Genomic DNA, 55691 nt, shown 5'->3' with positions numbered 1-55691 from the left:
GGCTCGTGGGCCCGACCGGTCGCGTCGACTCGTTCGAGCCGCATCCGCGACAGCAGAGCACTCTGCGCCGCTGGAAGCGCCTGCTCTCGGCACCGCAGATCACGGTGAAGGCGAGCGCGGCCGGACGCGAGCAGGGAGAGCTCACGATGCGGCTGCCGATCGTGCTCGGACTGCCCATCTACGGGCGCGCTCACCTCACCGACGGCGCAGCCCCGGGCCGTGCCGGCGAGCGCGTGCGCCACTGGCCCACGCCGACGACGGCGATCGACGACTGGGTCGACGAGCAGCAGATCGAGAAGCTGACGTTCATCAAGGCCGACGTCGAGGGCTTCGAACCGCAAGTGCTCGAGGGTGCCGCCCGCACGATCACGCGTGACCTGCCGAGCCTGCTGCTCGAGATCGAAGACCGCCACCTCGCGCGCTACGGCAACGACGCGGCCGGTGTCGTCGCCGAGATCGCCCGCCGCTGGCCCGAGTACGGCATGTACACGTGGGTGCGCGAGACCTGGGTGCGCACCGAGGCGGTCACGCTCGGAACGCGCAACTACTTGTTCGCGACCGACGCGGCGCTCGCCCGGGCCTGACGCCGTCGTCGCCGCCCGTCAGCGCTCGCGCGCTGCGAGCAGCTCGCGCAGGGCGGTGCCTGACGGCGCCCGGGCCTGCAGCGCGTCGTCGACGAGCGAGAAGGCGGCGTTGGGCTCCGACTCTGCGGCGGGGATGCTCCACCACGCCCACGCCAGCGCGCCCGAGAGGTGCTCGTCGGCCCACGTGAAAGCCCGCCGCACGTACTGGTCGCCGCCGTCGCTCTGCCCGAATTCGGCCATGACCACCGGCACGCGCTCGGCGAGCGGCGCCACGTCGGCGGCCCAGCAGGCCTCATCGGCACAGCGGTTGCCGGGATACGCGTGCAGACTCGCGATGAGCTGATCGTCATCCGGTGCGGCGTCGAGCCAGCCGCGCAGATCGTTGGCGTAGTCGATGCCGCTCAGCAGCAGGGGCTGATTGGCCCCCGTCGCGCGCACGGCGGCGACGAGGTCGGCCATGCCGACGGCCGCATAGGTATCCCCCGAGAGCGGGACGGCGAGGTCGTTCTCGAGCGGCGGTGAGCATCCCCCCACCGCCCAGCACTGCCAGTCGAGGGTGAACGCCCATTGCTCACGATCGGGGTCGTAGCGGCTGTGCGGCTCGTTGAACAGGTCGAACAGCACTCCCTGATGCTTGCGGTACTCGGTGGCGACGGCGGCCCAGAAACGGGGGCTGTCGGCGTCGGGCATCGGCCGCAGCCCGTCGGCGAGCGCGGGTGCGGGGGCGCTCCAGTGCAGGTCGAGAATCACGATGAGCCCTGCATCGGTGAGGCGCTCGACCCACGCACGAACCGCGTTGCGGTACTGCTCGCCCGAGCCGAAGGCGACCGCGGGCCGGTCGTCGAACCAGCACTGCTGGTTGAGGGGCACGCGCACGGCCGTGAACCCCCAGTCGACCATCGCGGCGACGGCCTCGTCGGTCGCACCGCCCTCGTTGAGGCCCCAGCCCTGGATGCACGCGTACTCGAAGCCCGGCCAGTTCGCCCCGACCAGCTGCAGCCGCTCGCCCGAGCGTCGGTCGATGAGATCGGCCCCGTCGACGGCGACCACGGGGGCCTCCGGCGTGAGGGATGCGAGCCCCGCGTTCAGGCCGCGCGCCGGGCTCGGCCACAGGGCCGGTGCGAGCAGCAGCGCGACCCCGATGGCGACGGCGGCGAGTGCGGTGGCGACCGCCGCGATGACCGCCCCCGTTCGTCGACGGCGCGCGGTCATCCGCCGACGCGGCCGAACCAGGTCGCGACGGCGCCCGAGTGGCCGACGAGCACCGTGTAGTAGATCGTGTACGCGGCCATGCCCGCGGTCACGACCGAGGCGGCGATGCGCAACGGGAGCCAGATGCGCGCGGGCGGCGTCGCTGTGGTCGTGGCGAGGCGCGAGGCCCGGGCCGACAGCTCGGCGATGACCGCCCAGATGACGGCCAGTACGACGGTGATGCCGGCGATGGCGGGCAGGTTCTCCCCGAGCTCCTCGTGCACCTCGGGCTCGCCCACGCGATCGGCAAGAGCCTCACCCGATTCCGCGGCCACCCACGCCGCAAGGGCGCCCACGGCCAGCGCGGCCACGACTCCCCAGCGCACGAGCCTGTGCACGCGCGGCAGGGCCATGACGACGATGAGGGCAAGGGCGGCCGCGGGTAGCACCACGACCGCGACGTGCACCACGAGCGGGTGCACCGGCAGGCCGCCGACGAGGTCGAAGAGGCCGCCACCGTCGGCGGGCAGGACGACGGGCGTGCGGGATGCGGCACCGAGGCTCATGGTGCGACCCTAGCCCCGCATCCGGCGTCGGATGCCGCTATCGCACCTGCTTCTTCGCCGAGATGACGCCGGTATCGAATCCCATGAGGTGCAGGCCGCCGTGGAACCGGGCGTGCTCGACCTTGATGCAGCGGTCCATGACGACGGTGAGTCCCTTCGACTCGCCGTCGACCGCGGCCTCCTCGTTCCAGATGCCGAGCTGCACCCACACGACCGGCGCGCCCACCGCGAGCACGTCGTCGATCACCGAGGGGATATCGCTCGCCTTGCGGAACACGTCGACGATGTCGGGCACCTCGGGCAACGAGGCGAGATCGGGATAGGCCGGCTCGCCGAGGATCTCGGTGGCGTTCGGGTTGACGAAGTAGACGCGGTAGTCGCTCGACTGCTGCAGGTAGGTGCCGACGAAGTACGAGCTGCGGGCCGGGTTCGGCGAGGCGCCGACGATGGCGATGCTCGTCGCGCGACGCAGGATGCCCAGCCGTTCTTTCGCGGACGGCCCGACCCAGGTGCGCTGCGAGCGCAGCAGCTTCGCGAGCGGCGAGCTCGCGGGAATGTCGCAGGTCAGCCCGTTGGCGAGGGTGACGGTGGCGGTGTCATCGCTCATCGCTATGCCCCCTTCAGCGCGGCGTCGAGCGCTTGGTCGAGGTCGTAGATGATGTCGTCGGCGTCTTCGATGCCGACCGAGAGGCGCACAAGGCCCGGGTGCACGCCGCCGTCGACGAGCTGCTGCTCGGTGAGCTGCGCGTGCGTCGTCGAGGCGGGGTGGATGATGAGCGTCTTCGCGTCGCCGATGTTGGCGAGGTGACTCGCGAGGTTCACGTTCTCGATGAGCCCCTGGCCGACGGCACGGCCGCCCGTGACGACGAAGCCGAACACCGAGCTCGGGCCGAGCGGCAGATACTGCGCCGCACGCTCGTGGTGGCGGTGCGAGGGCAGGCCCGCCCAGTTGACCGTCTCGATGCGCGGGTCGGCCTCGAGCCATTCGGCGACGCGGCGCGCGTTGTCGACGTGCGCCTGCATGCGGTACGGCAGCGTCTCGACGCCCTGCGCGAGCAAGAAGGCCGAGTGCGGCGCGAGCGCCGGCCCGATGTCGCGCAGCTGCTCGGCACGCAGTCGGGTGAGGAAGGCGTATTCGCCGAAGTTGCCGTACCAGGTGAGGCCGCCGTAGTGGGCGACGGTCTCCTCGAACAGGGGGAAGTTGTGGTTCGACCAGTCGAAACGCCCCGACTCGACGACGACGCCGCCGAGGGTCGTGCCGTGCCCGCCCAAGAACTTCGTCGCCGAGTGCACGACGATGTCGGCGCCCCACTCGATCGGCCGGCACAGGTAGGGCGTCGCGATCGTCGAATCGATGACGAGGGGGATGCTCGCCGCATGCGCCACGTCGGCGAGACCTGCGATGTCCGCGATGTCGCCGCTCGGGTTGGCGATGGTCTCGGCGAAGACGAGCTTCGTGCGGCCCGGGATGATCGCCGCGGCGTAGTCGGCGGGGTCGTCGCTCGCGACGAAGGTTGTCTCGACCCCGAACCGGCGCAGGGTGACGTCGAGCTGGGTGACCGAGCCGCCGTAGAGGTTCGACGAGGCGACGATGTGGTCGCCCGCTCCCGCGAGCGAGGCGAAGGTGACGAACTGCGCGCTCAGGCCGCTCGAGGTGGCCACGGCTCCGAGTCCACCCTCGAGGCTCGCCACGCGCTCCTCGAAGCTCGCGACCGTGGGGTTGGCGAGGCGACTGTAGATGTTGCCGTATTTCTGCAGCGCGAACCGGGCCGCAGCATCCTCAGTCGAATCGAACACGAAGGCGCTCGACTGGTAGATCGGCAGGGCGCGAGCGCCCGTCGCCGAATCGGGAACATTGCCGGCGTGCACGGCGCGCGTGCGGAAGCCATAGTCGCGGTCGGCCATTGCCTCAGGCTAGCCGCGCGCGCGTGGCCGTGTCGGGCCGCGCGTTACGCGACGTAATCTTTCGCGCGCTCCTCGGCCGCGGCATCCTGGGCCTGCCGCTCGTTGCGGCTCAGCCACCCCCACAGGGCGAACACGATGACGGCGTAGATGACCACGGGGATCAGCCACGGGATGAGGTCGAGCACCGAGCCCACCTCGTCGCTCGTGGTCGGCAGCACGATGGCCGAGAACGCGGTGGCGACGATGAGGAAGCTCACGATCCACAGCGGCTTCGACTGCACCCACAGGTCGCGACCGCTGAAGAAGGCGAGCGGCAGCAGCACGATCAGCAGCCCCGTCAGCGACTCGGCGACGATCGCGACGAGCGTGTCGTCGAGGAACACGCCGGGCAGGGTGTCGATGAAGCCGGGGATGCCGCGCAGCGCCGAATAGGCGAGGTACGCGACGAGGCCCACCCCGAAGACCACGCCGAACTGCAGCAGGATCGCCTTCGCCCGCAGTGCCGCGGGCACCGAGCCGACGATCGACAACCCGATCGCGAGCCCGATGAGGAACCCGGGGGTGAAGTCGATGAGCCGCGCGATGACGACACCGAGCACGGCGAGCAGCAGGGCCGTGGGCAGCATCTCGAGGCGGGACGAGATGCCCCAGAGCCGTTTCATGATGGCCCCGCTCAGCAGGGCGGCGAGGCAGTAGACGATGAAGATCGACAGGGCCATCGACAGCGTGAGCCTGATCGAGACGGGGTCGAACCCGTACTCGGGGTCGTTGAACCCGAAGATCACGCTCATGGCGAGCACGAGTAGTGCGGCGCTCACCACGGGCGATCGGGTCAGGCCGTTGACGCGCTCGTTGAGGCGGGCGAGGGCCCCTTGCACGACGATGTAGCCGCGGCCCAGGCGGTGGCCGCCGGAGGCCAGCGTCGAGTTGAGCAGCTCGGAGGGGATCGCGACGAGCAGCATCAGCGCGAGCGCGAAGCCACCGCCGGCGGCGAGCGCCACGGGGTTGGAGAACAGCTCGCCGAGGGTCGGGATCGAGCCGGTGATCGAACTCGGCGCGGCGGGATCGCGGCGATCGGGCGTGCCCCCCTCGCCGCCGCCGGGTGCGGGCTGCGCGGCGGGTTCCTCGACGGGCGGGGCCGGGTCGGGTGTCGGCTCGAGCACCGGCTCGTCGACGATCTCGGCGAGGGGCTCGGGCTCAACGGGCTCGGGGGCGGGGGCGACCGGCTGCTCGGCCGGCTCGGGAACCACCGGCGGCGCGGGGGCGAGCACGGTCGTGGCGATCGGGCTCGCCGCGAAGGTGCCGGCGACGAGGTAGTCGCCGACGACCGGGAGCGACCCCACGACCGGCGAGTTCGATCGCGCGAGGAACTGCCGCTCGCCCGCGGCGAGCACGCCCGTCGTGCACGACCACGATCCATCGGGGGCGACGGTGGTGCTGCAGACCTGGTTGCCGGGCACCGCCGCGGGCGAGATCGCCGATGCCTGCGGAGTGGTCGAGGAGGTCGCGAGCGCGAACGATGCGCCGTCGGGGGTGACGGGCAGCGCTTCGACGACGCGCAGGTCGCCGCCGGGCTCACCCGTGCCGCTGAAGATCACGCGACCGTTCGCGAGCGGCGTCGCCCGATCGATCGCGGGGGCCGGCGGAACGTAGATCGTCACGAGGCGGGATCCGACCGATTGCGCGCGGTAGCGCACGTCGATCGTGATGACCCACCACCCCGGGCTCAGCGCCTGTTCGAACACGAGTTGCGCACCGTCGACGAACTGGCCCGCGATGACGGGAGCCGTGAGGGTGTAGTCGAGGGGGGCGGCGGGGTTGTAGACCGAGTAGGAGTAGTTGGTGCCGGGATCGACCGAGAGCCACTCGACACGCAGCACGTTCGGCGGCGTGATCGTGAGGGTCGGCTCGCTCACCGGGTCGGCAGTCTCGACGATCGCGGAGGGCGTCGCGCTCGGCTGCTTCGCCTCACCCGGCTGCCCTTCACCGGCGAAGAACTGGATCGTCTCGCCGATCTGCTGCACCGTCTCGGTCAACTGGAACGTGCAGGACCACGTCGTGCCGGGATCGCCCGTCGTGAAGATGAACTCGAAGTTGCCCGGGCTGTACACCGCGTCGCCATTGCCGGTGCAGCTGGTCGGGCGGCTCTCGCCGAGGTTCGGCGAGAACAGGTAGCTCGCCACAGCGGTGCCCGGGCTCTTGGTGCCGCTCACCACCACCGTGCTCCACGCGTAGACCGGGTTCGGGCTGATGCTCGTGATCGGCACGACATCGGCGATCTCGACGAACGCCGGCCCGGTCGTCGGCACGGGGCTCTCCTGCTCGAGCGGCTGCTCCGGCGAGCTGGGCCCGGTCTCGACCGACGTCGGGGTGTCCACCGGCGACTCGGTCTCGATCGGCGTCTCGGTGTCGATCGGCGACTCGGTGTCGATCGGCGTCTCAACGGCAGCGGGCGCCGCCGGTTCGGCGGGCACCTCAGCCGGGACGAGCGCCTCGGGTTCGAGCGCCGTCGCCGACGGCGTCGGCTCCGGAAGCGGCAGCTGGTCGGCGCTCGCCGCGACGGGTCCGATCGCGAGTGCGACTGCGCCGAGCAGCGCGGCGAGCAGGGTGGCGCCAGAACGAACGGGGGGTCGAGCCATGACTGCTCCTCGGAGGGTGTGCGCGGGGGCGCACGGGGCAGAACAGGAATTGCTGTCACCCTAAGCGTTCGACGTGAGTTTTCCTACCGACTGACGCTCAGGCATCCGGCGGATGCCCGGCCCGCCCTTCTCCCCCGTGCGACGGAGGCGCGGGCACGACACCTGCTCCTATCGTGAAACCATGACGACGGATGCCCAGCCCTCGCCCCTCCCGACCGCCCTCGCTCCGACACCGCGGGCCGATCGCGCGCTCGCGCCCGATGTCGCGCGCGGCCTCGTGCTGCTCGGCATCGCCGTGGCGAACGTTCCGTTCTTCCTCTACGGGCGCGAGCTCGGCATCCTGTTCAAGCCGGTGACGGATGCCGCGGCCGACCCGTGGGTCAACGCCCTCGTCGCGACGCTCGCCGACAACCGCAGCTATCCGCTGTTCGCGCTGCTCTACGGCTATGGCCTCACGCAGATCCTGCTGCGCGAGAGCGCGCGCGGCATGGAGTGGCCCGACGCGCGCCGGCTGCTGGTGCGCCGCAACCTGTGGCTCATCGTCTTCGGTGCGGCGCACGGCGTGCTGCTGTTCTTCGGCGACATCCTCGGCACCTATGGCCTGCTCGGCCTCGCGCTCGTCCTGCTGATCCGGGCGTCGGGACGCACGCTCGCGATCGTCGGTGGGGCCTCGTTCGCGTTTCTCGTGCTGGCGGGCATCGCCGAGGGGCTGAGCGGTCTGCTCTCGAGCATTCCGGGTGGGGGCTTCTCGACCGCGGCGCTCTTCGGCTCGGCGGCGGCCGAGACCTACCCGCTCGCTGTCCTCGCGCGGGCGGGGGAGTGGACGGTCGGCATGCTGTCGGTGCCTTTCGGCGGCCTCGGGCTGCTGGCCCCGATGATCCTCGGCCTGTGGGCGGCCCGTCGACGCGTTCTCGAGGGGCCGGGCCGGCATCGCCGTGCCCTGGGCCTCGTTGCGGGCATCGGCATGCCCGTCTCGGTGCTCGGAGCCCTGCCGATCGCGCTTGCGCTCGCGGGCGTGATCGAGCTGTCGCCGCTCGCCGAACCCTTCGCCGCGATGCTGCACGCCGCAACAGGGGCGATCGGAGGCGCGGCCGCTGTGGCCCTCATCGCCCTGATCGTCGGCGGACGCGGTTCAGCGGTCGGCGTCGATGGCGGCAGCACCCGGCCGGCGGGCCCGATCGCTCGGCTGCTCGCCGCCCTCGGGCAGCGTTCGCTCACCGGCTACCTCCTGCAGTCGCTCGTCTTCGTCGTCGTGTTCGCGCCCTACGGTTTCGGGCTCGGCGGCACGGCGAGCGTCGCCGTCGCCACCCAGGTTGCGGTCATCACGTGGCTCGGCACGCTCGTGCTGGCGGCCGCGCTCGCGGCGGCCGACCGCCCCGGGCCCGCCGAATGGCTGCTGCGCCGGGCGGTGTACGGGCGGCGGCGGTAGGCGCCGCCCCCGGCCGTGGACGCCGCGGTTCACGCGGCGTGCCGATCAGTGTTGGCGCCGCGGTTCACCGGCTCAAATCCATGTCGGCATCCAGTACCGCAGTCGAATCTGGTCGATGGGGGTCGGCACGCCCGTCCAGAGCGGTAGGAAGAAGACGCTCACGGCGACGATGACGACGAGCAGGCCGATGACGATGACGAGGCCGGCGGCGCGACGAGCGGGGTCTGCCGGCTCCGGTTCGGCGTCGGGCTGAGTGGTGCGTGGCAGCAGCGCCCCGAGCGCGATCGTGAGCGCGAGCACGAGGAACGGCGTGATGACGATCGTGTAGAAGAAGAACATGGTGCGCTCGGGGTAGAGCAGCCACGGCAGCCAGCCGGCGCCGACGCCCGTGAGCACGACGGCGATCGCCCAGCCGCTCGCGGGCAGCAGCGTGCGCGCCCGCCCCCGCCGTCGCAGCACCGCCTGCACGATGAGAACGACGACGATCGCGACAACGGCGAGTACCGCTCCCCACCAGATGAGCGGGTTCGGGATGCCCGTGATGGCTTCGGCCGTACCGTCGCCCAGGTCGCGGTAGTGCATGTAGGTGGGGCGCAGCAGCAGCGGCCAGCCGATCGCGGGGGCTTCGTAGTTGTGCCCGCCGGTCACGCCCACGTGGTAGCCGTAGATGGCGGTCTGGTACTCCCACCAGTTCTGCAGGGCATCGGGCAGGCTGCCCAGGATGCCCGGCAGCCGGTTCTCGTCGGTCACCTCGCGCGTGCGGCCGTATCCGCCGGTCGTGGCGAACCATCCCCACCAGGTGAGCACGTGCGCGGCCGCTGCCGAGGGGATCATGAGCACAAACGAGATCGGAGCCTGCCGCAGCAGGGTGCCGCTCGCCCACAGGGCGACCCCGGCGCGGCGGCGCTCGACGGCGTCGGCGACGACGGTGAGCACGGCGAAGGCCGCGAGCAGGTAGAGCGCGCTCCACTTGACGCCGACGGCGAGTCCGAAGGCGACGCCGGCGGCGACGAGCCAGGGTCGGCCCCAGAGCGCGGGGCCCCAGTCGGTCGAGCGCGGGGGGTCGGCCGAGCGGCGGGCGAGCATCCACGCATCAAGCTCGTCGCGCACCTGCCGCCGGTCGAGCACCATGAGGGTCACGGCGAGCACGACGAGCAGGGCGAGCACGCCGTCGAGCAGCGCGACGCGGCTCATGACGATGGCGTTGCCGTCGACGGCGATGAGCAGCCCGGCGATGCCGGTGAGCACGAGCCGGCCGAGCAGCAGGTGGGCGAGCAGCATGACGAGCCCGACGAGGGCGATGCCCGTGAGGGCCGTGCCGAGGCGCCAGCCTGCGGGATTCTCGGGGCCGAGCGCGGCGAGTCCGAGGGCGATCACCCACTTGCCGAGCGGCGGGTGCGCGACGAACGAGGCGAGGTCGCTCGGGCTACCGGGCGTGCCGGCTGCCCACAGCGCGTCGGCGCCGTCGGGCCAGCGGCCCTCGTAGCCGAGCTGACGCAGCGACTCGGCGTCTTTCACGTAGTAGGTCTCGTCGAAGACGAGCTCACCCGGTTGCTCGAGGCCGATGAGCCGGGTGGCGGCGGCGATGCCGAGCACGGCGGCTGGCACGGCGATCTGCAGCACGCGTCGCCGAGCTTCGTTCACCCGATCATCGTAGGCCGGGGGCGCTGCGGCGACCGCTCTTCGCGAGCCTCGACCCTCAAGTGCTTCGACCCTCGAGTGCTTCGACTCTCAAGTGCTTCGACCCTCGAGTGCTTCGACTCTCAAGTGCTTCGACTCTCGAGTGCTTCGACACGTGCGGCGTTGCCGTGCGCTCTGACCGGTTCCCTCGACCGCGTCGTGAGGTGGCGACCGTCTCGCGACACAGTGCCCGTCCGAAGGCTTCAACGGGCGCGGAACTCTGCGAATCGCATTCATGAAGTTCCGCATCCGTTGAAGTGCCCTGACGGCGATATCTCCCAGCGAGGGAGACGTCGAGGGGGACGTCAAGGGAGACCGCTAGGGAGACGTCGGGGGAAACGTCGGGGGAAACGGGTGGGGACACGACGGGGCCGACGACGGACATGACAACGGAAGAGACGGCACGAGGCCGCGGAGGACCGACGAACCTCGGTGGGAGGATGAGCGCATGATCGTTCTCGCCGCCACGCCCATCGGCAACCTCGGCGACGCGAGCCGGCGGCTCATTGAGTCGCTCGAGAACACCGAGGTCGTCGTGGCGGAGGACACCCGCACGGCCGCCCACCTCATGCGCGCGCTGGGCATCGAGAACCGCCCCCGACTGATCGCGCTGCACGAGCACAATGAGCGCGAGAAATCGGCCGAGCTCGTCGAGCTCGCGCGCGGCACCGACGTGCTCGTGCTGACCGACGCCGGCATGCCCGCCGTGAGCGATCCGGGCTACGTGCTCGTCGAGGCGGCCATCGCCGCGGGCGTCGACGTCACCGCCCTGCCCGGGCCGAGCGCCGTGCTGACGGCCCTCGTGCTGAGTGGATTGCCGACGGATCGCTTCGCGTTCGAGGGGTTCCTGCCCCGCAAGGGGCGGGCGGGCGCGTTGCGAGCGCTCGCCGCTGAGCCCCGCACGCTCGTCTTCTTCGAGTCGCCGCATCGGCTCGCCGCGGCGCTCGCCGACGCGCGCGACGCATTCGGACCCGCACGCCGCGCCGCGGTGTGCCGCGAGCTCACGAAGAAGTTCGAGGAGGTCGCGCGCGGCACGCTCGCCGAGCTCGCTGAGCGATTCGCCGAGGGTGCGCGTGGCGAGATCGTGCTCGTGGTCGAGGGCGCTCCCGCCGCGTCGGGCGATCTGCCGTCGGCGATCGACGAGGTCGCGGCGCGCGTCGCTGCGGGCGAGCGCCTCAAGGATGCCGCCGCGGCCGTCGCCGCGGCGACCGGGCTCGGCACGCGCGAGCTCTACGAGGCCGCGCTGGCCGCCCGCCGCGCGACCTAGCGAGCCGACTCGTCCATTCCGGCATCACACTCGCTGCCCAGCGGGCCGAACCCGTAGATGGTCTGGCTCTGTGTCGAACGGGGCCACAGAGCGCCGTCGTACTCGACGCGAAGGCCGCGAATACCCGTTCGCTGATCGAGACTGCCGCCGGTGCGTGCCACGATCAGTAGCCACACCTGCTCGCCGGCAGGGACGGTCGCGCCAATCGCATCGCGTCGCGATTCCCATGCCTCCACCTGCGTCGACGGAAGGTCATCGAGGATCGAGACACCCCATCCCACCCCGTCGGTACCAGGATCCGCGACCGCGAGCTCCGAGACGAGCACGGTGTTTTGCGCCAGCAGCGTGACGTCAGTGATGGTGAGGTCGGTGTCGCTTTCGTTCATCAGGCCTGCCCCGAAGATCACCTCTTGCCCGCGCGAACTGGGGCTGAAGCAGACCGCGCTGCCGCCACCGCCAGGGATGTCGCCGTCGAGCAGCAGCCCGCCGGCCGGCGCGCACCCGGGGATAGCGAGCGCGAGCGCGGCGACAATGATGGTGAGCATCCGTCGAGGCATGGCCACACAGTACGCCGCCGGCCGCGAACGAGCGAGGATCAGCCGCAGTTGTCGCGCAGGTCGAGCGTGACGGGCGCGGTCTGCGCGGTGCCGTCGACGGTGAGCACGAGTCCGCCGATACGTCCCTCGCCGCTGCCGGTGCGCGCGACCTCGACGCCGACGAAGGCCGCCGTATCCGGGTCGATCGCGGTCTGGTCGAGGGCGACGCCGCCGAACGCGTCGCGGCCGCCCTCGTCGAAGCGCACGGCGGTCGAGCGCGCATCCTCGTCGATCGCGATGAAGCGGTCGATGATCTCGACGCCGCTCGCATCGCTCAGCTCGATCCCCTCGATGACGATCGGCTCACCCGAGGTGTTGGCGACGCCGACCGCGATCGTGCCGGTGTCACTGTCGAGACAACCGGCGAGGCCGAGCGGATCGGTCGGTGAGCCGCTGCAGCCCGCCAGCGCGGCGATCATCACGGCGGTGGCGAGTGCGGCGGCGGCGCGGGGGCGCAAGAGGGTCACCCCGTCACGCTACGCGATGCGGCTCAGCGTGCGGCCGACCCGCAGTGCGCCCACGGCGGCACGAAGCCGACGACGGCATCGGCGTTGCTCGTGGCCGAGAACCAGCCGTCGTCGTACTTGATGCGCAGCCCGCGCATTCCGGCGTAATCGGTGTAGTCGTCGGCGCGCAGCTCGACCAGCAGTTCGGCCGAGCCGCCGGCCTCGATGACGGTGCCGTCGATCGCGACCCGGTCGTTCCAGAGCGGGCGCTGCTCGGGCGTCAGCTGGCCACCGGGCGCAACCCCGAACGCGGAGTAGCGCGAGGTCTCGTCGACGACGGTGAGGCTCGCGAGGGTCGCGTTCTCGAGCTGCAGCACGCGCACCTCGCGCAGGATGACCGCGCGGGGTGAGTCGTTGGCGAGCGTCACACCGATGACGGCGAAGAAGCCCTCATCGCTCGTGCTCGTCTCGAAGCAGCGATCGGCGAGCCCGCCGTAGATGGTGAGCGGCGGCGCGCCAACGCACCCGCTGAGCGTGACGGCGATCGCCGCGCTCGCAAGCCCCCCTGCTAAGAATCTAGAGATCCTCACGGTCACGTATGCTACCGCGAAACACAGAGAACCTCGCCGGTAGGCTTGAGCATCATGGCCGACCCTCGCTCGTTCTACATCGCCACGCCGATCTTCTACGTGAACGATGTGCCGCACATCGGCCACGCCTACACCGAGGTCGCCGCCGACGTGCTCGCGCGCTGGCACCGCCAGTCGGGTGTCGACACCTGGTCGCTCACGGGTACCGACGAGCACGGGCAGAAGATTCTGCGCACGGCCGTGGCCAACGGCGTCACCCCGCAGGAGTGGGCCGACAAGCTCGTCGACTCGGCGTGGAAGCCGCTGCTCGACACGATCGACATCGCCAACGACGACTTCATCCGCACCACCGAGCCGCGGCACGAGACGGTCGTGCAGAAGTTCCTGCAGAAGCTCTACGACGACGGCTTCATCACCGAGGGCGAGTACGAGGGCTACTACTGCGTCGGCTGCGAAGAGTACAAGCAGGCCGACGACCTCGTCGACGGCACCGGTGAGTTCGAGGGCCAGCTCGTGTGCGCCATCCACGGCCGCCCCATCGAGGTGCTCAAGGAGAAGAACTACTTCTTCGCGCTCAGCACTTTCCAGCAGCGGCTGCTCGACCTCTACGAGTCGCAGCCCGACTTCATCCAGCCGCCGAGCCTGCGCAACGAGATCATCTCGTTCGTGCGCCGCGGCCTCGACGACCTGTCGATCTCGCGGCAGAGCTTCGACTGGGGCGTGCGCATCCCGTGGGACGACAGCCACGTCACCTACGTGTGGTTCGACGCCCTGCTCAACTACATCTCGGCGATCGGCTGGGGCAGCGACGACGCAAACTTCGCGCGCCGCTGGCCGGCCGTGCAGCTCGTCGGCAAAGACATCGCGCGCTTCCACGCCGTCATCTGGCCCGCCATGCTCATGGCCGCGGACCTGCAGCCGCCCGCGCGCGTCTTCGGCCACGGCTGGCTGCTCGTCGGCGGCGAGAAGATGTCGAAGTCGAAGCTCACGGGCATCGCGCCGCACCAGATCACCGACGTGTTCGGCAGCGACGCGTTCCGCTACTACTTCATGAGCGCCATCAACTTCGGGCAAGACGGCTCGTTCAGCTGGGAAGACCTCTCGGCCCGCTACCAGGCCGAGCTCGCCAACGGCTTCGGCAACCTCGCCTCGCGCGTCATCGCCATGCTCGGCAAGTACTGCGACGGGGTCGTTCCCGCCGCTGGTGAGGCGACGGATGCTGAGATCGGCATTCAGAAGACCGTCGCGGATGCGGTGGTCTCCGCGCAGCGCGCCATCGACACCTTCGCTATCCACGATGCGATCGCCGCGGTGTGGACGATCGTCGACGAGCTCAACGGCTACATCACGCTGCAGGAGCCGTGGAAGGTCGCGAAGGTCGAGTCGCAGGCGGCACGCCTGCACACGATCCTGTACACCGCGGCCGAGGGGCTGCGCGCGCTCGCCGTGCTGCTCTCGCCCGTGACGCCGCAGGCCGCCCAGAAGCTGTGGGTCGCCCTCGGCGCCGAGGGTGCGCTCGGCGAGTTGCTCGCGCAGAGCATCCCGAACGCCGGTGAATGGGGGCAGCTGCCCGCGGGCACGCAGACGCAGCCGCTCGAGGCGCTCTTCCCGCGCATCGAGACCGAGTAGGGCGGGGAGCCCCGCGTCAACCCCCGGCGCCCCTCAGTCCCACGCGGTACGGTCGTAGGGGAGGGGGATACCGTGACCGAGCAACTCGATCCGCATGTGCGCGCCCGCGCCATCATGGAGGGCACGACGCGCGATCTCAGCTACCCGCCGAGCCCCGAGGCGCTCGTGGTGCCCGTCTACGACAACCACACGCATCTCGAGATCGCCGACGGCGAGAATCCGATGCACTACCGCGAGCACCTCGACCGCGCCTCCGCCGTCGGTGTGCGCGGCGTCGTGCAGGTCGGCACCGACGTGCTCACGAGCCGCTGGTCGGCCGCCGTCGCAGCGCGCGAGCCCCGGGTACTGGCCGCGGTCGCCATCCACCCCAACGAGGCTCCGGCGCTCGCCGAATCGGGCGAGCTGGATGCCGCGCTCGCCGTCATCGACGAGCTGGCCGCGCAGCCCCGCGTCGTCGCCATCGGCGAGACGGGCCTCGACTACTACCGCACCGAGCCGGGGCCCGGACGCGACGCGCAGCTCGCCGCCTTCGAAGCCCACGTCGCGATCGCGAAGAAGCACGGGCTGGCCCTGCAGATCCACGACCGCGAGGCGCACGACGACATCGTGGCGACGCTGCTGCGCGTCGGCCCTCCGGAGAAGGTCGTCTTCCACTGCTTCAGCGGCGATGTCGAGCTCGCGAGCATCTGCGCCGAGCGCGGCTGGTACGCGAGCTTCGCCGGCACCGTCACGTTCAAGAACGCCCGCAACCTGCGCGACGCCCTCGACGTTTTGCCGCGATCCTTGCTGCTCGTCGAAACCGACGCGCCCTTCCTGACGCCGCACCCCTACCGCGGTCGGCCGAACGGGCCATACCTGCTGCCGTTCACCGTGCGCGCCATCGCCGACCACCTCGGCACCGACGCCTCGATGCTCGCCGCCCAGCTGAGCTCGAACACCGAGCTCGTGTACGGCTCGTGGGACGCGAACCCGGTCGTCGCGCCGGGCGACCCCTGGGCCGCGCAGGAGGTGCCCGGCGACCCCGATGACCTCGGCGACCTCGGCGGGGCTCTGCCCGAGCACTACCCGGGCGAGCGCGGAGCATCCGCGTGACCGCGCCGGCGCCTCGCTCGTGAGCCGTCTGCTGGGCCCGGCGGAGGTGCGCGACCTCGCCGAGCTGCTGGGCGTGAGCCCCACCAAGAAGCTCGGCCAGAACTTCGTGCACGACGCCAACACCGTGCGCCGCATCGTCTCGACGGCGGCGCTGCTGCCCGGTGAGCCCGTGCTCGAGGTCGGCCCGGGCCTGGGTTCGTTGACGCTCGGGCTGCTCGAGGCGGGGCATCCGGTCGTCGCGATCGAGGTGGATGCCCGCCTCGCCGCCCATCTGCCCCTCACGGTCACCGAGCTGCAGCCGGAAGCCGCGCTTGCCGTCGTCACCGCCGACGCGCTGCGCGTGGATGCCGTGCCCGACGCGCCGGCCTCCGATCAGAACAGCGGCTCACGCCCCACGGCTCTCGTCGCGAACCTGCCCTACAACATCTCGGTGCCCGTGCTGCTGCACCTGCTCGCGCTCGAACCCGGCATCCGCCGCGTGCTCGTCATGGTGCAGGCCGAGGTCGGGCACCGTCTCGCGGCCGAACCCGGCTCGAAGGTCTACGGCGGCCCGTCGATCAAGGCTGCCTGGTACGGACGATGGCGCGTCGAGGGGCAGGTGAGCCGCCAGGTGTTCTGGCCCGTGCCGAACGTCGACTCGGTGCTCGTCGGCATGACGCGGCACGAGGTGCCCGGAACCGAGGCCGAGCGGCTGCGCATGGGCGAGCTCGTCGACGCCGCGTTCGGGCAGCGCCGCAAGATGCTGCGGCAGGCGCTCGCCGAGGTCTACGGCTCGTCGGCGGCGGCGACCGCCGCGCTCGAGGCCGCGGGGCTCGACCCGACCGCGCGGGGCGAGATGCTCGGGCTGCCCGAGTTCTTGGCGCTCGCTCGGGCCTCGGGCGCGTGAGCGGAGCATCCGCGCCCCCTCGCTCGCTCTCGGCGGCCGCGACGATCGTCATCATGCTCGTCGGCATCGGGGCCGGCAGTGTCGTCGGCGTGCTCGTGCCCGCTGCGGCGGGCGTGCCCGACGGGGTGCTGCTCGCCGTCATCGCCGTGGCGATCGGCATCACGCTGCTGGATGTTCCGCTCGCCTCGTTCGGCCGTGCCGTGCTCGACCGGCGCTTCCTTGGCGCCGTGCTGCTGCTCAACCTCGTCGTCTCGCCCCTGCTCGTCTACGTGATCAGCCGGGTCGTGGTGACCGACCCCGACCTGCAGGCGGGCCTGCTGCTCATGCTGCTCGCGCCGGGCGTCGGGCTCGTCGCCGCGTTCGTGCGACGCGCGGGCGGCGCGGTCGAGAGCCTGCTGAGCGTCGCACCGGTGCTGCTCGTGCTGCAGATCATCACCGTGCCCGGCTTCATGCTGCTGTTCACCCTCGGCGAGAACTTCCTCAGCCTCGACGGCTCGCGGCTGCCGCTTGCGGTGCTCGCGGGCATCATCGCGCCCGCTGCGGTCGTCACGACGCTGCAGCTCGTGGGCGTGCGTCGGCCCCGGATCGCCGCGGGGCTGCGCCGTGGGGCGACCTTCACCGCGCCCGCCACCGCGCTCGCCGCCGGGCTCGTGGCCGCCGTGCTCATCCCGCGCGCGGGTGAGCGCCTCGCCCTGCTCGAGGCCGTCGCGCCGCTGCTCGGCGTGTACGTCATCGTGCTCGCGCCCGTCGGAATCCTTGTGGCCACCGCATTCGGCCTTCCGCTCTCCCAGGTGCGGTCGGTGGCCTTCAGCGGGGGAGCGCGCAACGGGCTGCTCGTGCTGCCGATCGCCCTGGCCTTCCCCGAGGGCTTCACCGTCGTCGCGCTCGTGATCGTGCTCGGCATGGCGATCGAGATCATCGGCCTCGGCATCTACGGCCTCGTCGTGCCGAGCGTCACCGCGCAGTCGCGCAGCGTGCTCACGCCCGACTAGCCCGGTGCCTCAGGCGCGCTCGAGCAGGGTGATGACCTCGAAGTGCATCGACTGGGGGAACATGTCGAGCGCCCGCGCCCGCCGCAGCCGGTAGCCCGGCATCGCCGCGAGGTCGCGCGCGAGCGATTCCGCGTTGCAGCTGCTGTAGATCACGTGCCGCGGGCCCCGCTCCTGCAGCCACCCGGCGAGCTCGGGCCCGAGGCCGCGCCGCGGCGGGTTGACGATGACGAGCTCGGGCACCTGGGTCGCCGCGAGGGCGAACGCGGTCGCGTCGGCGGCGATGAACCGGATGCGCTGCCGGTCGCCCGCTTCGGCGTAGCGCGCGTCGCGGGCCAGCTCGGCGCTCGCGACGGCGTCGGGCGAGGCCTCGACGCCGAGCACGGCTCGCGTCGCCCTTCGGGGTACCCCTGCTCGGTCTGTCGCGTCGCCTGTTGGCGACGCGCAGTGCAGCGCGAACCCGCCGACCCCGCAGTACAGATCCCAGACGGACGCCGGATCGAGCTCGTCGACCCAGTCGCGCGCCTGTGCGTAGAGCGCCGCGGCGATCGCGGTGTTGGTCTGCACGAAGCTCTGCGGCCGCACGCGCAGTTCGAGGTCGTTGACGGCGAACGGCAGCACGGCCTCGTCGGTGAGCACGTGCTCGACCTCGCCCTCGAGCACGGCCTTGTGCTCGGGGTGGATGTTCGCCGTGGCGACCAGCAGGTTCGGCAGAGCATCCTGCAGCCACGGCAGCACGCCGCGCACCCGCGCGACCGACGCCTCCGACCGCACCACGAAGCGCACCATGAGGGCGCCACTCGGTGCCTCGGTCACGATCAGGTGCTTGAGCTCGCCCCTCCGGGCCGGTACGTCGTAGGGCTCGAGCCCCGCGCGCGTGATGGCCGCGATGAGCGCGGGAAAGGCGGCGAGGATGCCCGGCGCGATGATGCCGCAGCGCCGCAGATCGACGCCTCGTCCCTGCCCGTCGAGGATGCCCAGCGTCGGTTCATCGACGGTGCCGCCGACGACCATCTTGGCTTTGGCGCGGAACCCGCTCTCGGCGCTCGCCACGGCGGCGAGCCACTGCGCATCCGCGCCGACGGGCGCCAGCAGACGGCGTGCGAGCGCCTCCTTCTCGGCGAGCTGCTGGGCGTACGGCCGACCCATGAGCGTGCACGAGCGGCAGAGCCCGGCGTCGAAGTAGTCGCACTGCATGGTGGGCCCAGGCTACTGGCGGGCTGGCTTAGGGTGGAGCCATGAGCACGGGGGCGACAGACCGAGTGGTGCACGTGCGGGCGCCCGGCAAGATCAACGTCTTCATGAAGGTCGGCTCGCTGCTCGACGACGGCTACCACGATGTGGCCACCGCGTACCAGGCCATCTCGCTCTACGAAGAGGTCTACGCCCGCCCCGCCGATGACTTCTCGGTGCGCTTCACGGGCCCGATCGACTGCAGCGGCCTCGCGACCGACGGCTCGAACCTCGCCATCAAGGCCGCCCGACTCCTCGCGCGCGCCGCCGACTACCGGGGGGGAGTCTCGCTCGAGATCGAGAAGCACGTGCCCATCGCCGGTGGCATGGGCGGCGGATCGGCCGATGCGGCCGCGACCCTCGTCGCGTGCGACCACCTGTGGGGCACGAACCTCGGTCGCGACGAGCTGCACGAGCTCGCCGCGCAGCTCGGCGCCGACGTGCCCTTCGCGCTCATGGGCGGCACGGCCGTGGGCACGGGTCGCGGCGACCGGCTCTCGCCCGCGCTCGCGCAGGGCACCTTCCACTGGGTGCTCGCGCTCGCCGATGTCGGCCTCAGCACGCCCGAGGTGTACGCCGAGCTCGACCGGCACCGCGAGCGCCACGTGCACGACATCGCTCCGGCGCCCGAGCAGCCGACCGTCGACATCGAGGTGCTGCAGGCGCTGCGCGCGGGCGATCCGCACCGGCTGGCCGAGTACCTGCACAACGACCTGCAGGCTCCGGCCCTGCATCTCGAACCCGCGCTGGCGAAGACCCTCGAGACGGGTGAGCTGCAGGGTGCGCTCGCCGGCCTCGTCTCAGGCTCAGGCCCGACCGTCGCATTCCTCGCGGCTGATCAGGATGCCGCGCTCGAGCTGCAGGTGGCGCTCAGTGCGTCTCGGCTGACGGTGCTGCGGGCGACGGGTCCGGTTCACGGGGCACGAGTCGTCTCGGGTTGACGCCGATCAGGCTCAGCAGCACGATCGCGATCGCGCCACCCACGAGCGCGATGTCGGCCACGTTGCCGACGAAGAACCCGAAGTAGTCGATGAAGTCGACGATCTCGCCGCGGGCGAAGCCCGGCTCGCGGAAGAGACGGTCGCCGAGGTGGCTGATCGCGCCGCCGAGCAGCGCGCCCGCCGCGAGCGCCCAGGGCACGCTCGAGATGCGCGAGACGAAGATCGCGATGCCGACGACGGCGAAGGCGGCCACGATCGTCAAGATCCAGGTGTAGTCGCCGCCGATGCCGAACGCTGCGCCCGGGTTGTAGACCAGGCGCCACTGGATCGCCTCGCCGATGACGGGCACGCCCACGCCGAGCTCGAGTGTCGCCTCGGCCCAGAACTTGGTGCCCTGGTCGAACACGATGATGGCGGCGGCCCACAGCAGGGTCCACGGCAGTACCTGGCGGATGGGTCGGGTCTCGATCGCGTGGGCGTGAGCGTGAGTCTCGGGCATGCCCCTATTCTGCCCGGTCGAGTCGCCCCGCCCGCGCGCCGTAGTCTCGACGGGTGGCCCATCTCTTGGGGGCAGAGTCCCTCCGCGTCGAATACCCCACCCGTGTCGTGCTCGAAGGGGTGACGGTCGGCATCGGTGACGGCGACCGCATCGGCGTCGTGGGCCGCAACGGCGACGGCAAGTCGACCCTGCTGCGCATCCTCGCCGGTAAGCAGGAACCGGACGGCGGTCGCGTGACGCGTCGCGGGGGCGTGACGCTCGGCATGCTCGATCAGGCCGACGAGCTCGCGACCGGGCTGACGGTGCTCGAGACCGTGGTGGGCGATCGTCCCGAGCACGAGTGGGCCGGCGATCGGAATGTGCGGGATGTTCTCGCCGGGCTCATCGCGGACATCCCGGGTCACACGCTCGTCGACGACCTGTCGGGAGGCCAGCGTCGTCGCGTCGCCCTCGCCGCGCTGCTCAGCCGCGAGTGGGACATCGTCGTGCTCGACGAGCCCACCAACCACCTCGACATCGGCGGCGTCCACTGGCTCGCCGGACACCTCAAGCGGCGCTGGTCGCCCGGGGCGGGCGCGCTGCTCGTCGTGACGCACGACCGGTGGTTCCTCGACGAGGTGAGCCAGGACACGTGGGAGGTGCACGACCGCATCGTTGAGCCCTTCGAGGGCGGCTACGCCGCCTACGTGCTGCAGCGCCTCGAGCGCGACCGCCAGGCCGCGACCATGGAGGCCAAGCGCCAGAACCTCATGAAGAAAGAGCTCGCGTGGCTGCGCCGCGGGGCGCCGGCCCGCACAGCCAAGCCGAAGTTCCGCATCGACGCGGCCAACGCGCTCATCGACGACGTGCCGCCGCTGCGCAACAGTGTCGAGCTCTCGCAGATGGCGACCGCCCGGCTGGGCAAAGACGTCATCGACCTGCTCGACGTCTCGGTCTCCTACGGCGAGAAGCAGATTCTGCACGACGTCGAGTGGCGCATCGCGCCTGGCGAGCGCACGGGCATTCTCGGCATCAACGGCGCCGGCAAGTCGACGCTGCTCAAGCTCATCGACGGCTCGCTCGAGCCCACGACGGGCCGCGTCAAGCGCGGCAAGACCGTCGTCGTCGCCACCCTCGACCAGCAGCTCGGCGACCTCTCGGCGGTGGCCCACGAGCGCGTCTCGGCGGTCATCGCCACGAAGCGCACGAGCTACACGGCGGGCGACAAAGAGCTCACTCCCGGCCAGCTGCTTGAACGGCTCGGCTTCACCTCGGCACAGCTCTCGACGCCGATCAAGGACCTCTCGGGAGGCCAGAAGCGCCGGCTGCAGCTGCTGCTCATCCTGCTCGACGAGCCCAACGTGCTCATCATGGACGAGCCGACGAACGACATGGACACCGACATGCTCGCCGCGATCGAAGACCTGCTCGACTCGTGGCCCGGCACGCTCGTCGTCGTCAGCCACGACCGCTACCTGCTCGAGCGCGTCACCGACCAGCAGTATGCGGTTCTCGGCGGGCGGCTCCGGCATCTGCCCGGCGGCGTCGACGAGTACCTGCGCATCGCCGCGCACGCGGCGGCGCCGACCGGGTCGCAGGATGCGGGGCGCGCGACCGTCGCGTCCGTCACGGCCGCGGCCCCCGCATCCACCGCCCCGTCGGCCCCGACCCTCTCGGGGGCGGAGCGCCGCACGCTCGAGAAGGAGCTCTCAGCGCTCGAGCGCCGCATCGCCAAGGTGCAAGGGCAGGTGGATGCCCTGCACGTGCAACTCGCCGAGCACGACGTCAGCGACTACAGCGGCATCGCCGCCCTGCACGAGCAGGTGCGCGGTTTCGAGGCCGAACTTGAGAGCGCGGAGGAGCGGTGGCTCGAGCTGGGCGAGCTCTTGGGCTGAGCCCCGCTTACTTCGTCTGCCCGATGAGCAGGTCGAGGCGATAGCCGTTGCGCTTGGTCTGCACGACCGTCACGGGAATGCGCGGCTTCGCTCCGCGCCCGTCGAGCCGCCGCACGGCCTCGTCGTAGATGCTCTCGAGCCCGCGCGGCACCGTTCCGACCACTCCGCTCACGCGGCGGCCCGAGAAGATGCGCACCTCGATGGGGGCGTCGACGCGCTCGTCGTCCATCGAGCGCGCCGGGGTCGCGGTCGTCAGCGTCTCGGGGTCTTCGGCGGCGAGGGCGGCCAGCTCGTCCTGATGGGGGTTGCTGTTCGCCAGACGGATCGTGATGTTCTTGTTCTTGGGCACGAGCACGCCGACGTAGTCGTCGAACGATCCTGACCCGCGGTCGTCCTTCGGCAGGCTCTCATCGACCGGACCCGACTTCTTGAACAGCGCCATGCGTCGATGCTAGCCGGGGCCGCCCAGGGCGCGGCGGCCTCTACGATGAGAGCGTGACCGAGCCCCTCGACGCCATCGCCATCGCGGCCGAGGTCTTCGCCTGGCTGACCCTCCCGGTCGGGATCGTGCTGCTCATCAGCGGGCTTGCGCGCCGCTCCTGGTCGAAGCGCTACGCCGCCGTGAAGGCCGTCATCACGACGGTGCACGACCGCGACGCGAAGCTGCGCTGGTTCGCTGACGGTGGCGCGGTGCACGAGAGCACGTCGCCGCTCACCGGGCCGATCCCGGCGGTCGGGGATGCGCGCACGGTCTGGGTGCACCCCTCGCGGCCCGAGTCGCCGCGCCTCGACGACCCGGCGCACGACGGACGCGTTCTGCTCACCCTCGGCGGCATCCTGACCGGTGTCGGGGTCGTCGCGACGCTCGTGTCGAACCTCGCGCCGTTCTTCTAGCGGGTGCTTGATCCGGCGCGCCCCGTCGACGACACAATGTCCGGTCGGGGCTGGTGAACGGAGTGGAATCATGAAGCGATGAATTCGCCAGCCGGTGACTTCGAGCTCACCCTCGATGAGTTGCGCGTCGTCGTTCGCTACGTCGCGGAGTCCGCCCAGGAGATCCTGCCGTTCTTCGAGGACGCCTGCCCCGATGATGGGCGTCCGCGTGCGGCCGTTGACGCAGCGTGGGTGTTTATCGATGGAGCGCGGCGAACGAATCTCCAGCGCGTCGCGGCGTTCGACGCTCATCGCGCCGCCGCAGCCGCACCCACCGAGTCCGCGCGATTGGCAGCTCAAGCGGCAGGCGATGCCGCTGCTGCCGCCTACCTCCACCCGATCGCCAAAGGGCACCAGGTGGGTCACATCCTTCGCGCGGCCGCTAACGCTGCGTGCATCGCTGAACACGAGAGCGGCGATGGTCCGGCCGCGTCGGCGCAGGTTCTCGCGCGTGCGCTCGAGCGTGCTGACGCGGTACTCGTGGATGTTCTGAGCCGCTACCCGCGAGCGCCGAGGGGCAGAAGCCGCGCTGCCCACCTCATGGTCGACCTCGACGAGTTGTTGCGCGGAACGCGGTGATCCGACCTTGTCAGCCGGGTCGGGGGCCCGACGAGTACGAGGCGCTCTTCTAAACGTCGTCGTCGAAGTCGGCGCTGAGCGTGCGCAGCAGCCCGGCGAGCTTCTCTTGATCGCCGCGGCTCAGGCGCTGCAGCAGGGCCGCCTCGCTCACCATGAGCTGGTCGATCGCGCGGTCGACCCGCACGCGGCCGTCGTCGGTCATGCGCACCCGGATGCTGCGCCCATCGTTCGGGTCGGTGCGGCGTTCCACGAGCCCGCGCGTTGCGAGCCGGTCGATGCGGTTCGTCATGGTGCCGCTCGACACGAGTGTCTGCAGAAGCAGTGCTTTGGGGCTCAACTCGTACGGTTTCCCGGCACGCCGCAGAGCCGAGAGCACGTCGAACTCCCACGACTCGAGGTCGCTCGCCGCGAAGGCCTGCTTGCGCGCCAGGTCGAGGTGCCGCGCCAGCCGGCTGACGCGCGAGAGCACCTGCAGCGGCTCCACATCGAGCTCGGGCCGCTCACGGCGCCACGCCTCGACGATGCGGTCGACTTCGTCGCGGGCGGTCATGTGTTCATTATCGCGGGTGGGGGATGAGCATCCGTCGCCCGTCGCTCATGACGCAGGATGCTCGCCGCGCGCTCGGGACCGGCCGCCGTGCTCTGGCAGACTGGATGCGCGCGCTCGGCGCGCGATCCGCCTTGGTGTAACGGCAGCACGACAGCCTTTGGAGCTGTTAGGTCCAGGTTCGAATCCTGGGGGCGGAGCAATCCGGTGGATTGCTCCGCGCGTGGGAGTTGCTGGGGTCGACTGCCTGGTGGGCGCCGAGCATCTCGCTCCGCGCGTGGGAGTTGCTGGGGTCGACTGCCTGGTGGGCGCCGAGCATCTCGCTCCGCGCGTGGGAGTTGCTGGGGTCGACTGCCTGCTGGGCGGTGAGTACCTCGCTCCGCGCGTGCGAGTTGCTCCGCTCCCGCGATTGAGCCCGTTCGTCGCATTGTGCGTCGAACGTTCGGGCGATAGTGCGATTTTCGGACTACTTCGACGTCGGCACAGCGCGCCAACGCGCACCTCGCAGATCGTGCGGCCGCGAACGACCTGCGCCAGAATGGGCGCAGCGGTTCGACGGCGCCCGCACCCGGGCTCCGCTGCGCCGTCGACCCACCTCCGGTCGTGCAGCTGCCCCACCCGTGGCAGTGCCGGTCGGCCCGTGCCAAGGAGCCCGTGTGAGCATCCCCGTAGCCCTCGCCACCCCGCTCGCCGAGCGTGCGTTCATCTCGGCCCTCGACCTGTTCAAGGTCGGCATCGGGCCGTCGAGCTCGCACACGGTCGGCCCGCTGCGCGCGGCGAGCGCCTTCGTCGACGGGCTGGGCGACCGGCTCGACCAGGTGGCGAGCGTCGAGTGCGTGCTGTTCGGCTCGCTCGGCTCGACGGGCGTCGGCCACGGAACCCCCGGCGCGGTGCTCGCCGGCCTGAGCGGTCTGGCGGTCGAGACGGTCACGCGCGACGACGTCGAGCGCGTGGTCGCCGACGCCGATCGCGGGATGCTGCGCCTCGGCGGCACGCACCTCATCACGATCGTGCCGACGGTCGACGCGGTGCCCGGCGCGGTGCGGGCCACGGGGGCGACCTCCGCAGCCGAGGCCCCGAGCTCCTCGGACGGCGCGGCCAGCGGCGCGGCCGGCGCGCCGACCGCGGCCGCATGGCTGCGCTTCGCTCCGCGCGAGCTCAAGCCGCGGCATCCGAACGCCCTGAGCCTCACGGCGCGCGACGCGACCGGCGCGGTGCTCGCCGAGGAGACCTACTACTCGGTCGGCGGCGGCTTCGTCGAGCGCGACGGCGACGATGCGGGGGAGGCGGGTGCGGTCGAGGTGCCGTACCGCTTCGACACGGCCGACGAGCTGCTGCGCCTGTGCCGCGAGCACGGGCTCACGATCGCGCAGCTCGCGCGCGCCAACGAGGCCGCCGTGCGCGGCGAGGCGGCGACGAGCGCGGCGCTGCGCACGATCGCGCGGGCGATGGACGACTGCATCGACGCGGGGCTGTCGAGCACGGGCATCCTGCCCGGAGGCCTCAAGGTCCCGCGCCGGGCGGCCGCGATGGCCGACAACCTGCGGGCGCTCGACGCCGCGGCCGAGCGCGACTGCTCGCTCGAATGGCTGCAGGCCTACGCGATCGCCGTCAACGAGGAGAATGCCGCGGGTGGGCGCGTCGTGACGGCGCCGACGAACGGGGCCGCGGGCATCATCCCGGCCGTCATGCGGCACGCGCTCGACGTGATCCGCGTGGCCGACGCCGATGTCGCGCGGGAGGAGTTCCTGCTCGTCGCGGCGGTCATGGGCGGGCTCATCAAGTCGAACGCGAGCATCTCGGGGGCGGAAGCGGGGTGCCAGGGCGAGGTCGGCTCCGCCGCATCCATGGCCGCCGCGGGGTTTGCCCACTTGCTCGGCGCGACCAACGAGCAGATCGAGAACGCCGCCGAGATCGCTATGGAGCACTCGCTCGGCCTCACGTGCGACCCCGTGGCGGGCCTCGTGCAGATGCCGTGCATCGAGCGCAACGCGATCGGCGCGGGCAAGGCCGTGGCAGCCGCCCGCATGGCGATGCACGGCGACGGCACGCACCTCATCAGCTTCGACACCGTCGTACAGACGATGCGGCAGACGGGCGACGACATGTCGCGCAAGTACAAGGAGACGAGCGAGGGCGGCCTCGCCGTCAACTACGTCGAGTGCTGAATCGCGGCACAATGGCGGGCATGCCGAACCAGCTGCTCCTTCGCGAGCGGGTCGCCCGCACGGTCGCCGAGGTCATGGCGGTGGCGGCCGACGTTCGCCGACTTCCCGAGTGGGCGGCGGGGTTCGCCTCGGGCATTCAGCGCGACGAGTCCGTCGCCGACGGCAGCGCCTGGATCGTGGATGCTCCGTTCGGGCGGGTGCGAGCGGTATTCGCCGTGGATGTCGAGCGGGGCATCCTGGATCATGACGTGACGATGCCGGACGGCTCGACCGTGCACAACCGCCTCCGCGTCGAGCCCGCCCCCAACGGCTGCGAGCTCGTCTTCACGCTCGTGCGGCAGCCCGGCATGGACGACGCCGCGCTGGCCGCCGATGCCGCGGCCGTGGCGGACGACCTGCGCCGACTGCGCGCGCTGTGCGAGAGGATGGACGCATGACCGACTCGCAGCTCGCCGTCGTGGTGCTCGCCGCCGGTGCGGGCACCCGCATGAAGTCGCAGACGCCGAAGGTGCTGCACCTGCTCGCCGGAGTGCCGCTCGTCGGGCACGTGCTCGCGACGGCCCGTGCACTCGAGCCCGCGCACGTCATCGCCGTGGTGCGTCACGAGCGCGACCGGGTCGCCGAGGCGATCGCGGCGCTGGATGCTCACGCGATCATCGCCGACCAAGACGAGATTCCCGGCACCGGTCGGGCGGTCGAGGCGGCGCTCGCCGCACTGCCGGCCGACTTCGACGGCGAGGTGCTCGTGGTCTCGGGTGACGTTCCGTTGCTCGACGCCGGCACGCTCGCCGAGTTGCTCGCCGAGCACCGGAGTCGCGCGGCGGCGGCGACCGTGCTGAGCGCGGTGCTCGACGACGCTGCCGGGTACGGCCGCATCGTGCGCGGCAGTGATGGCGCCCTCGACCGCATCGTCGAGCAGAAAGACGCGAGCGTCGACGAGCAGGCGCTCACCGAGGTCAACTCGGGCACCTACGTCTTCAGCGTCGCTCCGCTGCGGCAGAAGCTCGCGCTCGTGTCGACCGACAACGCCGCGCAGGAGAAGTACCTGACCGACGTCATCGGGCTGCTGCGCGGCGACGGCCACGCGGTCGAAGCGCTGCCCGCCGGGCAGAGCTGGCTCGTCGCCGGTGTCAACGACCGCGTGCAGCTCGCCGACGCGGCGCTGCGGCTCAACGCGATGATCGTGCGCGGCTGGCAGCTCGCGGGCGTCACCATCAGCGACCCCGCGAGCGTGTGGATCGACCGCACCGTCACCCTCGACGAAGACGTCGAGGTGCTGCCGGGCACCCAGCTGAAGGGCGCCACGGCGATCGCGCGCGGCGCCGTCGTCGGCCCCGACACGACCCTCACCGACTGCGAGGTCGGGCCGGATGCGCGCGTGAGCCGCACCGACGGAACGCTCGCCGTGATCGGCGCGGGCGCATCCGTCGGCCCGTTCGCCTACCTGCGCCCCGGCACCGTGATCGGCGAGAACGGCAAGGTCGGCACCTTCGTCGAGACGAAGAACTCCACGCTCGGCCGCGGCGCCAAAGTGCCGCACCTGTCGTACATCGGCGACACGACCGTCGGCGAGGGCACGAACATCGGCGCGGGCACGATCACCGCCAACTACGACGGCGTCGCCAAGCACCGCACCGAGGTGGGTTCGCACGCGCGAACAGGCTCGCACAACGTCTTCGTCGCCCCCGTTAGGATTGGCGACGGAGCGTACACGGGAGCAGGAACGGTCGTCCGCAAAGACGTGCCGGCCGGGGCCCTCGCGGTGAACGTCGCCCCGCAGCGCAACGTCGAGCGCTGGGTGGCGGCCCACCGCTCGGGAACAGCGTCGGCCGCGGCGGCAGCGGCCGCATCCACCCCCCAGAGCGAGACGGATGGCGGCGCCGACGGCACCGCTCCCGACCCGGCGTAAGCGACCAGCACACGATCGTCGCCTCGGCGGCAGAAGGCGGGAACCCCGTGGCCAGCATCAAGATCACCGGCCAGAAGCGCCTCGTCATCGTGTCGGGTCGGGCGCACCCCGCGCTCGCGCACGACGTCGCCGAGTACCTGCAGACCGACGTCGTGCACACCGACGCCCGCACCTTCGCCAACGGCGAGATCTACGCGCGCTACGACGAGAGCGTGCGCGGCTGCGACGCCTTCGTCATCCAGTCGCATGCGGCGCCCATCAACGAGTGGCTCATGGAGCAGCTCATCATGGTCGACGCCCTCAAGCGCGCCTCGGCCAAGCGCATCACGGTCGTCGCGCCCTTCTACCCCTACGCCCGGCAAGACAAGAAGGGCCGCGGCCGCGAGCCCATCTCGGCCCGCCTCGTCGCCGACCTGTTCAAGGCGGCCGGCGCCGACCGCATCATGAGCGTCGACCTCCACGCCGCGCAGATCCAGGGCTTCTTCGACGGACCCGTCGACCACCTGTTTGCGATGCCCGTGCTGCTCGAGCACTTCCGCTCGCAGCTCGACCCCGAGACCCTCACGGTCGTGTCGCCCGACATGGGCCGCGTGCGCGTCGCCGACATCTGGAGCGACAAGCTCGGCGCCCCCCTCGCGATCATCCACAAGCGCCGCGACCCGCTCGTGCCCAACCAGGTCTCGGTGCATGAGATCGTCGGCGAGGTCGAGGGCCGCGTGTGCCTGCTCGTCGACGACATGATCGACACCGGTCGCACGATCGTGAAGGCCGCCGAGGCGCTCAAGAAGGCGGGCGCCACGGGCGTCGTCGTCGCCGCGACGCACGCGGTGTTCAGCGACCCGGCCTTCGAGATTCTGCAGCACGAGTCGGTCGACCGCGTCGTCGTCACCGACACCCTGCCGATCCCCGACGAGAAGCGCTGGGACCGCCTGACGGTGCTGCCGATCGCCCCGCTCATCGCGCGCGCCATCCACGAGGTGTTCGACGACGGGTCGGTCACCTCGATGTTCGACGGCGCCGCCTAAGCGCGCGCTGGAGCTAGGAGCGACGGCGATTTCTCGCCGTCGCCGCGACGCCAGCGCCGATGGCCGTCTCGGCCATCGGGTCCGCTCTGTTCGACGGCGCCGCCTAGCCCCGGTCGCGCAGACGCCGTTCGTGGGCGATGAGCCTGAACGTTCGGCGTCATCGCCCACGAACGCGGCCACCCCGTTGCGTGGGGCCGCGCGGGCCTAGACGTCGAGCAGGTCGCGGATCGCGGCCTCGAACACTTCGTGGTGGGCATCCACGTCGGCCCGGCTCGTCATGGGCGCCATGAGCGCCATGTTGTGGAACGGCGTGAGCATGATGCCGCGGTTCACGAGGAAGAGGTGCAGGAAGTCCTCGAGCTCGCCGTCGGCCGCCTCGGCCGCGAGCGTGCCGTTGATCGGGTACGGCCGCGCGAAACGGTACTCGGCCCGCGCGCCGAGCTGGTTGATCGCCCACGGCAGGTCGTAGCGGTCGAACAACTCGTTGACGCCATCAGTGAAGTACGTGGCCGTGTCGATCATGTGCGCGAAGGCCTCGTCGGTGAGCACGTGCTCCAGCGTCGCGCGCATGGCGGCGACCGAGAGCGGGTTGCCCGCGAGCGTGCCGCCGACGCCGCCCATGTCGACGAGGTCGAGGTCGGTGCGGGCGAGCGCGCGCTCGGCGAACTCGGCCGACAGCCCATAGGCCCCGGTCGGGATGCCCCCGCCGATCGACTTGCCGATGACCACGAGATCGGGCTCGAGGTTGTAGGCCTGCGTCATGCCGCCCGGCCCGGCCGAGAAGGTGTGCGTCTCGTCGATGATGAGCAGCGCGTCGTACTGGCGGGTCAGCGCCCGCACGCCCTCGAGGTACCCGGGCTCGGGCAGGACGATGCCGATGTTGGTGAGCGCGGGCTCGATGAGCACCGCGGCGACGTCACCGTGCGCGAGTGCGCGCTCGAGGCCCGGCAGGTCGTTGTACTCCGCGGCGCGCGACGTCTCCGTGACATCGACGGGGGCGCCGACGTTGCCGGGGCGCGACATGCTCTCGCCGTCGGGCCCGACGACGACGAGCGACTCGTCGACCGATCCGTGGTAGCAGTACGAGTGGAAGACGATCTTCGGCTTTCCGGTGATGGCGCGCACGAGTCGAATCGCCCAGCGATTCGCATCCGTCGCCGTCAGCGAGAAGCTCCAGCGGTCCATCGTGAAGCGGCGCGACAGCTCGGCCCCGACCCACTCTGCGTCTTCGGTCGGCAGCATCGTCACGAGGCCGCCGAGCTCGCCGGCGCGGCGCGTGATCGCCTCGACGACCACGGGGTTCGAGTGCCCGGCCATCGAGCCCGTGTCGCCGAGGGCGAAGTCGATGTACTCGTGCCCGTCGATGTCCCACACGCGGTTGCCGTGGGCGCGGTCGAGGTAGATCGGGAAGGCACCCGACTTCTTGTTCATCCAGGTCATCGGCACGCGGCCGAAGAGGTGCTCGGCGCGCTCGTACGCCGCTTTCGACTTCGGGCGGGCGGCGATGAAGGCCTGCTGCTCGCGCTCGGTGAGCTCGGCCAGGCGGGTGCGATCGATGCTGATCATGATGGGGTCCTCACTATTCGTCGACGATGCGGATGCGCCCGCTCGGGTACTCCGAACGGCCGCGCAGCGGCATCGGTTCCGCGCGAATCAATGCGACTGAGGTGACCGGAAGCGATGAAGGCAACCACCGCTCCTCGACGGGTCACGCCGCCTCGAGAGAGCCTCGGGGCGCCGTTCGCAGGCGCGGAACGCCTCCAGTGTGGCAGGAGAACCCGCGGCGTGCCAACCGTGCGCCCGGTTCGGGATGCTCGCGCGATGCTCCGCGTCAGCTCAGCGTGCGCGGCACGAGGCGCGGAGCCCCCGGAATCAGGCCGAGCAGCGCCACGAGCACGTCGCCGCTCGGGGTGACGGCGTAGCACGTCCAGCCCACGGCGTCGGCCGACAGCAGCTCGAACGCCACGCGCGAGGGCGTGCGCTCGTTGGCGTAGAAGTCGACCGCGAGCCGGCACGACTGCTCGGCCGTGGTGCGGGCGACGGAGTAGGTTCCGACGGCGGTCGGCAGCAGCATCCCGAGCAGCGCGATGAGCGCGACCCAGCGCATGACGCGGCGGCGGCGCTCCCACGCCGGAACCCCGGCGTCGTCGTCCACCGCCCCGCGTAGCTCGATCGGGTCGTCGTCGTCCATGACGGCAAGTCTGCCACTCAGCGCTCAGCGTGAGCCGCGCCCGCGAAGCGCGGCGACCGCGCTCGTCGCGCGGAAGCGGCGTCGCGCCGCAGCAGCGGCGGCGCGACAGAAAACATTAGTGCGCGTCGGTAGCGCTGATCTCCGTGCGGTCGCCGCTCCAGAGGGTGTGGAACGTGCCCTCCTTGTCGACGCGCTTGTAGGTGTGCGCGCCGAAGAAGTCGCGCTGCCCCTGCACGAGCGCCGCCGGCAGGCGGTCGGCGCGCAGGCCGTCGTAGTAGGAGAGCGACGACGCGAAGGCGGGGGTCGGAATGCCCGCGAGCGCCGCGCCCGCGACGATGCGGCGCCACGAGGGCAGGGCGCCGGCGACGGCCTCGGCGAAGTACGGCGCCGTCACGAGCGCGACGAGCGCGGGGTCGGCCGCGTACGCCTCGGTGATGCGGTTGAGGAAGCGCGCGCGGATGATGCAGCCGGCTCGCCAGATCTTGGCGATGTCGCCCTTCTTGATATCCCAGTTGTACTGCTCTGCCCCGGCGACGATCGCGTCGAAGCCCTGGCTGTAGGCGATGATCTTCGAGGCGTAGAGCGCGCGGCGCACGTCCTCCACGAACGCAGCGCGGTCGGCGACCTGCCACTCCTGCGTGCTGCCGGGCAGCGAGGCGGCGGCGGCGCGCTGCGCGGGCTTCGACGACAGCGAGCGGGCGAACACGGCTTCGGCGATGCCCGACACGGGAACCCCGAGGTCGAGCGCGGTCTGCACCGTCCACGCGCCGGTGCCCTTGGCGCCGGCCTGGTCGAGGATGACGTCGACGAGCGGCCTGCCGGTCGTCGCATCCACCTGGCGCAGCACCTCGGCGGTGATCTCGATGAGGTAGCTCTCGAGCTCGCCGGTGTTCCACTCGGCGAAGACCTCGGCGATCTCGGCGGGCTCGAGGCCGCCGACGCGGCGCAGCAGGTCGTAGGCCTCGGCGATGAGCTGCATGTCGACGTACTCGATGCCGTTGTGGATCATCTTGACGAAGTGGCCAGCGCCATCGGTGCCGACGTGCGTGACGCAGGGCTCGCCCTCGGCGACGGCCGCGATCGACTCGAGGATCGGCTTGAGGGTGGCCCAGGCCTCGGCCGAGCCGCCGGGCATGATCGAGGGGCCGTTGAGCGCGCCCTCCTCGCCGCCCGAGATGCCGGCGCCGACGAAGTTGATGCCCGTGGCGCGCACGGCGGCCTCGCGGCGGATGGTGTCGGTGAAGAGCGCGTTGCCGCCGTCGACGATGATGTCGCCCGGCTCGAAGACCTCGGTGAGCGCGTCGATGACGGCGTCGGTGCCGCGGCCGGCCTGCACCATGATGATCGCCGTGCGGGGCTTCTGCAGCGAGGCTGCGAACTCGGCGTAGTCCGTGGTGGCGATGAAGCCTGCCTCGGGGTGCTCGGTCACGAGCGTCTCGGTCTTCTCGTAGGAGCGGTTGAAGACCGCGACGGTGTTGCCCTCGCGGCTGGCGAGGTTGCGGGCGAGATTCGAACCCATGACGGCGAGGCCGACGACCCCGATGTTGGCGGCACCCGGGGTGGGGGAAGGCGTGGTGGTCATGACGTCAAGCCTAGAGCCGAAGGGGCGGGCGGATACGCGCGGCTAGGTACCCGCATCCCTCGAATTGAGCAATGGATGCTCAGTCGCGGCCGCGACCGCGCGCGAAGGATGAACACATCAGGTTCCACCCCCGTTCATCCCTCCAGAAAGGCCCCACCATGAACATGTTCAAGTCGATGATCGACACGATCAACGCCGCCCCCGCCCTCATCGAGAGCGCCAACACCCTCGCCGCGCAGGCGCAGACCCAGGCCGCCATGAACCCCGCGGCCTACGGCGCCGTCGGCATGCCCGGCACCGTCGGCTCGCAGGCCGCCGTGAACCTCGCCAACCAGCAGGCCTACGGCGCCCCGAGCGCCGAGGCCCTCGAGCCCATCGCCGGTGTCTCGCTCGAGACCTACGCGAAGGTCAGCAAGGGCATCGCGGCCTTCGGCTACGACACCACGAAGCTCGTCGACGTGGCCGCCGGCCTCGGCGTCTCGGCGGCCGACTGGGCTGTCGCGCAGGAGGGCTGGGGTGCGCGCATCCAGGCCGACCGCGCTGTCGGCTCGCGCTTCAACGAGCTCTACACGGCCCTGTAACCATGGGCGTGCTCACCAACCTCGCCAAGCTCACGACGATGGGCTTCGACAACCTGGCGACGATGAACGTCGGCGCGCAGCTCGCGCAGGCGCAGGCCACGATGGACGGCCTTATCGCCCAGAACCAGCTGGCCACCCAGGCCGCCGGGCCGGAGTTCGTGTCGGCCACCGCCACGGTGACGCAGCTCGCGAGCACGGGCGTCATGGTCAACGACGGCGTGCAGGTGGCCCTCGGCCTGCTCGTGCTGCTGCCCGCGGGCGTGCCCGTGCCCGTCACGACGACGACCGTCGTGCCGATGGCGCTGCTGCCGCAGGTGCAGCCCGGCGCGACGATCGGCGTTCGCGTCGACCCCGCGGCTCCCAGCCGCGTGCTGCTCGACCTGCGCTGACCGCGCCTCCACCGACCCGGCCAGCACCGACCCGAACGGTGCTGGCCGCCCCCCGATACGGTGGGCGGGTGACCCCACACCCGCCCACCGTCGTCGTGCTGATGGGGGTCTCGGGCGCGGGCAAGACCACGGTCGGTCTTGCCGCGGCGGCGCGCGCGGGCGTGACGTTCCTCGATGCCGATGCGCTGCATCCCGAGGCGAATGTCGCGAAGATGGCGGCTGGCACGCCTCTCGACGACTCCGACCGCGCCCCCTGGCTCGACGCGGTCGCGGCTGCCCTCGTCGCCGAGGCCCCCTGCATCCTGGCGTGCAGCGCCCTGCGCGCGGCCTACCGCGACCGGTTGCGGGTGGATGCTCCGCTCGCCCGCTTCGTCCTGCTCGACCTCGATCGGGCGGCGCTCGAACGCCGGCTCGCCGCCCGCGAGGGCCACTTCATGCCCGCGGCGCTGCTCGACTCGCAGCTCGCGACGCTCGAGCCCCCGGCCGCGCACGAGGGCGTGCTCGTGCTCGACGCCGAGCGCTCCGTCGACGAGCTGGCGGCCGCCGTCGCGGCCCTGCTCGTGCCTCGGGTAGACTGAGCGACTGTACTTCGGCGAGGGAGCGATTTTTCGCTCCGTGATCGACGCGGTGGGCAAGGCATCCGGCTTTCCTCACGCGCTCGCGCGTTCGAGTTGACACCCAGACCGGGCCACGAGGCCCACCGATCAAGGAGACATCAGCATGGCTGACGAGAACAAGCTCAGCGCCGGCAAGCGCACGTCCTTCGGCAAGGGCGCGGCCCGCAAGCTGCGCGCCGCCGGCCACATCCCGGCCGTCATCTACGGTCACGGCGGCGAGCCGCAGCACGTGACCCTTCCCGCCCACGAGACCGCGCTGCTGCTGCGCAAGTCGAACGTCGTCGTGACGCTCGACATCGAGGGCAGCAAGGAGCTCGTGCTCGTCAAGGACGTGCAGAAGGACCCGGTGCGCCAGATCATCGAGCACGTCGACCTCATCGTCGTGCGCAAGGGCGAGAAGGTCACCGTCGATGTCGCGGTGCACGTCGAGGGCGACTCGTTCCCCGGCACCATCGTCGTCGTCGACCACAACACGCTCTCGGTCGAGGCCGAGGCCACGCACATCCCCTCGTCGCTCACCGTCTCGGTCGAGGGTCTGACCGACGGCACGCAGATCCACGCCGGCGATGTCGAGCTTCCGAAGGGCACGACGCTCGTCACCGACGCGGGTGCCCTCGTGCTCGCGATCACGACACCGGCCGGCTCGTCGGCCGACGACGAGGCCGTGGAGGCGCTCGCCGCAGCCGCGTCGGAGGCATCGACCGCTGCTGCCGAGGCCGCCGAGGCCGAGTAGTCGCCGCGGGCGCGCGTCGCCCGCTGTCACGCACTGAGCGAAGGGGTCGCCCGTGGTCGGATTGTTCCGCCGCGATGCGGCCCCTTCGTCGTCGGCGGCCGCCGACACCTGGCTCGTCGCGGGCCTCGGCAACCCCGGGCCCGAGTACGCGGGCAACCGCCACAACGTCGGCGCGATGGTGCTCGACGAGCTCGCCCGGCGCATCGGCGCGCGCTTCGGCCGCCACCGCACGACGACGATGCTCGGCGAGGGGCGCCTGCGGCCGGGCGGACCCAAGCTCGTGCTCGCGCGGCCGCTCAGCTACATGAACACCTCGGGCGGGCCCGTCTCGAGCGCGGCCGCCTACTTCGGCATTCCGCCCGAGCGTGTCATCGTCATCCACGACGACCTCGACCTGCCCTTCGAGACCATCAAGCTCAAGGCCGACGGCGGGCACGGCGGCCAGAACGGCGTGCGCGACGTCATCAAGGCGCTCGGCACCCCCGACTTCGTGCGGGTGCGCGTCGGCATCGGCCGCCCGCCCGGGCGGCAGGACGCCGCCGACTACGTGCTGCGTGACTTCGGAGCCGCCGAGAAGACCCGTCTGCCCTTCGTGCTCGACGACGCGGCCGATGCGGTCGAGCTCATCGTCGAGCAGGGCCTGCTCGCCGCGCAGCAGAAGGTGCACGCCCCCCGTGCCTGAGCGCCCAGCGAGGGCCGCGTAGACTCGTGCGACGTGAGTCTCGAGCGGTTGATCCCGGCCCTGTCGCGCGCCCGCACGCTGCAGCGCGCCCTCGAGAGCGCCCGCGACTCCGCCGATTTCTCGGTCGTCGAGGGGCTGCGCGTGCCGCTGTTGGCGAGCATCCTGGATGCCCGCGAAGGCCCGCAGTGCCTCCTCGCCATCGCCTCGACGGGTCGTGAGGCCGACGCGGTGCGCGAGGCGCTCGCCGCCGTCGCGCCGCACGCCACGGTGCTCGACCTTCCCGCGTGGGAGACTCTGCCGCACGAGCGGCTCAGCCCGAGTGCCGAGACCGTCGGCCGCCGCATCCGCACGCTGCGGGCCCTCCGCGACTGGGAGGCGGCTCCCGAGGGTGACCTCATCGTCGTGGCCTCGGTGCGCGCGGCCCTGCAACCGCTCGTGCCGGGCCTCACCGAGGTCGAGCCCGTCGTGCTGCGCCGCGCGGGTCGGGGTTACGACCTGGCGCAGGTCACCTCCCGGCTCATCGACCTCGCGTACAGCAGGGTCGACATGGTGACGCGGCGCGGCGAGTTCGCGGTGCGCGGCGGCATTCTCGACGTGTTTGCGGCGGTGGCCGAGCATCCGGTGCGGGTCGAGTTCTTCGGCGACGAGGTCGAGCAGCTGCGCGAGTTCTCGGTCGCCGACCAGCGCTCCTTACCGACCGAGATCGATGTCGTCGAGCTGCCGCCGACCCGCGAGCTGCTGCTGACCGACAGCGTGCGGCAGCGGGCGCGCGAGATGGAGCACGAGTTCCCGAGCCTGGGGCAGCTGCTCGCCAAGATCGGGGAAGGAATCCCCGTCGAGGGCATGGAGAGCCTCGCGCCCGCGCTCGTCGACCGGCTCGTGCCGCTCACCCACTACCTGCCCGCCTCGGCGGCGATCGCCGTTCTGAGCCCCGAGCGCGTCGCGAGTCGGGCCGTGAGCCTGCTCGAGACGAACCGCGAATTCCTCACGGCGGCGTGGCACGCGGCGACGGCGGGCGCCGAGTCGCCGATCGACCTGGATGCCGGCGACTTCGTCACCGTCACCGGCCTGCACGAGGCCGCGGGGGAGCGCGACTGGTTCACGATCAGCGCCTTCGATGCGGACGACCCGGAGGTCGTGCGCATCGACGCGGTCGAGCCTCCCGGCTTCTCGGGCCGCAGCGACGGCGCGGTCGATCACGTCGTCGATCGCGTGCGCGCGGGCTGGACGATGGTCGTCGTCGCGGCCGGCCACGGTCTGGTCGAGCGGGCCGCGGACGTGCTCGGCGAGCACGAGGTGGCCGCGCGCATCGTCGACGAGCTGCCCGACGAGCTCGAGATGGGCGTCGTCTACCTCGTGCAGGCGCAGGTCGAGCATGGCTTCGAGCTGCCCGAGCTGCAGCTGGGCCTGCTGAGCGAGACCGAGTTCTACGGGCGCGCGGTCGGCTACGACTCGCGCCAGCCGAAGAAGCTCGCGATCCGTCGCACGAACGTCGTCGACCCGCTGCAGCTCAAGGCCGGCGACTACGTCGTGCACGCGACGCACGGCATCGGGCGCTTTCTCGAACTCGTGCAGCGCGAGGTCAGCACGGGCGGCCGCAACGCGGTGAAGAGCCAGCGCGAGTTCCTGCTGATCGAGTACGCACCGAGCAAGCGCGGCTACCCGGGCGACAAGCTCTACGTGCCGACCGACCAGCTCGACCTGCTGAGCCGCTACGTCGGCGGCGAGGCCCCGACGCTCAGCAAGATGGGCGGCAGCGACTGGGCGGCCGCGAAGGGCAAGGCCCGCCGTGCGGTGCGCGACATCGCGGTCGAACTCGTGAAGCTCTACTCGGCGCGCATGTCGAGCCGCGGGTTCGCCTTCCCGCCCGACACGCCGTGGCAGCGCGAGCTGGAGGAGGCGTTCCCCTTCGTCGAGACCCCCGACCAGTTGACGACGATCGACGAGGTCAAGCGCGACATGGAGTCGCCCATCCCGATGGACCGCCTGCTCGCGGGTGACGTCGGCTATGGCAAGACCGAGGTCGCGGTGCGCGCCGCGTTCAAGGCCGTGCAGGGCGGCAAGCAGGTGGCGATGATCGTGCCGACCACCCTGCTCGTGAAGCAGCACCTCGAGACCTTCGCCGAGCGCTTCGCCGGCTTCCCCGTGCACTTGCGCGCGCTCAGCCGGTTCCAGAGCGACAAGGAGGCGAAGGAGACCATCGAGGGGCTGGCGAGCGGCACGGTCGATATCGTCATCGGCACCCACCGCATCCTCAGCCAGGGCATCGAGTTCAAGGATCTCGGCCTCGTGATCATCGATGAGGAGCAGCGCTTCGGCGTCGAGCACAAAGACGCCCTCAAGAAGCTCAAGACCAACGTCGACGTGCTCGCGATGTCGGCCACGCCGATTCCGCGCACGCTCGAGATGGCCGTGACGGGCATCCGCGAGATGTCGACGCTCGCGACCCCGCCCGAGGACCGCCACCCGATCCTGACCTTCGTCGGCCCCTACAGCGACAAGCAGGTCGCGGCGGCGATCCACCGCGAGATGCTGCGCGAGGGCCAGGTCTTCTACGTGCACAACCGGGTCTCGAGCATCCAGCGCGTGGCGAGCCACCTGGCCGAGCTGGTTCCGGATGCGCGCATCGCCGTCGCCCACGGCCAGATGAGCGAGTCGCTGCTCGAGCAGGTCATGGTCGATTTCTGGGAGCGTAAGTTCGACGTGCTCGTCTCGACGACGATCATCGAGACGGGCCTCGACGTCGCCAACGCCAACACGCTCATCATCGACCGGGCCGACAAGTACGGGCTCTCGCAGCTGCACCAGCTGCGCGGCCGCGTCGGTCGCGGGCGCGAGCGCGCCTACGCCTACTTCCTCTACGACGAGTCGAAGCCGCTCACCGAGACCGCGCACGATCGCCTGCAGACGATCGCGGCGAACAGCGACCTCGGCGGCGGCATGCAGATCGCGCTGAAAGACCTCGAGATCCGCGGCGCGGGCAACCTGCTCGGGGCCGAGCAGGCCGGTCACATCGCCGGCGTCGGCTTCGACCTCTACCTGCGCATGATCGGCGAAGCCGTGAGCGTGTTCCGCGGCGACGCGGCGGAGGAGCAGACCGAGCTGCGGCTCGAGCTGCCCGTCGACGCGCACATTCCCGAGGACTTCATCGCGAGCGAGCGCCTGCGCCTCGAGGCGTATCAGAAGCTCTCGACGGCGACCGCGCCGGCGAGCGACGACACTGCGCTGGATGCCGTGCTCGAGGAGCTCGCCGACCGCTACGGCGACCCGCCCCCGTCGGTGCTCACGCTGCTCGCCGTCTCGCGCTTGCGCCGCCAGGCTCAGAAACTGGGATTGAGCGACGTCGTCGTCATGGGCACGAATCTGCGACTCGTCGGGCTCGACCTGCCCGACTCGCGGCAGCTGCGCCTGCAGCGCATGTACCCGGGCTCGAAGTGGTTCGGCCAGCAGCGCGTGGCGACGGTGCCGCTGCCGGCGGTGTCCTCTCAGATCGCCGCGAGCGACGACGACCTCGTCACCTGGGTCGGCCAGGTGCTGACGAACCTCTACGCCTCCGAGGCGGTCGCGACGCCCTCGGCCTGACGGTCCCGCGACGCCGCGTTCCCGGGCTCGCGCCTAGACCGCGCGCCCGCGCGCCCCGCGCGCCCCCGCGCCCCGCGCGCCCCGCGCGCCCCCGCGACCCGCGCGCCCGCCGCTGAGTTCGCCAGCCGCCCCATGCGCCAGCCGGCTCAAGCGCTGGCTCATGTGCCATCCGGCTCAAGCGCTGGCTCATGTGCCCGCCGGCTGATGCTCCAGCCGGCCGGTGCTCCCCACCCTTTCCGCCTGCGCGGTGCCCTGGCACCACCTCTTCTTCCGCGCACTCCCGAAGTGAAGGACAACCTGCTGGCTTTCGCTCCTCGAGTTCCTTCAATTCGGGAGTGTGACCGGGGTTCGCCGCCCACCCCGCAGTCAGCCCGCGGGCGTCGTGGCGATCACCGGGAGGACGGGTCGCTCGAGGGGTGCGGAGGGGCGGGGGCAGGTGCTGGGGCCGGAACCGCGAGCGGCTTCGGGAAGAGCACGGTGCCTGGCACCTCGTGCACGCGATACACCGCGGCGGGGATGACGACGAGCGTGCGCAGGTCGAACAGCGCGTGCACGAGCATCGCGAGGCCGATGCTGCCGCTCAGCACGTAGATCGCCGTGAAGAGCAGCCCCACGATGCCCGTCGCGAGCACGCCCGCCCAGCCCTGGTAGGCGTGCAGCGCCCCGAAGACGAGCGCCGCGAGCAGGAAGGCGCTCAGCGGTTCGCCCGTCACGATGACGAGCAGTGCGGGCAGCGCGAGCCGGAAGAGGGCCTCCTCGACGACTCCCGCGTTCACCGAGAGGGCCGCACCCCAGCCGAGCTCGGGGCGGTTGCGGGGCAGCAGGGCCGCGATGTCGCCGACCATGATGATGCCGCCCTCTCGGCGGGCGCTGCGCACGCCGACGAGGGTCAGCAGGGCGACGCCGAGCAGAGCGCCGATCAGCAGGCCGATGCCGAGGCCGCCGGCGAGAGCATCCCGCAGCCACGCGACCGGCGGGAGGGCCTGCGTCGCCGCGAGCAGCGGGCCGACGACGGGACCGACGAGCAGCAGCACGAGCACGGCCGACCCGCCGAAGAGCACCGCCGACTCGACGAGCCAGCGCCGCATCATCGCCTGCCGCCGGGCGGTCGAGCGGTAGCGCCGGAACCGCGCGTACTCGCGCCGGTCTTTGCGCAGCGCGCGCACGGTGAAGAGCACGATGAGCCCCAGGGCGAGCAGGGCAGCCGCGAGGCGCGGCATCCAGCCGAGTTCCGGGAGCATGGGGTTATCGTCGCAGACGTGACCTCGACTGCCGCCGTCGGCCTGCGCTCCGAGCGTGGACCCATCCTGCTCGCCATCATGGTCACGACGGGGCTCGTCGCCATCGACGCCACCATTCTCGCCACGGCCGTGCCGACCCTCGTGGCCGAGCTCGGATCGTTCGAGCTGTTCCCCTGGCTGTTCTCGATCTACCTGCTCGCGCAAGCCGTCTCGACGCCGCTGTTCGCGAAGTTCAGCGACATGGTGGGACGCAAGCCGATCATCCTCATCGGCATCGGGCTCTTCCTCATCGGCTCGATCCTGTGCGGCCTCGCCTGGAGCATGCCCGCCCTCATCGCCTTCCGCGCCGTGCAGGGCATCGGCGCCGGCGCGATCGGGCCCATGGCCATCACGATCGCGGGCGACATCTACTCGGTCGAGGAGCGCGCGAAGGTGCAGGGCTACATCGCGAGCGTCTGGGCCGCCTCGGCCGTCATAGGCCCGACCCTCGGCGGCCTCTTCGCCGAGTTCGACGCGTGGCGATGGATCTTCTTCATCAACATCCCCTTGTGCCTCCTGGCGGGGTGGATGCTCATCCGCTCCCTCCACGAGACCGTCGAGCATCGGCCGCACAAGGTGGACGTGCTCGGCGCGCTGCTGCTGACCGCCTCGCTCGGGCTGCTGCTCGTCGGCGTGCTGCAGGGCGGTGTCTCGTGGGCGTGGGTCTCGTGGCAGAGCGCCGTGGCCTTCGGGCTCGGCGGCCTGCTGCTCGCCGCGTTCGTCGCGGTCGAACGGCGCGCGACCGAGCCGATCCTGCCCGGGTGGGTGTTCTCGCGACGCCTGCTGCTCACGACGACGCTCGTCTCGGTCGGTGTCGGGGCGATCCTCATCGGGCTCGCCTCGTACGTGCCGGTGTCGCTCGAGGGGGCCCTCGGCGTCTCGCCGCTCGTCGCCGGGCTCGCCCTCGCCGCGCTCACGATCGGCTGGCCGATCTCGGCATCGCTGTCGGGCCGGCTCTACCTGACGCTCGGCTTCCGCATCACCGTGCTCATCGGCATGGTGCTCGTGCTCGCCGGAACCGGTCTGCTCGCCGCGCTCGCCGCGACACCCTCGGTCGCCGTCTCCGCAATCGCCTGCTTCATCACCGGCCTCGGGCTCGGCCTCGTCGCGACCCCCAGTCTCATCGCCGCCCAGGCGAGCGTCGAATGGAACGAGCGCGGCGTCGTCACGGGCACCAACCTCTTCGCCCGCGCCGTCGGCCAGGCAGTCGCCGTCGCGATCTTCGGCGCCGTCGCCAACACCCTCTACCGCGCGGCGGGGGGCGGGGGAGTGCTCGGCGAGGGTGCGGGAGCGGTCGTCGATCCGGAGGCGATCATCCCCGCATCGCAAGCGGTCTTCGTCGGCGCACTGCTGTGCGCGATCGTCACCGCCGTTCTCGCGACCGCGATGCCCGACGACCGGCGCTCGCGGCGGGCCATGATGGAGGCATGACCGACGCTTCCGCTCCCGTCGCCCTGCTGGCCGCCCAGCCGCATCCCCAGCTCGACCAGCTCATCGCCGTGCTCGAGCACCTGCGGGCCCCGGGAGGGTGCGCCTGGGATGCGGAGCAGACGCACGAGAGCCTGACGCGGTACCTCGTGGAGGAGGCGCACGAGCTCATCGACGCGATCGAGCGCGGAACGCCCGACGACGTGCTCGAAGAGCTCGGCGATGTGCTCTACCAGGTGCTGTTCCACGCCGACATCGCGGCGGCTCGGGCGGAGCATCCGTTCACGATCGAGGATGTCGCGGCCCGGGCCACGGCGAAGATGGTCGGTCGGCACCCGCACGTGTTCGGCGACGTCACGGCCGACACCGCCGACGAGGTCGCCGCCAACTGGGAGACCTGGAAGCGGCAGGAGAAGCCCGCGCGCACCTCGGTGCTCGACGGCGTGCCGACGGGTCTGCCCGCCCTGCAACGGGCCGAGAAGCTGCTCGGCCGGGCCGAGGGGCTCGGAATCTCGGTGGCACCGAGCGACGATCCGCCCGTCGACGAGGGCGAGCTGGGGCGACGCCTGCTCGCGCTCGTCGCGAGCGCGCGCGGGCAGGGCCTCGAGGCCGAGCGCGCGCTGCGGTCGGCGCTCGCCGAGCTCGAGTCGGGCATCCGGCGCGCCGAGACGAATGGTGAGTCGCCCTCGACCGCCACCGACCTGATTGACTGACCCTCATGAATTCTTCTGCGGTCATCGCGGTCGAGGGGGTCGCCCGGTCGTTCGGCGACGTGCACGCGGTGCGCGACGCGAGCTTCGAGGTGCAGGCCGGCTCGGTCACGGCACTCATCGGTCCCAACGGCTCAGGCAAGACCACCCTGCTGCTCATGCTCGCCACGCTGCTGCGGCCCGACGCCGGGACGATCCGCATCGCGGGTCATGATCCGGTCGCCGATCCGCGGGCGGTGCGCCAGGCGATGGGGTGGATGCCCGACGTGCTGGGGTCGTGGGGCAGCGTGTCGGTGCGCCGCACGCTCGAGATCACCGGCCGGCTGTACGAGCTGAATGCCGAGGCCGCGCGCACCCGCGCGCAGCGGCTCATCGAGCTCGTGGGGCTTGAGGCGCTTGCCGAGCAGCCCACGCGCGTGCTGAGCCGCGGGCAGAAGCAGCGACTGAGCCTCGCGCGCGCGCTCGTGCACGAGCCGAGGGTGCTGCTGCTCGACGAGCCCGCCTCGGGGCTCGACCCCGTGGCGCGCGTCGAACTGCGCGAGCTCGTTCGCCGGCTCGCGAGCGACGGTGTCGCCGTGCTCGTGTCGAGCCACGTGCTCGCCGAGCTCGACGAGATGGCCGACGCGGCCGTCTACCTCGACCACGGCGCCACGGCCTCGGCCGAGCGCGTCGAGCGCAGTCGCGCGCAGGCGCGCGACTGGCGCGTCCGGGCGGTCGACCCCGCTCAGCTCGCCGCCGCCCTCGAGGGGCTCGGCGTCGCCGTCGGCGCGACCGACCACCTCGGCACCGCCGTGCCGGTGGCGGGCGAAGCCGAGGCCGCTCAGCTGCTCGCGCGCCTCGTCGGCGCGGGCGTCGGCATCGTCGCCTTCGGTCCGGCGGTGGGCGACCTCGAGCACACCTTCCTCGATCTCTCGCGCTCGACGACCGAGGGGGGCGACCGATGAGCCGCTATCTCGACACCCTCGGCACGCTCGTGCAGCTCGAGCTGCGGCAGCGCATCCGCTCGGTCGCGTGGGTCGTGCTCGTGAGCGTCGTGTTCGTGCTCGTCGGCATCGTCACGGCACTGCTCTGGGCATCCATCACCGCTTTCGGCGGCGACGTCGCCGACAGCGCGGGCGTCTACTCCACCGTCATCTACTTCGTGCTGCTTGTCGGCACGCTCGTCACGCCCGCCATCAGCGGCGCCGCGATCAACGGCGACCGCGACGCGGGCACGCTCGCGACGACGCAGGTCACCCTCGCGAGCTCGAGCCAGATCGTGCTCGGCAAGTTCCTCGCGGCGTGGACGGTGGCTCTCACGTTCCTGCTCGCCTCGCTGCCCGCGCTGCTCTTCACGCTGCTGGCCGGGGGAGTGCGCGGCGATACCCTCGCGGCCTCGCTCGGGGTGCTCGTGCTCGAGCTCGGCGTCGTCGCCGCGGTCGGCGTGGGGCTCTCGGGGCTCATGTCGCGCCCGCTGTTCTCGGTCGTGACGACCTACCTCGTGGTCGCGGCGCTCAGCATCGGCACGCTCATCGCCTTCACGCTCGGCGGCCTCGCGTTCCAGTCGCAGCAGACGCAGACCTACATCGGCATCGACTACTCGGTGGGGGGTGAGTTCGACCCCGCGACGGGGTTGCCCGAAGAGATCGTGTGCCTCGAGCCCGAGGTGTACAGCTACCCGGTGCCCCGGTTCGACTACGTGTGGGGCATCCTCGCGGCGAACCCCTACGTGGTGCTGGCGGATGCGGCGCCGACGACGTTCGACAGCAACGGCTACCCGCAAGACCTCTTCGGTCAGTTCGCCTTCGGAGTGCGGAGCGCTCAGCTTTCGCCCGAGCTCGATTCAGTCGTCGACGAATGCGCCGCGGCGCTCGCCGGAGACCCGAGTTCGGCGTACGAGCCGCTGACACCGGAGGAGACGTTCGCCTCGACGGTGCCGAGCTGGTTCGTCGGGCTCCTGATCCACATCGCACTCGCCGCGCTGGCCCTCGGGGGCGCGATCGCTCGAACGCGCACGCCCGCGGGCACGCTGCCGACGGGCAGCCGCATCGCCTGAGGCTCGACGCACTGAGGTGGGCGCCCTCCGGCAACCCGAATGCCGGAAGGCGCCCCGCGTCGCGCGCCGCTGACAGCGGGCGCGGCCGACGCGCGGGCCGACGCATCCCCCGATGCGCGGCCACGTTCGAAGCCCGGCCGCGACGCCGGGAGGCGGAGGAGGTCGTTTCGGCGCGGGGCACAGCGCGGCAACAACCTGGAACCGATATTACATAACACTCGTACTGATAGCAAACGTTTGTTATGTTTATCGCGTGTCCCGCCGATCCGACCCCGCCCGCAAGCCCGAGCTGCTCGCGGCCATCGTCGAGCACTTGCGCGAGCATCCGCTCTCGGGGGTCACCTTCCGCACCCTGGCCGATGCGCTCGGGGTCAGCCCGTTCACGCTCGTGTACCACTTCGGCACGCGCAACGAGCTCATCATCGAGATCAGCCGCGCGGTCACGGCACGCCAGCAGCAGGTCATCGACGCCGAGCTCGCCATCGCCCCCTCGCTCGATGCGCATGTCGCCGCGATCCGCGACTCGTGGATCGGCTTTCTCGAGCCGACCACGCGCGCGCTGCTGCGCCTCGAGTTCGAGGCCGCGCTCATGGAGGTGACCGATCCCACCCTGCGCGCGGGCGGTCGCGATGTGCACGCGCGCTGGGTCGAGTGGGGCACGCAGGCGCTCGAGCGGCTCGGCGTCGAGACCGCCGAGGCGCGCATCGAGGCGCGCATCCTCGTCGATCAGCTCTACGGCTTCCAGATCGACCTCGTCGTCACGCGCGACGATTCGGGAGCCACCGCGGCCTTCGAGCGCGCGCTCGACGCCTACCGCGACCGCGTCGCCGCGCTGATCGCCGTGTCGACCGCGTGACAGAATCGAGGTCATGGCCTCAGCTGTGACGCCCCCGCGGGGGATGCGCGACATCCTGCCGACCGAGAAGGCCCGGCGCGAGCGCGTGCTGGCCACCGTGCGATCGGTGTACCGCGCCCACGGCTTCGACGAGATCGAGACGCCGGTCGTCGAAGACTCCGCCCGACTGTTCTCGGGCCTCGGCGGCGACAACGAGAAGCTCGCCTACGCGGTCATGAAGCGTGGCCTGACGGTGGATGACCTGGCCGCCGCCACGAGCCCGCTCGACCTCGCCGACCTCGGGCTGCGGTTCGACCTCACCGTGCCGCTCGCGCGCTTCTACGCGAGCAACCGCGGGCAGCTGCCGAGCGTGTTCCGGGCCATTCAGATCGCCCCGGTGTGGCGCGCCGAGCGCCCCCAGAAGGGTCGCTACCGGCAGTTCGTGCAGTGCGACATCGACATCATCGGCGAGCCCGGCATCGTCGCCGAGGTCGAGCTCATCACCGCGACGGCCGCGGCGCTCGACGCGCTCGGCGTGCCCGGGTGCAGCATCCGCATCAATGACCGCCGCATTCTCACGAGCATGCTCATCGCCCTCGGCTTCGCGGCCGAGTCGCACCCGGCCGTGCTCATCAGCCTCGACAAGCTCGACAAGATCGGCACGACGGGCGTCGTCGCCGAGCTCGCCGAGCGCGGGATGCCCGCCGCGGCCCTCACCGCCCTGCAGGCCGTGCCCGCCTTCGCCGCCTTCGGGGCCGAGGCCGCGACGCATGCGGCCCCTGCGGCGGCTCAGGCGCTCACCGCGGAGTCGATCGCGGCGGTGCTGCCCGCCGGCGTCGATGAGCAGGCGCTCGCCGACCTCGCCGGAATCGCCGCGGCCGTCGCCGCCTCGAGCGCGGTGCCGCTCGTCTTCGACCCCTTCCTCGTGCGCGGCATGGGCTACTACACGGGCCCCATCTTCGAGGTCGCGCACCCCGAGCTCGGCTACTCGCTCGGCGGCGGCGGGCGCTACGACGGCATGATCGGCCGCTTCCTCGGCGCCGACGTGCCCGCGACGGGATTCTCGCTCGGGTTCGAGCGGCTCATCGACCTCGTCGACCTCGACGAGGGCGACGACGCGGCCGCGTCAGCGCTGCTGTACGACGCCGACGTCGAGCTCGGCGTGCTCATGACGCTCAAGGCGCAGCTCGTGGCCGGCGGGGTTCGTGTGCGGCTGCTGAAGCGCCCCAAGAACATGAAGGCCGCCCTCGACCAGCTGACCGCCGAAGGCTTCGCCCGGTTCGCCGTGGTCGGCGCCGATTCGGCGGCCGATGCCGCGACGCTCGACTGGCGTAGGCTCGAACCCGCTTCCTGATCACCCCTGAAGCCGCTGACCACCACCGAAGGAGACACCCCCATGGCTGCAATCGAGGCCGTTGGCGCCCGCGAGATTCTCGACTCGCGCGGCAACCCGACCGTCGAGGTGGAGGTGCTGCTCGACGACGGAACCGTCTCGCGCGCCGCCGTGCCCTCCGGCGCATCGACCGGAGCCTTCGAGGCCTACGAGCTGCGCGACGACGACAAGAAGCGCTACCTCGGCAAGGGCGTGCTCAAGGCCGTCGACGCCGTGCTCGACGTGCTCGGCCCGGCGATCGAAGACATGGATGCGAGCGACCAGCGGCTCATCGACGCCGAGCTCATCGCCGCCGACGGCACCGACAACAAGTCGAAGCTCGGCGCCAACGCCATTCTCGGCGTCTCGCTCGCGGTCGCGAAGGCCGCGGCCGACTCGGCCGACCTGCCCCTCTTCCGCTACGTCGGCGGACCCAACGCGCACGTGCTGCCCGTCCCGATGATGAACGTCATCAACGGTGGCGCCCACGCCGACACCGGGGTCGATGTGCAGGAGTTCATGATCCTTCCGATTGGCGCCGAATCGTATAGCGAGGGCCTGCGCTGGGGCGTCGAGACCTACCACGCGCTCAAGGGCGAGCTGAAGGCCGGCGGCTTCGCCACGGGCCTCGGCGATGAGGGCGGCTTCGCCCCCGACCTGGCCGGCACGAAGGCTGCGCTCGACTTCCTCATGGCCGCCATCGAGAAGGTCGGCTTCACGCCCGGGAAGGACATCGCGCTCGGCCTCGACGTCGCCGCGACCGAGTTCTTCGAGGGCGGCGTCTACCGCTTCGAGGGCGCCGAGCACACCGCCGCCTCGATGGCCGCGTTCTACGCCGACCTCGTGGGTGCGTACCCGCTCGTGACGATCGAAGACCCGCTCTCGGAAGACGACTGGGAGGGCTGGGCCGCGCTCACGGCCGACCTCGGCGCGAAGGTGCAGCTGGTCGGCGACGACCTCTTCGTCACCAACCCGAAGCGACTGGGCGACGGCATCGGCCGCGGCACCGCCAACTCGCTGCTCGTCAAGGTCAACCAGATCGGCACGCTCACCGAGACGCTCGACGCCGTCGCGCTCGCGCAGCGCAGCGGCTACACGGCGATCCTGTCGCACCGCTCGGGTGAGACCGAAGACACGACGATCGCCGACCTCGCGGTCGCGACCAACTGCGGCCAGATCAAGACCGGCGCCCCCGCCCGCAGCGAGCGCGTCGCGAAGTACAACCAGCTGCTGCGCATCGAGGAGGAACTCGGCGACGCCGCCGTCTACGCGGGTCGCACCGCCTTCCCCCGGTTCACGGCGTAGCCGCACTCGAATCGCGACGAGCCCGCCGTCCCCACCCGGGGCGGCGGGCTCGACGCTTAAGCTGAACCCATGCCCCGTCGACCCCGCACCGTGCCCGTGGCGATCCCCGCCGACGCGCCCGCAGCGACGCCGTGGTTCCGCAACCTGCAAGTGTCGGGCTTCACGGTGGCGGTGCTGCTGCTCATCGTGGCGGCGCTCATCGTGCTCGCTCCCTCGCTGCGGGTGCTCGTCGAGCAGCAGCAAGAGATCGCTGAGCTCGAGCGGCGCGTCGCCGAGCAGCAGGCCGTCGTCGACGAGCTGCAGACCGACATCGACCGCTGGCAAGACCCGGCCTACATCGAGGCGCAAGCACGCGACCGGCTGCTCTACGTCTACCCGGGCGACATCACCTTCCTCGTCATCGACGACGGCCTCACGGTCGAGAACGACGCGGCGCAGCCCGTGAGCGACGAGATCCAGTCCACGCGCATCGACTGGACCCGCGCCCTGCTCTCCTCCATCGTCACCGCGGGCCTCACCGATCTGCCCGCCGACCAGCTGGTCTCACCCGAGTTCGGGGGAGCGGAGTGACCCGCCCGCCCTTCGCGCCGTTCACCGAGCGCGACGTCGAGATCGTCAGCGCCCAGCTCGGCCGCCCCGCCCGCGACGTCATCGGCATCCCGGCGCGCTGCGTCTGCGGCGCGCCGACCGTGGTCGCCACCCGGCCGCGCCTGACGTCGGGCACGCCCTTCCCGACCCTCTACTACTTGACGCATCCCGCCGCCACGATCGCGGCCTCGCAGCTCGAGGCGAACGGACGCATGGCCCAGTACGCGGCCGAGCTCGAGGCCGACGAGGCCCTCGCGGGGCAGTATCGCGCCGCGCACGAGGCGTACCTCGCCGACCGTGCGAGCATCCTGACCGTCGACGAGATCGAGGGCTACTCGGCCGGCGGCATGCCCTCGCGCGTGAAGTGCCTGCACGCCCTGCTCGGCCACGCGCTCGCCGCCGGGCCGGGCGTCAACCCGATCGGCGATCGCACTCTCGCCGAGTGCGGCTGGAGCCCCGAGGTGTGCGCGTGCGCGCCCGATCAACGCGGCTCCTGACCCGCGCCCTGGCCGCCCCGCTGCTCGCGGCGGGGATGCTCGTCGCGGTCGTCGCGCCCGCCGCCGCCCCCGTGCACGCGCCGGCCGCGCGCGCCGATGCCGTGCGCGACCAGCAGTACTGGCTCGACGAATACGGAATCCGCGAGGCCTGGGGCGTCACGCGCGGCGAGGGCGTCGTCATCGCCATCATCGATTCGGGGGTGGATGCGGGGCACCCCGATCTCGCGGGTGCCGTGATCGGCGGCACCGACGTGTCGGGCCGCGGTGCCGCCGACGGCACGCGCCCCCTCGGCGCCGGACGCAGCAGCACTCACGCCACCATGGTCGCCTCGCTCGCCGCCGGGCGGGGGAGCGGGCCGGGCTCCGGGGTCATCGGCGCGGCCCCCGCGGCGTCGATCCTCACCATCTCGCTCGTCTTCGGGCCCGGTGAGCGCAGCGGCGACGACCAGATCGCCGAGGCCGTGCGCTGGGCGGTCGACAACGGGGCCGACATCATCTCGCTCTCGCTCACGCGCAACCGCATCGACTGGCCCGAGTCGTGGGACACCGCCTTCCTGCACGCGGAAGAGAACGACGTCGTCGTCATCGCCGCCGCCGGCAACCGCGGAAGCGGCACCGAGCAGGTCTCCGCGCCCGCCACCATGCCGGGCGTGCTCGCCGTCGGCGGCGTCGACCGCGCGGGCCGCGCGAGCGACAACGCCTCCTCGCAGGGCATCACGATCGGCGTGATGGCGCCGAGCGAGAACCTCGTCGGAGCCGTCCCCGGCGGCGGGCACTCCTCATGGCAGGGAACGAGCGGCGCGACCCCCATCGTCGCGGGCATCGCCGCCCTCGTGCGCGCCGCCCACCCCGAGCTCGACGCCGCGAACGTCGTCAACCGCATCATCGCCACCGCCCGTCCCGCCACCGGCACCGTTCCCGACCCGCTCTACGGCTACGGGCTCGTCGACGCGGCCGCCGCGGTGCGGGCGTCGGTGCCCGCGGTGACGGGCAATCCGCTGGGCTCGCTGAGCGAGTGGATCACGGTGCACCGGCGAGCCGAGGTGCCGGCCCTCGAGAGCGCGCTGCCGGCGCCGCGGCCGGCGGTCGGCAAGGCGATCGCGACGGGGTTCGGGATGCCCGGCTCGGCGCTCGGCCCGCTCGAGGCGGTCATCCCGGCCCTCATGGTGCTCGTCGGCACGATGACGGCCCTCGCCACCCTCGCGGCGGCCGCCGTGGTGCGGTTCGTGACCCGCACCGGTTCGGAGTAGATTAACCGAGTCCCCCCTTACCACCGAGGAGAGCTTTTCCGTGCCCAGAATCCTGATCGTCGGTGGCGGCTATGCCGGCTTCTACACCGCTCTGAAGCTCGAGAAGCACCTTCGGCGGGGCGAAGCCGAGGTCGTCATGGTCGACCCGCTGCCCTACATGACCTACCAGCCCTTCCTGCCCGAGGTCGCCGCCGGCTCGATCGAGCCCCGCCACTCCGTGGTCTCGCACCGTCGCCACCTGACGCGCACGACCGTCATCACGGCGAAGGTGACGGGCATCGACCACGCCTCGAAGACCGCCACGATCACGCCCGAGGTCGGCGAGCCCTACCAGCTCGACTACGACCACGTCGTCGTCACCGCCGGCTCGGTCTCGCGCACCTTCCCGATCCCCGGCGTCGCCGACGTCGCGATCGGCATGAAGTCGATCGAAGAGGCCGTCGCCGTGCGCGACCGCCTCATCGACAACTTCCACCGCGCCGCCCTCCTGCCCGCGGGCCCCGAGCGCGACCGACTGCTCACGGTCGTCGTCGTCGGCGGCGGCTTCGCGGGCATCGAGACCTTCGCCGAGCTGCGCAGCCTCGCGAGCGCCCTGCTGCGCGAGTACCCGGGCCTCACGATCGACGACACGCACTTCCACCTCATCGAGGCGATGGGGCGCATCATGCCCGAAGTCTCGCTCAAGACCAGCCACTGGGTGCTCAAGAACCTCGCCCAGCGCGCCGCGACCGTGCACCTCGACACCCAACTGACGAGCGCCGTCGGCGGGGTCATCGAGCTGTCGACGGGCGAGAGCTTCGAGAGCGACCTCGTCATCTGGACGGCCGGCGTCATGGCCAACCCCGTCGTGCGCTTCACCGACCTGCCGGTCGAAGAGCGCGGGCGTCTGCGCGCCCAGGCCGAGCTGCGCGTCGTCGACGAGCAGGGGCAGGTCGTCGAGGGTGCCTGGACGGCCGGCGACGTCGCCGCGGTGCCCGACCTCACGGGCGGTGGCGTGGGTGGCTTCTGCGTTCCCAACGCCCAGCACGCCGTGCGCCAGGGCAAGGTGCTCGCCAAGAACCTCGCGGCGGCTCTGCGCGGCGAGGAGCCGAAGCAGTACGTGCACAAGAACCTCGGCGCGGTCGCGGGCCTCGGCCTCGGCTACGGCGCCTTCCAGTCGGGCACGTTCGCCGTCACCGGCCTCATCGCCTGGTTCATGCACCGCGGCTACCACGGCCTCGCGATCCCCATGTGGGAGCGCAAGCTGCGCGTGGTCGGCGGCTGGGTCGGCCACTTCTTCCTCGGTCGCGACAACGTGAGCCTCTCGGCGCGCGAGACGCCCCAGGCCTACTTCCAGGAGTTCGCCTCGCGGCCCAAGGTCTAGCAGCCGCACGCGAAACCCCGGTCGCCGCGCGCGACCGGGGTTTCGCGCGTTCTAGGCTGGCGGCACGCCCCGGTAGCCCAATGGCAGAGGCAGGCGACTTAAAATCGCTTCAGTCAGGGTTCGAGTCCCTGTCGGGGTACTCGTGCACGCGCGACGCGATGCGTCGCGGGGTTCGACCCCCACCCGGGGTACTCGTGCACGCGCGCCGCGGCAGCGAATCAGCTCGTTCGTCGCATTGTGCGCCGAACGTTTCGCCGATAGTGCGACGAACGCACTCAAACGTTGTGCCGGAGCCGTGCGCGCGGCTACGAGACGCGCGCGATCGAGTCGCGCTCGATGACGGGCATCGGGATGAGGATCTCGCCGGTGCGCTCCGGGTCGAGCACCGCATCCACCGCCGCCCGCCCCATCGCCTCGTGAGGCAGGGCGACGGTCGTGAGCCCCGGGCGCATGTAGGCCGCGAGCTCGTCGTTGTCGAACGAGACGATCGACACGTCGTGCGGCACCGCCAGCCCGGCCTCGGCGAGGGCTTGATAGGCCCCGAAAGCGAGCCGGTCGTTGAGGGCGACGATCGCCTTGATGCCGCGACCGTGACGCTTGAGCAGGCGGGTCATGGCCGTGTAGCCGTTGTCGGGCTCCCACAGCCAGATCGACTCTTCGGCGAGGAAGGTCAGCTCGTGCTCGGCCATGACCTCGCGAATGCCCGCGATGCGCCGGGACACTGTCATCGAGCGGAACAGCCCGCTCTCCTTCTGCTCGTTGTGGCCGAGCAGCAGGATGCCCTCCCGATGCCCGGCATGTACGAGCAGCTCGATCGCGGCCCGACCGCCCGCATACTCGTCGGGCAGGATCGACACGGGGTGCTGCTCGTTGGTCGCGTTGAGCAGCACGACGCGCGTGCGATCGGGCACCGGGGGTACGTAGAGCTCGCGCGAGCGCATGGTGGCGAAGATGACGCCGTCGACCTGCCGGTCGAGCACGGCTTCGACGGCCTCGGCCTCGCGCTGGGGCTCGCCCGCGGTCTCGAGCACGAGCAGCACGTGGCCGGCGGCGTGAGCGTTGTCGAGGGCGCCTTTGATGAGTCCGCTCGCGAAGCGGGTGGTCGCGACGACGTCGGAGATGAACCCGATCGTGTCGGTGCGCTCGGTGCGCAGACCGCGGGCCGTGAGGTTGGGGCGGTAGCCGAGCTCGGCCGCAGCACGGATGACCCGGTCGTGCGCATCCTGCGACAGGCGGGTGTCGGGGCGGCCGTTGAGGATCATCGAGGCGGCGGTCGACGACAGGCCCGCGCGCCGAGCCACGTCGGCAAGGGTGACCCGCTTGCCCGCCATGTGCCGCCTCCTCGTCGCCTGCCCGAGTCTATGGTGCCGTGCGTCGCATGTTTGTATGCCGGGACTTGACATGGTGTCGTGCCGTGTTGCTAAATGGATTTAGCAAGGGCCCCCAGCGGTCAATGCCGATCAGCGGGGGCAAACACGTGCCACCCTGTGGATCAGCCACCAAGAGATTCAGACAAAGGAGTCACACAATGCGTCTTCACACATCCCGGCGCGGGCACTCCCGCGCGGTGGTCGGGGCGGCGGTCGCTTTCGCGATGCTCGGCCTCGCCGGCTGCGCCCCGGGCGCTGCTGCTCCCGAGGAGACCGATGGCGTCGAGGTCAGCACCGAGCTGACCGACGAGGAGGTCGTTCTCACGATCGCCGACGAGACCGGCTTCCCGGTCACCGACGCCCTCACCGAGGAGTTCACGCGCCAGTACCCGAACGTCACGTTCGAGATCACGCGCGACACGTTCCAGAACCTCACGGCCAACGCCCCGCGTCTGCTCGCGGGCGAGAACCCGCCCGACCTGATCCGCCTCCCCACGATCGGCGACACGGTGAAGGACGGCCTGCTGGCCAACCTCGACCCGTACTACGAGGCCTACGGCTGGGACGCCTGGCCGGCCTCGCAGCTCTCGCCGCTGCGCATGACCGACGAGGGTGTGCGCGGCTCCGGCTCGCTCTACCAGCTCGGCCTCGGCTACAGCGTCACGGGCGTCTACATGAACCTCGCCCTCGCTGAGAGCCTCGGCATCGAGGAGCCCCCCGCCACCATCGCCGAGATGGAGGAGATGATGGAGGTCGCCAAGGCCGCCGGAATCCTGCCCATCATGGCGGGCGACAGCGACGGCGTCGTCAACTTCGTCGTGCAGGCCGCGATGAACCAGTACGCCGACCAGGACGAGTTCCTCAGCTGGATGTTCAACGAGCCCGGGGCGACCTACAACACCCCCGGCAACGTGCAGGGTGCCGAGCTCATCCGCAAGTGGGCCGACGCCGGGTACTTCCCGTCCGACATCAACGCGATCGACTACTTCACGTTCGTCACGCGCTTCTCGGAGGGCGAGGGCCTCTTCACCTTCAACGGCAACTGGGCCGCGGCCGGCTACCAGGAGGCACTCGGCGACGACGTGACCTTCTTCCTCGCGCCGCCCGTGAACGAGGGCGACCGCTTCATCGCGATGGGCGCCGCCAACTCGTTCTCGGTGGCCGCCGGCAGCGACAACCTCAACGAGATCGTGTACTTCCTCAACTGGATCCACACGAACCCCGAGGCGCGTCAGATCATCGTCGACATCACGGGCGCCTCGCCCGGTGGCGACCCGAGCCTGCCGCTGCCCGAGGTCGCGCCCGGCTCGCTCATCGAGAAGGCGCTCGAGATGAGCGCGCAGATCGGTGCCGACAACGGCCAGGTCGACTTCATGGCCAACACCACGGCGGGCATCTACGCCGGCTCGATCATCCCCGAGTCGCAGCTGCTCGTGACCAGCCAGATCACCGGTCAAGAGTTCGTCGAGCGCGTCCAGGCGTTCTACGAGCAGGAAATCGGCGGCTGATCATGAGGGCGCTCGACGTCGTGCGGCGGTCGCGCACCGCCACTCGCCTGGAGGAGGTCGTCGCGTGACTGCCACGCAGACGTCGAGCGCCCCTCGTCGGGCTGCCGCGAAAGCGGCGGCCCGACGGGCCGACCGGGCGGGATGGCTCCTCGTTGTCCCGGCACTGGTCGCCTACGGAACCTTCGTGATCTACCCGCTCGCCACGGGCATCCAGTACTCGTTCTACGACTGGAACGGCATCGGGGTCGCCACGTGGGTCGGCCTCGAGAACTACGCGCAGGTGCTGACGAACCCCGACCTGCTCGGGGCGATCCGCAACTCGTTCGTGCTCATCGCCTTCTTCACGATCATCCCGGTCGGCACCGGCCTCGTGCTCGCGACGCTCATCCGCACCATGCGCGACGGCTTCGCGCTGCGGGCCTCGCAGACGGTGCTGTTCCTGCCGCAGATCATTCCGCTCGCCGCAGCAGGCATCGCCTGGTCGTGGATGTACGCGCAGACGGGCGCGGTCAACCAGATCCTCAGCAGTATCGGGCTCGGGTTCCTGACGCGCCCGTGGCTCGCCGACTACGCCACCGCGCTGCCGGCGGTCGGGC

At 71.2% G+C, this 55691-nt stretch carries 52 protein-coding genes and 2 tRNA genes (2 of these 54 cut by a window edge); 36 read left to right on the top strand and 18 right to left on the bottom strand.

The window, feature by feature from the left end:
• A protein-coding gene (locus NNL39_RS02415) for an FkbM family methyltransferase (protein WP_255160113.1) crosses the window boundary here: on the top strand, positions 1-584 show its 3' portion. The gene continues 172 nt to the left of window position 1, outside the view; the window shows 584 of its 756 coding nt (coding positions 173-756); the start codon falls outside the window, past its left edge; it ends in the stop codon at positions 582-584.
• Between the two features lie 18 nt (positions 585-602).
• Here NNL39_RS02415 and NNL39_RS02410 read toward each other — a convergent pair whose 3' ends face one another.
• From NNL39_RS02410 to NNL39_RS02390, 5 genes are read right to left on the bottom strand one after another with little or no spacing between them, the layout of a single operon-like run.
• Positions 603-1796: a cellulase family glycosylhydrolase gene (locus NNL39_RS02410; protein WP_255160112.1), complete on the bottom strand. Its 1194-nt coding sequence runs from the start codon at positions 1794-1796 to the stop codon at positions 603-605.
• Complete coding sequence (locus tag NNL39_RS02405; RefSeq protein WP_255160111.1) at positions 1793-2341, bottom strand: DUF2231 domain-containing protein; 549 nt, start codon at positions 2339-2341, stop codon at positions 1793-1795. The genes NNL39_RS02410 and NNL39_RS02405 overlap by 4 nt, the downstream gene beginning before the upstream one ends.
• A gap of 37 nt (positions 2342-2378) precedes the next feature.
• Entirely contained in the window at positions 2379-2948 is a 570-nt protein-coding gene (locus NNL39_RS02400) for a CoA-binding protein (RefSeq protein WP_255160110.1), read from the bottom strand.
• Between the two features lie 2 nt (positions 2949-2950).
• Positions 2951-4246 (bottom strand): O-acetylhomoserine aminocarboxypropyltransferase/cysteine synthase family protein, encoded by a 1296-nt coding sequence (locus NNL39_RS02395; RefSeq protein ID WP_255160109.1) that lies wholly within the window; start codon positions 4244-4246, stop codon positions 2951-2953.
• Positions 4247-4290: 44 nt separating this feature from the next.
• A complete protein-coding gene (locus NNL39_RS02390; RefSeq protein ID WP_255160108.1) occupies positions 4291-6885 on the bottom strand; it encodes a cation-translocating P-type ATPase in 2595 nt (864 codons plus the stop codon).
• A gap of 181 nt (positions 6886-7066) precedes the next feature.
• Between NNL39_RS02390 and NNL39_RS02385 the strand changes: the two genes are divergently transcribed.
• Entirely contained in the window at positions 7067-8314 is a 1248-nt protein-coding gene (locus NNL39_RS02385) for a DUF418 domain-containing protein (RefSeq protein WP_255160107.1), read from the top strand.
• Positions 8315-8386: 72 nt separating this feature from the next.
• Here NNL39_RS02385 and NNL39_RS02380 read toward each other — a convergent pair whose 3' ends face one another.
• Positions 8387-9958, bottom strand: coding sequence for a dolichyl-phosphate-mannose--protein mannosyltransferase (locus NNL39_RS02380; RefSeq protein WP_255160106.1), 1572 nt, complete (start codon positions 9956-9958; stop codon positions 8387-8389).
• Between the two features lie 484 nt (positions 9959-10442).
• On the opposite strand from NNL39_RS02380, the gene rsmI reads away from it, so the two are divergent.
• On the top strand, positions 10443-11261 hold the full coding sequence (rsmI, locus tag NNL39_RS02375) for a 16S rRNA (cytidine(1402)-2'-O)-methyltransferase (RefSeq protein WP_255160105.1): 819 nt from the start codon (positions 10443-10445) through the stop codon (positions 11259-11261).
• Here rsmI and NNL39_RS02370 read toward each other — a convergent pair.
• Genes NNL39_RS02370 through NNL39_RS02360 form a run of 3 tightly spaced genes read right to left on the bottom strand, consistent with a single transcriptional unit; the run spans position 11258 to position 12893 of the window.
• Positions 11258-11806, bottom strand: coding sequence for a hypothetical protein (locus NNL39_RS02370; protein WP_255160104.1), 549 nt, complete (start codon positions 11804-11806; stop codon positions 11258-11260). The genes rsmI and NNL39_RS02370 overlap by 4 nt on opposite strands.
• Before the next feature lie 50 nt (positions 11807-11856).
• Positions 11857-12324 carry a hypothetical protein gene (locus NNL39_RS02365; protein ID WP_255160103.1) on the bottom strand — a complete coding sequence of 156 codons (468 nt, stop codon included), beginning with the start codon at positions 12322-12324 and terminating at the stop codon, positions 11857-11859.
• 23 nt (positions 12325-12347) lie between these two features.
• On the bottom strand, positions 12348-12893 hold the full coding sequence (locus tag NNL39_RS02360; protein WP_255160102.1) for a hypothetical protein: 546 nt from the start codon (positions 12891-12893) through the stop codon (positions 12348-12350).
• A 54-nt stretch (positions 12894-12947) separates the two neighbouring features.
• Between NNL39_RS02360 and metG the strand changes: the two genes are divergently transcribed.
• The 4 genes from metG to NNL39_RS02340 all read left to right on the top strand — a co-directional run bounded on the left by metG (position 12948) and on the right by NNL39_RS02340 (position 17492).
• Entirely contained in the window at positions 12948-14522 is a 1575-nt protein-coding gene (metG, locus tag NNL39_RS02355) for a methionine--tRNA ligase (protein WP_255160101.1), read from the top strand.
• 114 nt (positions 14523-14636) lie between these two features.
• Positions 14637-15614, top strand: coding sequence for a TatD family hydrolase (locus NNL39_RS02350; protein WP_255160871.1), 978 nt, complete (start codon positions 14637-14639; stop codon positions 15612-15614).
• Positions 15615-15633: 19 nt separating this feature from the next.
• On the top strand, positions 15634-16500 hold the full coding sequence (gene rsmA / locus NNL39_RS02345) for a 16S rRNA (adenine(1518)-N(6)/adenine(1519)-N(6))-dimethyltransferase RsmA (RefSeq protein WP_255160100.1): 867 nt from the start codon (positions 15634-15636) through the stop codon (positions 16498-16500).
• Positions 16497-17492 carry a hypothetical protein gene (locus NNL39_RS02340; protein ID WP_255160099.1) on the top strand — a complete coding sequence of 332 codons (996 nt, stop codon included), beginning with the start codon at positions 16497-16499 and terminating at the stop codon, positions 17490-17492. Before rsmA ends, NNL39_RS02340 begins: the two co-directional genes overlap by 4 nt.
• Before the next feature lie 9 nt (positions 17493-17501).
• On the opposite strand, the gene NNL39_RS02335 is transcribed toward NNL39_RS02340, so the two are convergent.
• On the bottom strand, positions 17502-18686 hold the full coding sequence (locus tag NNL39_RS02335) for a methyltransferase domain-containing protein (protein WP_255160098.1): 1185 nt from the start codon (positions 18684-18686) through the stop codon (positions 17502-17504).
• Positions 18687-18727: 41 nt separating this feature from the next.
• On the opposite strand from NNL39_RS02335, the gene NNL39_RS02330 reads away from it, so the two are divergent.
• Positions 18728-19663 carry a 4-(cytidine 5'-diphospho)-2-C-methyl-D-erythritol kinase gene (locus NNL39_RS02330; RefSeq protein WP_255160097.1) on the top strand — a complete coding sequence of 312 codons (936 nt, stop codon included), beginning with the start codon at positions 18728-18730 and terminating at the stop codon, positions 19661-19663.
• Here the strand turns inward: NNL39_RS02330 and NNL39_RS02325 are convergent.
• The gene (locus NNL39_RS02325; RefSeq protein ID WP_255160096.1) at positions 19593-20162 is read right to left on the bottom strand and encodes a signal peptidase II; all 570 of its coding nucleotides are present in this window, start codon (positions 20160-20162) and stop codon (positions 19593-19595) included. The genes NNL39_RS02330 and NNL39_RS02325 overlap by 71 nt on opposite strands.
• 53 nt (positions 20163-20215) lie before the next feature.
• On the opposite strand from NNL39_RS02325, the gene NNL39_RS02320 reads away from it, so the two are divergent.
• Positions 20216-22036, top strand: a complete 1821-nt coding sequence (locus NNL39_RS02320; RefSeq protein WP_255160095.1) for an ABC-F family ATP-binding cassette domain-containing protein — start codon at positions 20216-20218, stop codon at positions 22034-22036.
• Between the two features lie 7 nt (positions 22037-22043).
• Here the strand turns inward: NNL39_RS02320 and NNL39_RS02315 are convergent, their stop codons facing one another.
• Entirely contained in the window at positions 22044-22478 is a 435-nt protein-coding gene (locus tag NNL39_RS02315; RefSeq protein WP_255160094.1) for a hypothetical protein, read from the bottom strand.
• A gap of 53 nt (positions 22479-22531) precedes the next feature.
• Between NNL39_RS02315 and NNL39_RS02310 the strand changes: the two genes are divergently transcribed.
• Both NNL39_RS02310 and NNL39_RS02305 read left to right on the top strand, forming a co-directional pair.
• Positions 22532-22930, top strand: coding sequence for a hypothetical protein (locus tag NNL39_RS02310; RefSeq protein WP_255160093.1), 399 nt, complete (start codon positions 22532-22534; stop codon positions 22928-22930).
• A 78-nt stretch (positions 22931-23008) separates the two neighbouring features.
• Complete coding sequence (locus NNL39_RS02305) at positions 23009-23548, top strand: putative immunity protein (protein ID WP_255160092.1); 540 nt, start codon at positions 23009-23011, stop codon at positions 23546-23548.
• A gap of 49 nt (positions 23549-23597) precedes the next feature.
• On the opposite strand, the gene NNL39_RS02300 is transcribed toward NNL39_RS02305, so the two are convergent.
• On the bottom strand, positions 23598-24098 hold the full coding sequence (locus tag NNL39_RS02300; RefSeq protein WP_255160091.1) for a MarR family winged helix-turn-helix transcriptional regulator: 501 nt from the start codon (positions 24096-24098) through the stop codon (positions 23598-23600).
• 125 nt (positions 24099-24223) lie between these two features.
• Here NNL39_RS02300 and NNL39_RS02295 point away from each other — a divergent pair.
• From NNL39_RS02295 to NNL39_RS02275, 5 genes are all read left to right on the top strand, one after another.
• Positions 24224-24295: transfer RNA gene (locus tag NNL39_RS02295), tRNA-Gln, on the top strand.
• 456 nt (positions 24296-24751) lie between these two features.
• The gene (locus tag NNL39_RS02290; RefSeq protein ID WP_255160090.1) at positions 24752-26263 is read left to right on the top strand and encodes an L-serine ammonia-lyase; all 1512 of its coding nucleotides are present in this window, start codon (positions 24752-24754) and stop codon (positions 26261-26263) included.
• A 20-nt stretch (positions 26264-26283) separates the two neighbouring features.
• A complete protein-coding gene (locus tag NNL39_RS02285; protein ID WP_255160089.1) occupies positions 26284-26700 on the top strand; it encodes an SRPBCC family protein in 417 nt (138 codons plus the stop codon).
• The gene (glmU, locus tag NNL39_RS02280; RefSeq protein WP_255160088.1) at positions 26697-28172 is read left to right on the top strand and encodes a bifunctional UDP-N-acetylglucosamine diphosphorylase/glucosamine-1-phosphate N-acetyltransferase GlmU; all 1476 of its coding nucleotides are present in this window, start codon (positions 26697-26699) and stop codon (positions 28170-28172) included. The genes NNL39_RS02285 and glmU overlap by 4 nt, the downstream gene beginning before the upstream one ends.
• Positions 28173-28219: 47 nt before the next feature.
• Positions 28220-29197 carry a ribose-phosphate diphosphokinase gene (locus NNL39_RS02275; protein WP_255160087.1) on the top strand — a complete coding sequence of 326 codons (978 nt, stop codon included), beginning with the start codon at positions 28220-28222 and terminating at the stop codon, positions 29195-29197.
• Between the two features lie 204 nt (positions 29198-29401).
• On the opposite strand, the gene NNL39_RS02270 is transcribed toward NNL39_RS02275, so the two are convergent.
• From NNL39_RS02270 to gndA, 3 genes are all read right to left on the bottom strand, one after another.
• Positions 29402-30763 carry a transaminase gene (locus NNL39_RS02270; RefSeq protein WP_255160086.1) on the bottom strand — a complete coding sequence of 454 codons (1362 nt, stop codon included), beginning with the start codon at positions 30761-30763 and terminating at the stop codon, positions 29402-29404.
• Between the two features lie 265 nt (positions 30764-31028).
• A complete protein-coding gene (locus NNL39_RS02265; RefSeq protein ID WP_255160085.1) occupies positions 31029-31388 on the bottom strand; it encodes a hypothetical protein in 360 nt (119 codons plus the stop codon).
• A gap of 115 nt (positions 31389-31503) precedes the next feature.
• A complete protein-coding gene (gene gndA / locus NNL39_RS02260; RefSeq protein ID WP_255160084.1) occupies positions 31504-32970 on the bottom strand; it encodes an NADP-dependent phosphogluconate dehydrogenase in 1467 nt (488 codons plus the stop codon).
• Positions 32971-33128: 158 nt separating this feature from the next.
• Between gndA and NNL39_RS02255 the strand changes: the two genes are divergently transcribed.
• The 6 genes from NNL39_RS02255 to mfd all read left to right on the top strand — a co-directional run bounded on the left by NNL39_RS02255 (position 33129) and on the right by mfd (position 39554).
• Positions 33129-33551, top strand: a complete 423-nt coding sequence (locus tag NNL39_RS02255) for a hypothetical protein (protein WP_255160083.1) — start codon at positions 33129-33131, stop codon at positions 33549-33551.
• Positions 33552-33553: 2 nt separating this feature from the next.
• A complete protein-coding gene (locus NNL39_RS02250) occupies positions 33554-33940 on the top strand; it encodes a hypothetical protein (RefSeq protein WP_255160082.1) in 387 nt (128 codons plus the stop codon).
• 68 nt (positions 33941-34008) lie between these two features.
• Entirely contained in the window at positions 34009-34518 is a 510-nt protein-coding gene (locus NNL39_RS02245) for a gluconokinase (protein WP_255160081.1), read from the top strand.
• Between the two features lie 142 nt (positions 34519-34660).
• A complete protein-coding gene (locus NNL39_RS02240; protein ID WP_255160080.1) occupies positions 34661-35290 on the top strand; it encodes a 50S ribosomal protein L25/general stress protein Ctc in 630 nt (209 codons plus the stop codon).
• Positions 35291-35342: 52 nt separating this feature from the next.
• The gene (gene pth / locus NNL39_RS02235; protein ID WP_255160079.1) at positions 35343-35972 is read left to right on the top strand and encodes an aminoacyl-tRNA hydrolase; all 630 of its coding nucleotides are present in this window, start codon (positions 35343-35345) and stop codon (positions 35970-35972) included.
• A 33-nt stretch (positions 35973-36005) separates the two neighbouring features.
• Positions 36006-39554, top strand: a complete 3549-nt coding sequence (gene mfd, locus NNL39_RS02230) for a transcription-repair coupling factor (RefSeq protein WP_255160078.1) — start codon at positions 36006-36008, stop codon at positions 39552-39554.
• Positions 39555-39943: 389 nt separating this feature from the next.
• Here the strand turns inward: mfd and NNL39_RS02225 are convergent, their stop codons facing one another.
• Positions 39944-40795 (bottom strand): CPBP family intramembrane glutamic endopeptidase, encoded by an 852-nt coding sequence (locus tag NNL39_RS02225; RefSeq protein ID WP_255160077.1) that lies wholly within the window; start codon positions 40793-40795, stop codon positions 39944-39946.
• 78 nt (positions 40796-40873) lie between these two features.
• On the opposite strand from NNL39_RS02225, the gene NNL39_RS02220 reads away from it, so the two are divergent.
• The 12 genes from NNL39_RS02220 to NNL39_RS02165 all read left to right on the top strand — a co-directional run bounded on the left by NNL39_RS02220 (position 40874) and on the right by NNL39_RS02165 (position 52356).
• The gene (locus NNL39_RS02220; RefSeq protein WP_255160870.1) at positions 40874-42265 is read left to right on the top strand and encodes an MFS transporter; all 1392 of its coding nucleotides are present in this window, start codon (positions 40874-40876) and stop codon (positions 42263-42265) included.
• Positions 42262-42975, top strand: coding sequence for a MazG family protein (locus NNL39_RS02215; protein ID WP_255160076.1), 714 nt, complete (start codon positions 42262-42264; stop codon positions 42973-42975). Before NNL39_RS02220 ends, NNL39_RS02215 begins: the two co-directional genes overlap by 4 nt.
• 5 nt (positions 42976-42980) lie before the next feature.
• Positions 42981-43916: an ABC transporter ATP-binding protein gene (locus tag NNL39_RS02210; protein WP_255160075.1), complete on the top strand. Its 936-nt coding sequence runs from the start codon at positions 42981-42983 to the stop codon at positions 43914-43916.
• The gene (locus NNL39_RS02205; RefSeq protein WP_255160074.1) at positions 43913-45007 is read left to right on the top strand and encodes an ABC transporter permease; all 1095 of its coding nucleotides are present in this window, start codon (positions 43913-43915) and stop codon (positions 45005-45007) included. Before NNL39_RS02210 ends, NNL39_RS02205 begins: the two co-directional genes overlap by 4 nt.
• Before the next feature lie 253 nt (positions 45008-45260).
• Entirely contained in the window at positions 45261-45863 is a 603-nt protein-coding gene (locus tag NNL39_RS02200; protein WP_255160073.1) for a TetR/AcrR family transcriptional regulator, read from the top strand.
• 13 nt (positions 45864-45876) lie between these two features.
• Positions 45877-47196 carry a histidine--tRNA ligase gene (gene hisS / locus NNL39_RS02195; RefSeq protein WP_255160072.1) on the top strand — a complete coding sequence of 440 codons (1320 nt, stop codon included), beginning with the start codon at positions 45877-45879 and terminating at the stop codon, positions 47194-47196.
• 42 nt (positions 47197-47238) lie between these two features.
• Positions 47239-48519, top strand: coding sequence for a phosphopyruvate hydratase (gene eno / locus NNL39_RS02190; RefSeq protein ID WP_255160071.1), 1281 nt, complete (start codon positions 47239-47241; stop codon positions 48517-48519).
• A gap of 69 nt (positions 48520-48588) precedes the next feature.
• Positions 48589-49089: an FtsB family cell division protein gene (locus tag NNL39_RS02185; protein WP_255160070.1), complete on the top strand. Its 501-nt coding sequence runs from the start codon at positions 48589-48591 to the stop codon at positions 49087-49089.
• Entirely contained in the window at positions 49086-49604 is a 519-nt protein-coding gene (locus NNL39_RS02180; protein WP_255160069.1) for a DUF501 domain-containing protein, read from the top strand. The genes NNL39_RS02185 and NNL39_RS02180 overlap by 4 nt, the downstream gene beginning before the upstream one ends.
• On the top strand, positions 49577-50854 hold the full coding sequence (locus NNL39_RS02175) for a S8 family serine peptidase (protein ID WP_407665138.1): 1278 nt from the start codon (positions 49577-49579) through the stop codon (positions 50852-50854). The genes NNL39_RS02180 and NNL39_RS02175 overlap by 28 nt, the downstream gene beginning before the upstream one ends.
• A gap of 40 nt (positions 50855-50894) precedes the next feature.
• Positions 50895-52217: an NAD(P)/FAD-dependent oxidoreductase gene (locus tag NNL39_RS02170; protein ID WP_255160068.1), complete on the top strand. Its 1323-nt coding sequence runs from the start codon at positions 50895-50897 to the stop codon at positions 52215-52217.
• A gap of 66 nt (positions 52218-52283) precedes the next feature.
• A tRNA-Leu gene (locus NNL39_RS02165) sits at positions 52284-52356 on the top strand.
• A gap of 166 nt (positions 52357-52522) precedes the next feature.
• On the opposite strand, the gene NNL39_RS02160 is transcribed toward NNL39_RS02165, so the two are convergent.
• Positions 52523-53548: a LacI family DNA-binding transcriptional regulator gene (locus NNL39_RS02160; protein ID WP_255160067.1), complete on the bottom strand. Its 1026-nt coding sequence runs from the start codon at positions 53546-53548 to the stop codon at positions 52523-52525.
• Positions 53549-53745: 197 nt separating this feature from the next.
• On the opposite strand from NNL39_RS02160, the gene NNL39_RS02155 reads away from it, so the two are divergent.
• On the top strand, positions 53746-55095 hold the full coding sequence (locus NNL39_RS02155) for an ABC transporter substrate-binding protein (protein ID WP_255160066.1): 1350 nt from the start codon (positions 53746-53748) through the stop codon (positions 55093-55095).
• 64 nt (positions 55096-55159) lie between these two features.
• A protein-coding gene (locus tag NNL39_RS02150; RefSeq protein ID WP_255160065.1) for a carbohydrate ABC transporter permease crosses the window boundary here: on the top strand, positions 55160-55691 show its 5' portion. 392 nt of this gene lie beyond the right edge of the window; only the first 532 of its 924 coding nucleotides appear in the window; its start codon is at positions 55160-55162; its stop codon lies beyond the right edge, outside the window.

The organism is Microcella humidisoli, from assembly GCF_024362325.1.
In the GTDB taxonomy this organism is placed as follows: domain Bacteria; phylum Actinomycetota; class Actinomycetes; order Actinomycetales; family Microbacteriaceae; genus Microcella; species Microcella humidisoli.
The sequence above is the reverse complement of the archived record's forward strand: the minus strand, read 5'-3'. Positions and strand labels throughout refer to the sequence as shown.

What these genes read in the sequence shown, in the direction of transcription:
- NNL39_RS02410 (WP_255160112.1), bottom strand. Translation starts at nt 1,796, where the DNA reads ATGACCGCGCGCCGTCGACGAACGGGGGCGGTCATCGCGGCGGTCGCC.
- NNL39_RS02405 (WP_255160111.1), bottom strand. Translation starts at nt 2,341, where the DNA reads ATGAGCCTCGGTGCCGCATCCCGCACGCCCGTCGTCCTGCCCGCCGAC.
- NNL39_RS02400 (WP_255160110.1), bottom strand. Translation starts at nt 2,948, where the DNA reads ATGAGCGATGACACCGCCACCGTCACCCTCGCCAACGGGCTGACCTGC.
- NNL39_RS02395 (WP_255160109.1), bottom strand. Translation starts at nt 4,246, where the DNA reads ATGGCCGACCGCGACTATGGCTTCCGCACGCGCGCCGTGCACGCCGGC.
- NNL39_RS02390 (WP_255160108.1), bottom strand. Translation starts at nt 6,885, where the DNA reads ATGGCTCGACCCCCCGTTCGTTCTGGCGCCACCCTGCTCGCCGCGCTG.
- NNL39_RS02385 (WP_255160107.1), top strand. Translation starts at nt 7,067, where the DNA reads ATGACGACGGATGCCCAGCCCTCGCCCCTCCCGACCGCCCTCGCTCCG.
- rsmI (WP_255160105.1), top strand. Translation starts at nt 10,443, where the DNA reads ATGATCGTTCTCGCCGCCACGCCCATCGGCAACCTCGGCGACGCGAGC.
- NNL39_RS02370 (WP_255160104.1), bottom strand. Translation starts at nt 11,806, where the DNA reads ATGCTCACCATCATTGTCGCCGCGCTCGCGCTCGCTATCCCCGGGTGC.
- metG (WP_255160101.1), top strand. Translation starts at nt 12,948, where the DNA reads ATGGCCGACCCTCGCTCGTTCTACATCGCCACGCCGATCTTCTACGTG.
- NNL39_RS02350 (WP_255160871.1), top strand. Translation starts at nt 14,637, where the DNA reads ATGGAGGGCACGACGCGCGATCTCAGCTACCCGCCGAGCCCCGAGGCG.
- NNL39_RS02335 (WP_255160098.1), bottom strand. Translation starts at nt 18,686, where the DNA reads ATGCAGTGCGACTACTTCGACGCCGGGCTCTGCCGCTCGTGCACGCTC.
- NNL39_RS02330 (WP_255160097.1), top strand. Translation starts at nt 18,728, where the DNA reads ATGAGCACGGGGGCGACAGACCGAGTGGTGCACGTGCGGGCGCCCGGC.
- NNL39_RS02325 (WP_255160096.1), bottom strand. Translation starts at nt 20,162, where the DNA reads ATGCCCGAGACTCACGCTCACGCCCACGCGATCGAGACCCGACCCATC.
- NNL39_RS02315 (WP_255160094.1), bottom strand. Translation starts at nt 22,478, where the DNA reads ATGGCGCTGTTCAAGAAGTCGGGTCCGGTCGATGAGAGCCTGCCGAAG.
- NNL39_RS02305 (WP_255160092.1), top strand. Translation starts at nt 23,009, where the DNA reads ATGAATTCGCCAGCCGGTGACTTCGAGCTCACCCTCGATGAGTTGCGC.
- NNL39_RS02300 (WP_255160091.1), bottom strand. Translation starts at nt 24,098, where the DNA reads ATGACCGCCCGCGACGAAGTCGACCGCATCGTCGAGGCGTGGCGCCGT.
- NNL39_RS02285 (WP_255160089.1), top strand. Translation starts at nt 26,284, where the DNA reads ATGCCGAACCAGCTGCTCCTTCGCGAGCGGGTCGCCCGCACGGTCGCC.
- glmU (WP_255160088.1), top strand. Translation starts at nt 26,697, where the DNA reads ATGACCGACTCGCAGCTCGCCGTCGTGGTGCTCGCCGCCGGTGCGGGC.
- NNL39_RS02270 (WP_255160086.1), bottom strand. Translation starts at nt 30,763, where the DNA reads ATGATCAGCATCGATCGCACCCGCCTGGCCGAGCTCACCGAGCGCGAG.
- NNL39_RS02265 (WP_255160085.1), bottom strand. Translation starts at nt 31,388, where the DNA reads ATGGACGACGACGACCCGATCGAGCTACGCGGGGCGGTGGACGACGAC.
- gndA (WP_255160084.1), bottom strand. Translation starts at nt 32,970, where the DNA reads ATGACCACCACGCCTTCCCCCACCCCGGGTGCCGCCAACATCGGGGTC.
- NNL39_RS02255 (WP_255160083.1), top strand. Translation starts at nt 33,129, where the DNA reads ATGAACATGTTCAAGTCGATGATCGACACGATCAACGCCGCCCCCGCC.
- NNL39_RS02250 (WP_255160082.1), top strand. Translation starts at nt 33,554, where the DNA reads ATGGGCGTGCTCACCAACCTCGCCAAGCTCACGACGATGGGCTTCGAC.
- NNL39_RS02240 (WP_255160080.1), top strand. Translation starts at nt 34,661, where the DNA reads ATGGCTGACGAGAACAAGCTCAGCGCCGGCAAGCGCACGTCCTTCGGC.
- NNL39_RS02225 (WP_255160077.1), bottom strand. Translation starts at nt 40,795, where the DNA reads ATGCTCCCGGAACTCGGCTGGATGCCGCGCCTCGCGGCTGCCCTGCTC.
- NNL39_RS02220 (WP_255160870.1), top strand. Translation starts at nt 40,874, where the DNA reads ATGGTCACGACGGGGCTCGTCGCCATCGACGCCACCATTCTCGCCACG.
- NNL39_RS02215 (WP_255160076.1), top strand. Translation starts at nt 42,262, where the DNA reads ATGACCGACGCTTCCGCTCCCGTCGCCCTGCTGGCCGCCCAGCCGCAT.
- NNL39_RS02210 (WP_255160075.1), top strand. Translation starts at nt 42,981, where the DNA reads ATGAATTCTTCTGCGGTCATCGCGGTCGAGGGGGTCGCCCGGTCGTTC.
- NNL39_RS02205 (WP_255160074.1), top strand. Translation starts at nt 43,913, where the DNA reads ATGAGCCGCTATCTCGACACCCTCGGCACGCTCGTGCAGCTCGAGCTG.
- hisS (WP_255160072.1), top strand. Translation starts at nt 45,877, where the DNA reads ATGGCCTCAGCTGTGACGCCCCCGCGGGGGATGCGCGACATCCTGCCG.
- eno (WP_255160071.1), top strand. Translation starts at nt 47,239, where the DNA reads ATGGCTGCAATCGAGGCCGTTGGCGCCCGCGAGATTCTCGACTCGCGC.
- NNL39_RS02185 (WP_255160070.1), top strand. Translation starts at nt 48,589, where the DNA reads ATGCCCCGTCGACCCCGCACCGTGCCCGTGGCGATCCCCGCCGACGCG.
- NNL39_RS02160 (WP_255160067.1), bottom strand. Translation starts at nt 53,548, where the DNA reads ATGGCGGGCAAGCGGGTCACCCTTGCCGACGTGGCTCGGCGCGCGGGC.
- NNL39_RS02155 (WP_255160066.1), top strand. Translation starts at nt 53,746, where the DNA reads ATGCGTCTTCACACATCCCGGCGCGGGCACTCCCGCGCGGTGGTCGGG.